The 54,059-nt window shown below is 55.8% G+C and carries 59 protein-coding genes, 1 tRNA gene and 3 pseudogenes; 25 read left to right on the top strand and 38 right to left on the bottom strand.

The window, feature by feature from the left end:
• The 3 genes and pseudogenes from ACIQ20_RS06120 to ACIQ20_RS06130 all read right to left on the bottom strand — a co-directional run.
• A pseudogene (locus ACIQ20_RS06120) lies at positions 1-367 on the bottom strand (transposase); the annotation flags it as partial.
• A gap of 288 nt (positions 368-655) precedes the next feature.
• Positions 656-731: transfer RNA gene (locus tag ACIQ20_RS06125), tRNA-Lys, on the bottom strand.
• A gap of 170 nt (positions 732-901) precedes the next feature.
• Positions 902-1,489, bottom strand: a complete 588-nt coding sequence (locus ACIQ20_RS06130; protein ID WP_395778413.1) for a hypothetical protein — start codon at positions 1,487-1,489, stop codon at positions 902-904.
• A gap of 148 nt (positions 1,490-1,637) precedes the next feature.
• Between ACIQ20_RS06130 and ACIQ20_RS06135 the strand changes: the two genes are divergently transcribed.
• A complete protein-coding gene (locus tag ACIQ20_RS06135; RefSeq protein ID WP_395778415.1) occupies positions 1,638-2,024 on the top strand; it encodes an Hpt domain-containing protein in 387 nt (128 codons plus the stop codon).
• 7 nt (positions 2,025-2,031) lie between these two features.
• On the opposite strand, the gene ACIQ20_RS06140 is transcribed toward ACIQ20_RS06135, so the two are convergent.
• Together ACIQ20_RS06140 and gcvA are read right to left on the bottom strand one after the other, a co-directional pair.
• Positions 2,032-2,379, bottom strand: a complete 348-nt coding sequence (locus ACIQ20_RS06140; RefSeq protein ID WP_395778417.1) for a chorismate mutase — start codon at positions 2,377-2,379, stop codon at positions 2,032-2,034.
• A gap of 47 nt (positions 2,380-2,426) precedes the next feature.
• Complete coding sequence (gene gcvA / locus ACIQ20_RS06145; protein WP_395778419.1) at positions 2,427-3,347, bottom strand: transcriptional regulator GcvA; 921 nt, start codon at positions 3,345-3,347, stop codon at positions 2,427-2,429.
• Between the two features lie 139 nt (positions 3,348-3,486).
• On the opposite strand from gcvA, the gene ACIQ20_RS06150 reads away from it, so the two are divergent.
• Entirely contained in the window at positions 3,487-4,626 is a 1,140-nt protein-coding gene (locus ACIQ20_RS06150) for a pyridoxal phosphate-dependent aminotransferase (RefSeq protein ID WP_395778421.1), read from the top strand.
• On the opposite strand, the gene ACIQ20_RS06155 is transcribed toward ACIQ20_RS06150, so the two are convergent.
• The 4 genes from ACIQ20_RS06155 to ACIQ20_RS06170 form a co-directional block, all read right to left on the bottom strand.
• On the bottom strand, positions 4,601-4,954 hold the full coding sequence (locus ACIQ20_RS06155; protein ID WP_395778423.1) for a SnoaL-like domain-containing protein: 354 nt from the start codon (positions 4,952-4,954) through the stop codon (positions 4,601-4,603). The genes ACIQ20_RS06150 and ACIQ20_RS06155 overlap by 26 nt on opposite strands.
• Positions 4,955-5,083: 129 nt before the next feature.
• Positions 5,084-6,382, bottom strand: coding sequence for a dicarboxylate/amino acid:cation symporter (locus ACIQ20_RS06160; protein WP_395778425.1), 1,299 nt, complete (start codon positions 6,380-6,382; stop codon positions 5,084-5,086).
• An 88-nt stretch (positions 6,383-6,470) separates the two neighbouring features.
• Positions 6,471-6,899: a hypothetical protein gene (locus ACIQ20_RS06165; RefSeq protein WP_395778427.1), complete on the bottom strand. Its 429-nt coding sequence runs from the start codon at positions 6,897-6,899 to the stop codon at positions 6,471-6,473.
• Positions 6,900-6,961: 62 nt separating this feature from the next.
• Complete coding sequence (locus ACIQ20_RS06170) at positions 6,962-8,203, bottom strand: vWA domain-containing protein (RefSeq protein WP_395778429.1); 1,242 nt, start codon at positions 8,201-8,203, stop codon at positions 6,962-6,964.
• A gap of 381 nt (positions 8,204-8,584) precedes the next feature.
• Here ACIQ20_RS06170 and ACIQ20_RS06175 point away from each other — a divergent pair, with 381 nt between their 5' ends.
• Positions 8,585-9,073: an HPP family protein gene (locus tag ACIQ20_RS06175; protein ID WP_395778432.1), complete on the top strand. Its 489-nt coding sequence runs from the start codon at positions 8,585-8,587 to the stop codon at positions 9,071-9,073.
• A 43-nt stretch (positions 9,074-9,116) separates the two neighbouring features.
• Positions 9,117-10,148, top strand: coding sequence for a serine hydrolase domain-containing protein (locus ACIQ20_RS06180; RefSeq protein WP_395778434.1), 1,032 nt, complete (start codon positions 9,117-9,119; stop codon positions 10,146-10,148).
• Here ACIQ20_RS06180 and ACIQ20_RS06185 read toward each other — a convergent pair.
• The 3 genes from ACIQ20_RS06185 to trmFO form a co-directional block, all read right to left on the bottom strand.
• Entirely contained in the window at positions 10,145-10,918 is a 774-nt protein-coding gene (locus ACIQ20_RS06185; RefSeq protein ID WP_395778436.1) for an enoyl-CoA hydratase, read from the bottom strand. The genes ACIQ20_RS06180 and ACIQ20_RS06185 overlap by 4 nt on opposite strands.
• 81 nt (positions 10,919-10,999) lie before the next feature.
• Positions 11,000-11,971, bottom strand: coding sequence for an endonuclease/exonuclease/phosphatase family protein (locus ACIQ20_RS06190; RefSeq protein ID WP_395778438.1), 972 nt, complete (start codon positions 11,969-11,971; stop codon positions 11,000-11,002).
• Positions 11,968-13,350, bottom strand: coding sequence for a methylenetetrahydrofolate--tRNA-(uracil(54)-C(5))-methyltransferase (FADH(2)-oxidizing) TrmFO (gene trmFO / locus ACIQ20_RS06195; RefSeq protein ID WP_395778441.1), 1,383 nt, complete (start codon positions 13,348-13,350; stop codon positions 11,968-11,970). The genes ACIQ20_RS06190 and trmFO overlap by 4 nt, the downstream gene beginning before the upstream one ends.
• A gap of 195 nt (positions 13,351-13,545) precedes the next feature.
• On the opposite strand from trmFO, the gene ACIQ20_RS06200 reads away from it, so the two are divergent.
• Positions 13,546-14,424 (top strand): hypothetical protein, encoded by an 879-nt coding sequence (locus tag ACIQ20_RS06200; protein WP_395778443.1) that lies wholly within the window; start codon positions 13,546-13,548, stop codon positions 14,422-14,424.
• A 12-nt stretch (positions 14,425-14,436) separates the two neighbouring features.
• Here the strand turns inward: ACIQ20_RS06200 and xth are convergent, their stop codons facing one another.
• On the bottom strand, positions 14,437-15,219 hold the full coding sequence (gene xth, locus ACIQ20_RS06205; RefSeq protein WP_395778445.1) for an exodeoxyribonuclease III: 783 nt from the start codon (positions 15,217-15,219) through the stop codon (positions 14,437-14,439).
• Between the two features lie 82 nt (positions 15,220-15,301).
• On the opposite strand from xth, the gene ACIQ20_RS06210 reads away from it, so the two are divergent.
• A complete protein-coding gene (locus tag ACIQ20_RS06210) occupies positions 15,302-15,673 on the top strand; it encodes a hypothetical protein (RefSeq protein WP_395778447.1) in 372 nt (123 codons plus the stop codon).
• 9 nt (positions 15,674-15,682) lie between these two features.
• Here ACIQ20_RS06210 and ACIQ20_RS06215 read toward each other — a convergent pair whose 3' ends face one another.
• A complete protein-coding gene (locus ACIQ20_RS06215) occupies positions 15,683-16,354 on the bottom strand; it encodes a nitroreductase (protein WP_395778449.1) in 672 nt (223 codons plus the stop codon).
• 81 nt (positions 16,355-16,435) lie between these two features.
• The gene (gene erpA / locus ACIQ20_RS06220; protein ID WP_395778451.1) at positions 16,436-16,837 is read right to left on the bottom strand and encodes an iron-sulfur cluster insertion protein ErpA; all 402 of its coding nucleotides are present in this window, start codon (positions 16,835-16,837) and stop codon (positions 16,436-16,438) included.
• A gap of 45 nt (positions 16,838-16,882) precedes the next feature.
• Here erpA and ACIQ20_RS06225 point away from each other — a divergent pair, with 45 nt between their 5' ends.
• The 8 genes from ACIQ20_RS06225 to tatC all read left to right on the top strand — a co-directional run bounded on the left by ACIQ20_RS06225 (position 16,883) and on the right by tatC (position 23,475).
• Positions 16,883-18,064: a deoxyguanosinetriphosphate triphosphohydrolase gene (locus ACIQ20_RS06225; RefSeq protein ID WP_395778453.1), complete on the top strand. Its 1,182-nt coding sequence runs from the start codon at positions 16,883-16,885 to the stop codon at positions 18,062-18,064.
• A 67-nt stretch (positions 18,065-18,131) separates the two neighbouring features.
• The gene (locus tag ACIQ20_RS06230) at positions 18,132-18,998 is read left to right on the top strand and encodes an SPOR domain-containing protein (protein ID WP_395778455.1); all 867 of its coding nucleotides are present in this window, start codon (positions 18,132-18,134) and stop codon (positions 18,996-18,998) included.
• Between the two features lie 23 nt (positions 18,999-19,021).
• The gene (locus ACIQ20_RS06235) at positions 19,022-20,080 is read left to right on the top strand and encodes a glycoside hydrolase family 3 N-terminal domain-containing protein (RefSeq protein ID WP_395778457.1); all 1,059 of its coding nucleotides are present in this window, start codon (positions 19,022-19,024) and stop codon (positions 20,078-20,080) included.
• Between the two features lies 1 nt (position 20,081).
• The gene (locus ACIQ20_RS06240) at positions 20,082-20,882 is read left to right on the top strand and encodes a segregation and condensation protein A (protein WP_395778459.1); all 801 of its coding nucleotides are present in this window, start codon (positions 20,082-20,084) and stop codon (positions 20,880-20,882) included.
• Between the two features lie 146 nt (positions 20,883-21,028).
• Positions 21,029-21,649 carry an SMC-Scp complex subunit ScpB gene (gene scpB, locus ACIQ20_RS06245; protein WP_395778528.1) on the top strand — a complete coding sequence of 207 codons (621 nt, stop codon included), beginning with the start codon at positions 21,029-21,031 and terminating at the stop codon, positions 21,647-21,649.
• Between the two features lie 204 nt (positions 21,650-21,853).
• Positions 21,854-22,084 carry a twin-arginine translocase TatA/TatE family subunit gene (tatA, locus tag ACIQ20_RS06250; protein ID WP_395778461.1) on the top strand — a complete coding sequence of 77 codons (231 nt, stop codon included), beginning with the start codon at positions 21,854-21,856 and terminating at the stop codon, positions 22,082-22,084.
• A gap of 45 nt (positions 22,085-22,129) precedes the next feature.
• Positions 22,130-22,639, top strand: coding sequence for a Sec-independent protein translocase protein TatB (gene tatB / locus ACIQ20_RS06255; protein ID WP_395778463.1), 510 nt, complete (start codon positions 22,130-22,132; stop codon positions 22,637-22,639).
• Positions 22,636-23,475 carry a twin-arginine translocase subunit TatC gene (tatC, locus tag ACIQ20_RS06260; RefSeq protein WP_395778465.1) on the top strand — a complete coding sequence of 280 codons (840 nt, stop codon included), beginning with the start codon at positions 22,636-22,638 and terminating at the stop codon, positions 23,473-23,475. The genes tatB and tatC overlap by 4 nt, the downstream gene beginning before the upstream one ends.
• A 3-nt stretch (positions 23,476-23,478) precedes the next feature.
• Here the strand turns inward: tatC and rnr are convergent, their stop codons facing one another.
• The 15 genes and pseudogenes from rnr to ACIQ20_RS06335 form a co-directional block, all read right to left on the bottom strand.
• Positions 23,479-25,812 (bottom strand): ribonuclease R, encoded by a 2,334-nt coding sequence (rnr, locus tag ACIQ20_RS06265; RefSeq protein WP_395778467.1) that lies wholly within the window; start codon positions 25,810-25,812, stop codon positions 23,479-23,481.
• Positions 25,809-28,457, bottom strand: a complete 2,649-nt coding sequence (gene topA, locus ACIQ20_RS06270; protein WP_395778469.1) for a type I DNA topoisomerase — start codon at positions 28,455-28,457, stop codon at positions 25,809-25,811. The genes rnr and topA overlap by 4 nt, the downstream gene beginning before the upstream one ends.
• A gap of 197 nt (positions 28,458-28,654) precedes the next feature.
• Positions 28,655-28,834: a hypothetical protein gene (locus ACIQ20_RS06275; protein ID WP_395778471.1), complete on the bottom strand. Its 180-nt coding sequence runs from the start codon at positions 28,832-28,834 to the stop codon at positions 28,655-28,657.
• Complete coding sequence (locus ACIQ20_RS06280) at positions 28,831-29,100, bottom strand: hypothetical protein (protein WP_395778530.1); 270 nt, start codon at positions 29,098-29,100, stop codon at positions 28,831-28,833. The genes ACIQ20_RS06275 and ACIQ20_RS06280 overlap by 4 nt, the downstream gene beginning before the upstream one ends.
• Positions 29,101-29,118: 18 nt before the next feature.
• Positions 29,119-29,532 (bottom strand): annotated as a pseudogene (locus ACIQ20_RS06285) (DNA-processing protein DprA); the annotation flags it as partial.
• Positions 29,533-29,547: 15 nt separating this feature from the next.
• A pseudogene (locus tag ACIQ20_RS06290) lies at positions 29,548-29,934 on the bottom strand (hypothetical protein).
• 2 nt (positions 29,935-29,936) lie between these two features.
• The gene (gene plsY / locus ACIQ20_RS06295) at positions 29,937-30,521 is read right to left on the bottom strand and encodes a glycerol-3-phosphate 1-O-acyltransferase PlsY (protein ID WP_395778473.1); all 585 of its coding nucleotides are present in this window, start codon (positions 30,519-30,521) and stop codon (positions 29,937-29,939) included.
• Positions 30,522-30,554: 33 nt separating this feature from the next.
• The gene (pyrC, locus tag ACIQ20_RS06300) at positions 30,555-31,844 is read right to left on the bottom strand and encodes a dihydroorotase (protein ID WP_395778475.1); all 1,290 of its coding nucleotides are present in this window, start codon (positions 31,842-31,844) and stop codon (positions 30,555-30,557) included.
• Positions 31,837-32,811, bottom strand: a complete 975-nt coding sequence (locus ACIQ20_RS06305; RefSeq protein ID WP_395778477.1) for an aspartate carbamoyltransferase catalytic subunit — start codon at positions 32,809-32,811, stop codon at positions 31,837-31,839. Before ACIQ20_RS06305 ends, pyrC begins: the two co-directional genes overlap by 8 nt.
• Complete coding sequence (locus ACIQ20_RS06310) at positions 32,808-33,428, bottom strand: class I SAM-dependent methyltransferase (protein ID WP_395778479.1); 621 nt, start codon at positions 33,426-33,428, stop codon at positions 32,808-32,810. The genes ACIQ20_RS06305 and ACIQ20_RS06310 overlap by 4 nt, the downstream gene beginning before the upstream one ends.
• Position 33,429: 1 nt before the next feature.
• Positions 33,430-33,903, bottom strand: a complete 474-nt coding sequence (locus tag ACIQ20_RS06315; protein WP_395778481.1) for an NUDIX domain-containing protein — start codon at positions 33,901-33,903, stop codon at positions 33,430-33,432.
• A gap of 121 nt (positions 33,904-34,024) precedes the next feature.
• Complete coding sequence (gene mutL / locus ACIQ20_RS06320; RefSeq protein WP_395778483.1) at positions 34,025-35,887, bottom strand: DNA mismatch repair endonuclease MutL; 1,863 nt, start codon at positions 35,885-35,887, stop codon at positions 34,025-34,027.
• A 78-nt stretch (positions 35,888-35,965) separates the two neighbouring features.
• Entirely contained in the window at positions 35,966-36,520 is a 555-nt protein-coding gene (locus ACIQ20_RS06325) for a DUF3035 domain-containing protein (RefSeq protein WP_395778485.1), read from the bottom strand.
• A gap of 167 nt (positions 36,521-36,687) precedes the next feature.
• The gene (lspA, locus tag ACIQ20_RS06330) at positions 36,688-37,251 is read right to left on the bottom strand and encodes a signal peptidase II (protein ID WP_395778488.1); all 564 of its coding nucleotides are present in this window, start codon (positions 37,249-37,251) and stop codon (positions 36,688-36,690) included.
• 67 nt (positions 37,252-37,318) lie between these two features.
• Positions 37,319-38,305 carry a helix-turn-helix transcriptional regulator gene (locus ACIQ20_RS06335; protein ID WP_395778490.1) on the bottom strand — a complete coding sequence of 329 codons (987 nt, stop codon included), beginning with the start codon at positions 38,303-38,305 and terminating at the stop codon, positions 37,319-37,321.
• Between the two features lie 84 nt (positions 38,306-38,389).
• Between ACIQ20_RS06335 and argJ the strand changes: the two genes are divergently transcribed.
• From argJ to ACIQ20_RS06350, 3 genes are all read left to right on the top strand, one after another.
• Entirely contained in the window at positions 38,390-39,622 is a 1,233-nt protein-coding gene (argJ, locus tag ACIQ20_RS06340; protein ID WP_395778492.1) for a bifunctional glutamate N-acetyltransferase/amino-acid acetyltransferase ArgJ, read from the top strand.
• A gap of 74 nt (positions 39,623-39,696) precedes the next feature.
• On the top strand, positions 39,697-40,113 hold the full coding sequence (gene mutT, locus ACIQ20_RS06345) for an 8-oxo-dGTP diphosphatase MutT (protein WP_395778494.1): 417 nt from the start codon (positions 39,697-39,699) through the stop codon (positions 40,111-40,113).
• The gene (locus tag ACIQ20_RS06350) at positions 40,110-40,280 is read left to right on the top strand and encodes a Flp family type IVb pilin (RefSeq protein WP_395778496.1); all 171 of its coding nucleotides are present in this window, start codon (positions 40,110-40,112) and stop codon (positions 40,278-40,280) included. Before mutT ends, ACIQ20_RS06350 begins: the two co-directional genes overlap by 4 nt.
• Here ACIQ20_RS06350 and ACIQ20_RS06355 read toward each other — a convergent pair.
• Complete coding sequence (locus ACIQ20_RS06355) at positions 40,277-41,200, bottom strand: methyltransferase domain-containing protein (protein WP_395778498.1); 924 nt, start codon at positions 41,198-41,200, stop codon at positions 40,277-40,279. The genes ACIQ20_RS06350 and ACIQ20_RS06355 overlap by 4 nt on opposite strands.
• Positions 41,201-41,248: 48 nt before the next feature.
• On the opposite strand from ACIQ20_RS06355, the gene ACIQ20_RS06360 reads away from it, so the two are divergent.
• Together ACIQ20_RS06360 and ACIQ20_RS06365 are read left to right on the top strand one after the other, a co-directional pair.
• Positions 41,249-42,034 (top strand): ComF family protein, encoded by a 786-nt coding sequence (locus ACIQ20_RS06360; RefSeq protein WP_395778500.1) that lies wholly within the window; start codon positions 41,249-41,251, stop codon positions 42,032-42,034.
• Complete coding sequence (locus ACIQ20_RS06365) at positions 42,027-42,926, top strand: CPBP family intramembrane glutamic endopeptidase (protein ID WP_395778502.1); 900 nt, start codon at positions 42,027-42,029, stop codon at positions 42,924-42,926. Before ACIQ20_RS06360 ends, ACIQ20_RS06365 begins: the two co-directional genes overlap by 8 nt.
• On the opposite strand, the gene ACIQ20_RS06370 is transcribed toward ACIQ20_RS06365, so the two are convergent.
• Complete coding sequence (locus tag ACIQ20_RS06370; RefSeq protein WP_395778504.1) at positions 42,848-44,059, bottom strand: pseudouridine synthase; 1,212 nt, start codon at positions 44,057-44,059, stop codon at positions 42,848-42,850. The genes ACIQ20_RS06365 and ACIQ20_RS06370 overlap by 79 nt on opposite strands.
• Positions 44,060-44,253: 194 nt before the next feature.
• Between ACIQ20_RS06370 and ACIQ20_RS06375 the strand changes: the two genes are divergently transcribed.
• Complete coding sequence (locus ACIQ20_RS06375; protein WP_395778506.1) at positions 44,254-45,345, top strand: acyltransferase family protein; 1,092 nt, start codon at positions 44,254-44,256, stop codon at positions 45,343-45,345.
• Here the strand turns inward: ACIQ20_RS06375 and ACIQ20_RS06380 are convergent.
• Complete coding sequence (locus tag ACIQ20_RS06380; protein WP_395778509.1) at positions 45,342-46,505, bottom strand: RNA methyltransferase; 1,164 nt, start codon at positions 46,503-46,505, stop codon at positions 45,342-45,344. The genes ACIQ20_RS06375 and ACIQ20_RS06380 overlap by 4 nt on opposite strands.
• A 125-nt stretch (positions 46,506-46,630) precedes the next feature.
• Between ACIQ20_RS06380 and ACIQ20_RS06385 the strand changes: the two genes are divergently transcribed.
• A complete protein-coding gene (locus ACIQ20_RS06385; protein ID WP_395778511.1) occupies positions 46,631-47,845 on the top strand; it encodes an NADP-dependent isocitrate dehydrogenase in 1,215 nt (404 codons plus the stop codon).
• A 56-nt stretch (positions 47,846-47,901) separates the two neighbouring features.
• On the opposite strand, the gene ACIQ20_RS06390 is transcribed toward ACIQ20_RS06385, so the two are convergent.
• Complete coding sequence (locus tag ACIQ20_RS06390; protein WP_395778513.1) at positions 47,902-48,255, bottom strand: DUF4345 family protein; 354 nt, start codon at positions 48,253-48,255, stop codon at positions 47,902-47,904.
• A 102-nt stretch (positions 48,256-48,357) separates the two neighbouring features.
• On the opposite strand from ACIQ20_RS06390, the gene ACIQ20_RS06395 reads away from it, so the two are divergent.
• On the top strand, positions 48,358-48,705 hold the full coding sequence (locus ACIQ20_RS06395) for a winged helix-turn-helix transcriptional regulator (RefSeq protein ID WP_395778515.1): 348 nt from the start codon (positions 48,358-48,360) through the stop codon (positions 48,703-48,705).
• 49 nt (positions 48,706-48,754) lie between these two features.
• Here the strand turns inward: ACIQ20_RS06395 and ACIQ20_RS06400 are convergent, their stop codons facing one another.
• The 4 genes from ACIQ20_RS06400 to lgt all read right to left on the bottom strand — a co-directional run bounded on the left by ACIQ20_RS06400 (position 48,755) and on the right by lgt (position 52,588).
• Positions 48,755-49,687, bottom strand: coding sequence for a ribose-phosphate pyrophosphokinase (locus ACIQ20_RS06400; RefSeq protein ID WP_395778517.1), 933 nt, complete (start codon positions 49,685-49,687; stop codon positions 48,755-48,757).
• Between the two features lie 103 nt (positions 49,688-49,790).
• Positions 49,791-50,618, bottom strand: coding sequence for a peptidoglycan editing factor PgeF (pgeF, locus tag ACIQ20_RS06405; protein WP_395778519.1), 828 nt, complete (start codon positions 50,616-50,618; stop codon positions 49,791-49,793).
• 6 nt (positions 50,619-50,624) lie between these two features.
• Positions 50,625-51,716, bottom strand: coding sequence for a class I SAM-dependent methyltransferase (locus ACIQ20_RS06410; protein ID WP_395778532.1), 1,092 nt, complete (start codon positions 51,714-51,716; stop codon positions 50,625-50,627).
• Between the two features lie 11 nt (positions 51,717-51,727).
• Complete coding sequence (gene lgt, locus ACIQ20_RS06415) at positions 51,728-52,588, bottom strand: prolipoprotein diacylglyceryl transferase (protein ID WP_395778521.1); 861 nt, start codon at positions 52,586-52,588, stop codon at positions 51,728-51,730.
• A gap of 221 nt (positions 52,589-52,809) precedes the next feature.
• Between lgt and ACIQ20_RS06420 the strand changes: the two genes are divergently transcribed.
• The 3 genes from ACIQ20_RS06420 to ACIQ20_RS06430 form a co-directional block, all read left to right on the top strand.
• Positions 52,810-53,112, top strand: a complete 303-nt coding sequence (locus tag ACIQ20_RS06420; protein WP_395778523.1) for an accessory factor UbiK family protein — start codon at positions 52,810-52,812, stop codon at positions 53,110-53,112.
• Positions 53,113-53,218: 106 nt separating this feature from the next.
• Positions 53,219-53,728 (top strand): YbjN domain-containing protein, encoded by a 510-nt coding sequence (locus ACIQ20_RS06425; RefSeq protein ID WP_290806421.1) that lies wholly within the window; start codon positions 53,219-53,221, stop codon positions 53,726-53,728.
• A gap of 5 nt (positions 53,729-53,733) precedes the next feature.
• Positions 53,734-54,059, top strand: a 326-nt coding sequence (locus ACIQ20_RS06430) for a pyrroline-5-carboxylate reductase family protein (RefSeq protein ID WP_395778526.1), incomplete at its 3' end; no start/stop codon positions are given.

Consider the following 54,059-nt stretch of genomic DNA (forward strand, 5'->3'; position numbering starts at 1 on the left):
AACGTGGAGCGATCCAGTCCAGCCAGGCTGCACGCCCGACGTTCGCTGACGTCATGGTCCCTTATCGCCTGAACCACAGCGCGGCGCTTCACATCGGGCGTTAGTAGTTTTTTGTTGCCATGTCCTTCAGGATCGCAACATCTAACATCGTCTCGGCCAGAAGCCGCTTCAGCCGCGCATTCTCCAACTCGAGCGCTTTGAGCTTCTGCGCGTCCGATACGCTCATCCCGCCGAACTTGGCTTTGTACTTGTAGAAGGTCGCATCTGAGATCCCGTGCTTGCGGCATACCTCCGACGTCGAAATCCCACTCTCGTGCTCCTTGATCATCCCAATGATCTGCTGCTCGGTAAATCTGCTCTTGCGCATCTGTCATCCTCTCGTTCGAGGACTCTACAAATTCTTGGCCGGATTTTAAGGGGCTGGGTCAGTGCAGACATAGCCTAGTTCCAAACACTTTTGAGATCTTGGATGACCTAATTGTAGACATGCCTTTAGGTGGCTCAAGAATTATCTTGGCTCAGAATCTTTCGAATCGAAAGTACCCGTAATGTGTCCTTCCAAACATCTGTGCCCCAATTGTGCCCCAAATTGTAATTATCGGACCTTTCCCTTCCTGTCGGGATTGGTCAATTATATGTATTAATTGAGAGAAATTGGTGGGTGATGCAGGGTTCGAACCTGCGACCCGCTGATTAAGAGTCAGCTGCTCTACCAACTGAGCTAATCACCCGACCGGCTTGTTTATCTGGGCTGGAGCCGCTGGCGTTTGGTTAGCGCGAGCCGCCCCAAGGGGCGCGAGAAACAAGGGAAAGGGCGTATGGCGCAAATGGGCGCAGGGTTCAAGCCCTGCGCCGCTTTTGATTGCAATCGAGGTGCGTTTAGCCGTGCTTTTCCGCGGGTCTACCAGCGCCAAGCCTCAATCCGGCGAGACCCGTGCTGTTCATAGGTGCGCCCGCGCGGATCGGTGCACAGCACATAGCTGACGAGGGCTTTGCGGCCGCGGATCCAGTCATGGCTTTGCTGGCGATAGCAGCGCACGACCGGTGCCCGGTAGCCGTAGCGATCGTCAAAACGGTCGCGGTGGCGATCATGGCGATCGTGACGGTCCCGGCGGTCACGCCAGTCGTCGCGGTCGCGATCCCAGCCCCGGCCTCGGCCATAATCATCGCCGCCGCGTACTTGGAAGGACCAGTTCCAGCCACCCCAGTCTGACCAAGCCGACGGGTGGGCATACCATTGCTTGTCGCGCCGCCAGCCGCGGTGGGGGTGATACTCGTCAAAGCCCCAGCGATTGGCATAAACGGCGGGATTGCCCCAACGGGTGTCCCAGTGTTGCCATTGGCCGTGTGGGCCCCAATAATCGGCACCGCGACGGTCAACATAGACCGGGCCCGACGAGCCAATTTGGACCGAAATGCTTTGCGCCTGTGCGGGGGCTGTGACGGCTAGACCGGCTAACACGAGGGCGCTGGTGAGAAGCAGACGCATTGTGAACTCTCCTTGATTCAGATGTCCCTGAAAGCCACTTTGCCAGCCTCTCCCTGAAACCAGCATGAATAAAGTCTTCAGAAATCGCACACCTGCGTGATCACAGTCTGTAAATGCCGTTTTAACCTTGAATGGCTATAGAGGTCGCATGGATGTTAGCGTACCTCTTCATCAGCAAGGCCCAGCTGTCGATAAAGCCCATTTGGAGCGTATGACCGGCGGCGATCACGAGCTCGCACTCGAAGTGCTGGGCTTGTTTCGCGAGCAGGTTGAACTGTGGAGCAAGCTGTTACAACCCTCTACCGAAACCCAAGATTGGGGAAATGCCGCCCATACCGTCAAAGGCGCGGCGCGTGGGATTGGTGCTTGGCAAATGGGTGAAGTGTGTGGCCAAGCCGAAGAGGCCAGCAAGGCTCGCCCTTTAAGCCGCGACGAAAAGCGGGCCTTCTATGAAGCAATCACCACAGAGATGCAGTCCGTGATCGGCGAGATCGCCGTGATTGAGCATCAATATGCGCTAGCTTCCCTGCGCTAGTTTTGCCTTAGTCTTCGTTTGTCGCCTGTGCTTTGAACGCTAGGGCATCAAAGGACTTGAATTCATAAGCAATGCAACGGTCCATCATGGTGCGCCACACCGGATCTGCAATGGACATGGAAAGGCCGTGTTGCTCGGCGCTGACGGCGACTTTGGCGATCACATCGGCAATGCGCGCTTCGTCGCGCACGAGGCCCCGATGGCCTTTGATACGGGCGGCTGCATCCATAAAGCCTTGGCGTTCTGCGATCAACGCCACCAGAATGCGATCAAGGCGGTCAATCTCATGGCGCACATCGGCCATGGTCTGGCAGGTGGCAGCCGTGTTGCGGCTTTCAAGGTTACGATCAGTCATGGGCGCGCAGATAGACTAGACTGCGTGCCGACGCAAAGCCTCAATCACTAAATCACCCAATCATCGCCAGTTGCCTCTGACTTGATCCAGTCCAAGAAGGATTTGAGGGCAGGGGTCATTGTCCGGCCCTTTGGGCGCACCAGCCAATAGGCAAAGCCGACTTTATCTCCCTCGCCCGAAAAAGGCGCAACCAAACGGCCAGATTGCAGGTCTGCCGCCGCAATGGCGCGTTTGGCTAGGGCAACACCGCGGCCAGAAGCAGCGGCATCAATTACCATCGCGGATTGATTGAAGCGCAGGCCCTGATTGCCATCAGCGCGTTGCACCCCGCGCGCGGTCAGCCACATCGACCAATCGGGGCAGGACGGATCATTATCTGGGCTGACATCGTGCAAAAGCGTATGGCCTGCCAAGTCTTGCGGGGTGTGCAAAGGCTTGGCCCCTTCCAATAAGGCAGGGCTACACACCGGCAGCACTTCTTCGCCCATCAGCATTTCTGATGTCACGCCTTCATAAAAGCCAGGCCCGTAACGTACCGCCAGATCAACATCTGCATAGGCAAAGTCGACCAAATTCATGTCGGCAGCGACCCAGACTTGAACGTCGGGGTTCGCGGCTTGAAACCGATCGATGCGGGGCACGAGCCATTTGGAAGCAAACGACGGGGCAGCAGAGACCGAAACCCGTTCCCGCCGTAAGGGCAGGCGCATTTGGCGCACGGCGTCATCAATCCGCTCAAAAGCTTCCCGTAACAAAGGCATAGAGGCGCGCGCGGAATCGGTAAGCTCTACCGCCCGACCTAAGCGGCGGAACAGCGGCTGGCCGACAAAGTCTTCTAGGATTTTGACTTGTTGGCTGATGGCCCCCGGTGTGACGTCGAGGTCCTCCGCCGCTTTGGTAAAGGACAGCCGCCGCGCGGCGGCTTCAAAGGCGCGAAGCGCGTTCAAGGGAGGATAGGAGGTGCTCATAGAGAAAGTCTAATGACAGAAAGCAGGCAATACAACGATCAGAAAATCTATTTTTACTCGTGAGCGCTGTGGCGCGATGCTAAATGAGGGTCTGCCAAGGGCTCGACACTCTGGCCATAACCTGTTTATGCCAACCACTATGACTGCCTTGATCGAACCTTTCCGCGCTATTTCTATCAGCCGCCTCGCCCATGCCATGAAGGCAAGGGGTGAACAGGTGATCCATATGGAATTTGGGCAACCCTCAACCGGGGCACCTTCTAAAGCAATTGCTGCCGCCCATCAGGTGCTGGACACAGATGGCATGGGCTATTGGGAAAGCAGCCAGCTTAAAGAAGCCTTAGCGGGTCGGTATCAGGACTTATACGGCGTCTCTGTCGACCCAGAGCGGATCGTACTGACCTGTGGCGCCTCGCCGGCGCTGGTGATGGCGTTGAGCTCTGCTTTTGGGCCGGGGGATCAGATCGCCTTTGCCAGCCCCGGTTATGTGGCTTATCGCAATACAGTCAAAGCCCTGCATTTAGAGCCGTTGGAGATTGTGTGTGGTGCGGCAACCCGGTTTCAAATCTCCGCCGCTCAGATTGAAGCCTTAGAGCGCGCACCCAAGGGGCTGATCTTGGCAAGCCCGGCCAATCCCACAGGCACCATTATTCCCGCAGAAGAGCTTAAGGCGATTGCTGACGTGTGCGCCCGGCGAAACATCCGCATCATTTCAGACGAAATCTACCACGGTCTGAGCTATGTTGGTCGAACCCATTCCATGCTGGAATTTGCCCCGAATGCCTTGGTGGTCAATTCTTTCTCAAAATATTTTTCGATGGCGGGTTGGCGTCTTGGCTGGCTGGTGGCTTCTGATGATCTGGTCGATGCCGCTCGTGCGCGTATGGGCAATTTGTTTCTGACAGCCCCGTCACTGGCCCAACATGCAGGCCTTGCGGCCATGGACTGCATCGATGAATTGGAAGCCAATGTCGCGACCTATCGCGCAAACCGCGAGATCGTCTTGCAGGCTTTGCCCGCTATGGGCGTCACCCGGATCGCCCCGCCAGATGGTGCCTTTTACATCTATGCCGATGTCAGCCATCTGACTGACGACAGCATGGCATTTGCGCATCAAATGTTGACAGATACGGGCGTCGCCATCGCGCCGGGTGTCGACTTCGACCCTGTAGCGGGCCATACGCACCTTCGGTTTAGTTTTGCGGTTTCGACGCCGCAAATCGAAGATGCGATGGCGCGCTTAACCCCTTGGTTTAATAATAGAAGCGCTCTTCGCTGATTTTGCCGTTTTCCACGGTGTAGAGGGCAATCTCATCCATCGCGACCCGCTCACCGCTTTCTTTATTGGTGATATCCATAACAAAGCGCACCGCGAACTGATTGCCATTCACATAGGGGCCATGGGTCTCGACACTGTGGACCTCGTGTGCCCCATACCACCACTCACCCTTAGCAATGAGTGCAGGCACGCCTTCAGCTACGCTATTGGGGCCTTCCATATTCTCAATGCTGCGCACGTTCTCAGCCCAATATTTAAGCCCAGCCTCATCCATTTGGCCTGCCTTGCAAAGTGCGGTGAAGGCTTCTGCAACTTCTTGTGTCGTCATGTTACTTACTCCCGATTGCTTACTCACGATTAGAACATAACAAGAACATACTTGTCTGCGTTTGACAAGTGGATGCCGCTGTAGTTTTGGGTTTGCATCATAACTGCAAACACCAACACCTGGGTCCGCCTACCCGCAAAAAGCGCGCCTTTGCGCGGCAGCCACTAGGGCTGTGATGGTCAGGTTTGATAGGACGTTAATGGCCGTGGCGGCTCGATCTGTGATCGGATTGACGGCAAACAAGATCGCAATCCCCTCAATCGGCAGGCCGAGCGCAAGGACGAGAGGGGCAACAGCGATCATACCGCCGCCTGGAATGCCAGGTACGGTTGCATTGAATAAAGCAGCATAGCCAGCCGCGAACGCAATCTCTTTTGGGCCTAAGGGCATGCCAAATAAAAGCGAGAGAAAATAAGTGGAGAACACCCAAGCGTATGCTGTTGATGGTTTAAAGGTTGAAACTGCAAATGGCAGCACAACGCCATAAATGCGCTCAGGCAATCGCCACACATCCCGGGCTGTCTCGATCATGGCGGGTAAGGCTGACAGCGAGGAGCTGGTACCTAAGGCAACTGAAATTGGGTTTGCGATGCCCCTAATTAAGTTGGACAAAGGCAGTCGGCCCCAAATTGCCGTGATAGCGATCAAACCCAGACTGAAGACCATCGCGGCAGTGAGATGCACACCGATAAAATAGCCCAAGGCCGTAAACGCCGCCCCGCCTAGCTTGGTGCCGACAACGAGTGTCAATGCAAAAATCCCAATCGGTGCGACCAGCAAGACGCCCTGAACCAAAACCAGCATCACGGTGCTAATGGTTCGACACATGCTGACAATTTGGCCACGAACGTCGGCAGGAGCAGCCAGACTTGCAAACCCAAAGGCAAGGGCAAATATGATAAGCGACAACATGGTGCCATCGGCTGCCGCTTTGACCGGATTTGTCGGGATCAGATTTTTGAACCATGTGGCGACACTGGCATCGCCGGTGGGGATATCGGTGGGTGAGACAGAGGCACGCAATTTTTCGGTGACAGCTAGATCAAGCGTCAAGCCGGAATAGACCCCGTGTGCGCTCAAGGCTGCAAGACCAGCAAAGCAGGCACTTAACAGGACAAAGCCGATGAGTGTCTGAATGCCAATGGTCCCTGCCGAGCGGCCGCTTTCCGAGCCCGCAATGGCACCGATCAACAGCGGCACGATCAAAGGAATGACCGTCATCCGAATGGCGTTGATCCACATGGTTCCAAGAACATCGAAGAAGTCGATCGTTGGACCTGTCCAAGTGGCAAAGCCCAAACTAGCCAGAAAACCGCCAGTACCAAAGCCGAGGACCAGACTCACGATGCACGCGGTTGGCAGTATGCCTTGTATGCGCGTTGCCAGTTGTGGCGCTTCTGGCGCGTTGAAATGTGTAGCCCCTGCCATAGTGCCAACCCAGAAGTGTGTTTAATTCTGAATTAGACTAATAAGTAATCGCCAAGCCGCCAAGTCTCAGCCGCGAAACATTTTTGATCTACTGTCCGCTAATGGCGTCCGAAATGGCGCTCTTGGCGGCACAAGAAACAAGGCCATTGCGGGTCTTCGGATCCAGAGAGGTCGCTGTTTCTACGGCGGACTGGATTGACCCGTCGATGGAGGTTTTCACAATCGCCGTCACGGCATCAATGTGCTCGGCCTTTAACTTCGCGCCAAGCTCACCTTGCAAGCAACCACAAAAGCTTTCAGACTGCCCCGCCAATTGGCAGACGAGTTTGGTATCGAGTACTTCGCCCACAGCTTTGGCAGCATCTCCAGCGACACTAACAGCGGAGCTTTTGAGCTCCTTCATCGTCTCGGCGGTTTCATTGGGGGCTTGGCCGCACCCACTTAAGGCGAGAGAGGCTGCGAGGAGCATAGAGGCGAAGGCATATTTCATAATCGCGCTTTTGACATGATCCGCCATCACGCGAAACCCACATTGCTGTGACTAAGCCCGTTGCGTTGGCCGAAGCGGCCTGCGCTGACCTACTCAGTCAAGCGCAGGGATTCTTCCAAGGTCTTCGCCAATTGCCGGAAGGCAGCTCGCACCTCATCCGGATTGTCGGCATGGAAGTAGTAACCAGTCGAAGCACAGGCTTGGAGAGCCGGGGTGATCTGATTATAGTATGGCTTCACCCAAAAATCGAAGGCGCCATCGCCATCTAGGCGGACATATTTCAATTGAACCACGCCAACCCGGTAGCCTTTTGCCTTCAGGTCTTGGCAAACGGTGCTGCCAATTGGGCCGGGTGCGATCGCGTTCCAGTCAAACTGCATGCCGTCGGTCACGATAATGACGAACTTTTCGGGCTTGGCTTGAGAGCCATCGCCAGCCCCTGAGGTCAGGGTGTCTCCGCCCGTCTGCATAGCGGGTGTCAAGCGAGACGAACTCCAGCCCGGCTTCAGTTGAAACGTGCCAACGAAGTTACGTGCGGTATCCATGTCCGAAGTGAAAGACAGTTGCCGTTCCCAAGTTGCCGCCATCCGTGCAACGCCATAGCGAGCACGTAGGCCGCGAGGATAGGCGTCGTGCAACTCATCAATCAAGATCTGCACGCTTTCCTTCATGATGTCGTGGCGCAACTTCACGCCGTTTGCGTGGGCGCGCTGCTCTGATGTTGAATAAAGGTGGCTTTCCTTCAAATGTGTCGGGATATGGCAAGCAAAGGCGCAATTCTTGTGATCTGGGTCGTCATTCGACAAAAGGCGTAATTTATCGCGGCCTGCTTCATCGGCGGCGACGCCCATGGAGGCAGAGCCATCAAGCCACAGGTCAACATCGATATAGCGATAATCGGCTTTGCGGGCACGTGCTGTTCCGCTGATTGGCGTGTAAGTGTCGCCGACGAGCCCGGGTGCTACCGATTCCTGTTTGGCTAAGTAAGAGATCAGCGCACTACGCACGCGCCCAGTTTCTGTTGTGACGTTAAAGCTGGTGACTAAGTCACGCTCGCTCGCGCTCAGATTGGCCATGAAGGTTTTTTCGGCCACTTCTGCCATTTTATCGTCAGCAGTCGTTGGCGCAATTGCAGCCAAAGCTGCGGTATCAGCAGCGGCCTGATATTTTGATTTGCCGCTTGAAATCAAAGCCAATTGCATGGAGCCAACGCCCATAATCAAGAGAGCTGCAGCCGATAGCGCGAAGGTGAGTGCAATGGTCCCGCGCTCGCTTTTCAGCCGCGCTGACAGCTTGACCAGTTTTCTCCAATTTCGCTCAAAAGCACGCATAATTTTAACCTGACACGGAAGCACAGGTCCGAGTTATGGGCGCTTTGTTAATTTTTTGTAAGTATAAATATTTAAATATGTATTACTACGATCGCTAAATTTAAATTACCATGAAGTATTATTGTAATCAATATTCTTCATTTTCAAGTTCTAATCTCATGATTTGAGTGCATTTAGGTTTAATTCTGCTAATATTTCAGTGCTTTCGGTTTGAAATGGGGCTTGCTCCAAAGATGGTTAACAAAGCTAAGATGCAACATAATCATAAGCTATTGTTTATATTAACCTTAATTAAAAAAGAACCGCATTAACTGTATTCTGTTTAACCTATTTCAGGTTAGACCTGTGTGAAAGTCCTTCGTTTTCTGAAAGACAGCCCACATGCAGGACTTTCATTCCATAATTCAAAGCCGCCTAGCCTCCCAACCTTGGAAACCAGCCTTGGGTGCAGGCCTTGCCATCGCTTTGCTGGCAAGTTTGAAACAGATCGGCCTATTTCCCTATCTCATTGCGCCATTAGGGGCGTCGGCGACTTTGGTTTGGATGGTTCCCAATAGCCCTCTGGCGCGCGCCCGCGCAGTCATTGGCGGTAGTCTTATCTCTGCCGTGATTGGGTTGGGGGTCTTAACCATGCTTAGCCCGACACCTTGGGCCATTGGCCTTGCGGTCGCGCTAGCGATTTTTGCAATGGTGGTATTTGATATACTCCATGCGCCAGCAGGGGCGATGCCTTTGGTGATTGGGGTCAGCCACCCCGAGCCTTTTCCCTTTTTGGCAACTTTAGCCGCGTCAACTTGTATCTTGGTGGGTCTGGGCCGCTTTTATCTGTGGCTGACAGAACCAAAGTCTGGCTTGAAACGAGACCTTTGAGACCAGCGCGACGGAAAACAAGGTCATCTTCGTTCAAGCAAGTATGACAAAGATGCTTCTCTCACGCCGCTCCACCCTTATAGGCCTATCCGCGTTGGCCGCGGCCCCTGCTTTTGCGCAAACGCGCTTTGAGGCGGCCAAGGCTTATTCGACCGCCCGGCGCGGGATATCGTTCCTTGTGATGCAACGCGGGCAGGTCCTCGTTGAAGATTATCAAGGCTTAGGCCTGCGCTTTAAGGGCTGGGAACTAGCCAGCGGCACCAAGAGCTTTTCCGGTGTCATGGCCGCTGCCTTGGTGCAGGACGGTCTTTTGAAGCTGGATGAATATTGCGCCGACACGCTGCCCGAATTTTTGTCGGATCGCTATCGGTCTGCTATCCGCGTGAACGACTTGCTGCATCTGGTCAGCGGTATTGATGGGAAAGGTGGACGCCGTTTTGGTGATGTTCCAACCTATGCCGAAGCTTTGGCCGCGCCTTCCAATAGTGTGATGGGCAGCCAGTTCTCTTATGGCCCAGTGCCCTTCCAAGTCTTCGGGGAATTGGCCCGCCGTAAACTGGTGGCCGCCAAAACAGGGGATGCAGACCCGCTCGCCTATTTGACCCGACGTCTCTTCACCCCGCTCGGCATCCGGCCCATCCGTTGGCAGCGCGGCAGTGATGGCATGCCGCATTTGCCTTCTGGCGCGGCGATCACCGCCCGTGATTGGGCAAAGTTTGGCCAGTTTGTTTTGGCTGGCGGGGTGCACGAAGGAAAGGCCTTGGTGGATCCGGTAGCCTTGAAGGCAAATTTTGAAGCCAGCAAAGCCAATCCCGGCTATGGTTTGACGTGGTGGATGCCGCGTCCTGGTATGATTGGCCCGGGGCCTAGATCTGGTGTGGCTGGGGAAGCCGTTTCGCTATCAGGGCTCGGCAAGCTATATATGGCAGCGGGCGCTGGCAATCAGCGACTTTATCTGTTGCCCGAACAAGACATGGTTATCGTGCGCCAAGCCGACGGTATTGCCCAGTCCCTGCGCGGTGGCGCTGGCGACTGGTCCGATCAGAAGTTTTTAAGCCTTATACTAGGCGCTTAAGCCTGACCACGCCCACGGGCTTGAACGGCTTCGCGATTGGCTGCGACTTTATCGGGCGTGACTTGGTTGTTGCGCTCAGTCGAGAAGGCCGTTTCATGCTGCAAGCCAGCCCCAAAAGTCATGGCAAAGCCGTCATTGATCAGCTTTTTGTACTCTTGCTGCGCTTGGGCTGGCATGGTGGCCATATCTGCCGCCAGTTTCATCGCAGTCGGCATCAGGTCTTCAGGGCTGACAACTCGATTAACCAGTCCCCAACGTTCAGCCGTTTCTGCATCCAAGAAATTGCCCGTTAAAGATAATTCTTTCGCCCGATAAATGCCGATCAAGCGCGACAATTTTTGCGATAAGCCCCAGCCGGGCATAATGCCGACCCGTCCATGCGTGTCGGCAAAGCGCGCGCCAGTCGACGCAATCAATACATCGCAAGCCAAGGCGACTTCAAAGCCACCTGTAATCGCAACTCCATTGATCGCACCAATAACGGGCTTTGCACTGGTCTCAATCGCGCGAACGGGATTGGCTTCAGGCTTTTCGGCTGTGGCATCGCCCATCGCGAGCGGGTCCGTTGACAATTCTTTCAGATCAAGGCCTGCCGTAAAGGCACGTCCGGCCCCGGTTAAAACAATCACCCGAATGGCCTCGTCCTGATTCAAGTCAGTAATGGCGTCATAAAGCGCCAAACGCATCGCTTTCGACATTGCATTCATGGCCTCGGGCCGGTTCAAGGTCACAATGGCGATGGCGTCTTGACGTTCAACGGTCAGGGTCATGGATTTTCCTTTAGAGCTTAGGCGTATTCGTTCTCGGCTGGCTTTGTTTCAGTCCAGATCAGAAAAGGCAATGGGGTGTGCTTAATTAGGTTGAGTGATGGTGACGATCAGCGGGAAATGATCGGACCCGATATCCGGGCCAACCTCACAGGCCTGCACGTCGAGATCGCGCACCAAAATATGGTCGATTGTCACTCTAAGGCCCGGAATCCTGTCCATAGTGGTCCCGCTCCAGTCAATGGGACGCCAGGTCCCTGGATTAGGGCCACCACACGCAACGCGCTTAAGATTGGCGGTCTGAAGGAGATTGTACAAGGGCAAAGCACTCGGGGTCGTGTTGAAATCGCCCATCACGAGAACCGGGCCGGGCTCTTTGGCCACAGTTTCTGCCAGAATAGCTAGTTCCAGGTTACGTATCCTTAGACCTTCGCCACGGCCGCGTGTTGGATTTTGGAGATGTAAGACGAACAAAGTGAAACCGCCGCAGCGTGCCTTTAGGCCAAAATTACGACCTTGCCACACCGATAGGTCACCGTTGGGCTTCTCCACCCGACAACCCAGAGTCTCAACGCCCCACGTTTCGCTAGACGGAATTGCCGATTCTCGTTGATTAGCAGCCGGGAACAACTCTTGCAAATTGCTGAATTCAGGCACTTCACCCAGTCCGATTGCTTTCGCTTTTTTCACCTCGGGCAACAACGCCAAGCTCTTTAAAGCAGAGCGATTGTCGTGAATATTGGCCCAAGCCATCACGTACTCGCGGGATGGATCGCTCTTTTTCGGGAAGAGTGTGGAGTAATCCGTCGGGACACGCACATTGAAGAAAAGAAGAGCAAGGACCGCTACCCCCTGCAATACAGTCATCACGCGCCACTTTCCGAGCCAGAAAGCACCAAGTCCAACTATTCCAAAGACGATGATCAATCTGTCCCAAGCACCAAAGAGCGCCAAGATCCAGTGAAAGGGTGCCGCCAAGGCTAGCCCGCACAAGCCCAAAGTAGCCAATCCGACAAGCCCGAGGGCTATCCGGATGATCCAGACGAGGATGGTCAAGCGGCCTGCTCTTTCTCAGTATGATCAAGCCAAGTGTCGAGGTCAGCCAAGGCACGAACGGCCAATGCCTTCTTGCGTAAGCGCCCGCGTTCTTTGCCTTTACCGCCTGCATCTTCGCTCAATTCGGGAAACAGACCGAAATTGACATTCATCGGTTGGAAACTGCCCTTGCCCCCATCGACGTGCCCGCCCGTGACATGGTTTAGCAGCGCGCCCAATGCTGTTGTGATAGGGGGAATATTGGGTGTGCCGCCCAAACGCTCAGCCCTCGCGAACCGACCAGCCAGCAGGCCAATCGCTGCACTTTCGACATAGCCCTCGCATCCGGTGATTTGTCCGGCAAAGCGAATATCCTGGCGCGACCTTAATCGTAGACTTGAATCAAGCAATTTTGGCGAATTGAGAAATGTATTGCGATGAATGCCACCCAATCGCGCAAACTGCGCTTGTTCTAGGCCCGGGATCATACGGATGACGTCGGATTGGGCACCATGTTTCAGCTTGGTTTGAAACCCGACCATATTGAACAGGGTGCCCAAGGCATTGTCTTGCCGCAATTGGACGACAGCCCAAGGCCTTTTGCCCGTGCGCGGATCAACGAGGCCAACGGGCTTCATCGGACCGAAACGCAACGTCTCTCGACCGCGCTCTGCCATCACTTCGATCGGCAAGCAGCCTTCGAAATAGGGGGTGTTTTCCCATTCTTTGAAGCTTGTCTTATCACCAGCTAACAAGGCATCAATGAAGGCTTCATATTCTTCTTTGTTCATGGGGCAATTGATGTAATCGGCCCCATCGCCCTCAGGACCTACTTTATCCCACCGGCTTTGGAACCAAGCAGTCTCGAAATTTATGCTCTCGCGGTGGACAATAGGCGCGATGGCATCAAAGAAGGCCAACTCATCTTCGCCCGTCACCGATTGTACGGCTTGAGCCAAAAGGTCGGACGTCAGGGGACCCGTCGCGATGATGGTGCTGTCCCAGGATTCCGGCGGTAGCCCGGTCACCTCTTCGCGTAGGATCGTGATCAAGGGTTCTTGCGATAAGGCTTGGGTCACGGCGGCCGAAAACCCATCGCGATCAACGGCCAAGGCAGAGCCTGCCGGCACTTTGTGGTCGTCGGCACAGGCCATGATGAGCGAGCCTGCCCGTCGCATCTCGGCATGGATCAAGCCAACGGCGTTGAACTCCCAGTCATCGGAGCGAAAGGAATTGGAACAAACCAGCTCTGCCAAGCCATCGGTTTGGTGGGCATCGGTCTTTCGGATCGGGCGCATCTCATGAAGGATGACGGGCACGCCCGCACGGCTGATCTGCCAAGCCGCTTCGCTACCTGCGAGGCCGCCGCCGATGATGTGAATGGGTTTTACCTGAGACATAGGCCTTCAAATAGCGCAGCCATGGCCTTGAGGGGAGGGGGCGGGCTCAGTCGCCACAGCGAGATGCTGCCATTCTTCAAGAAGGGGCAACGGGGATCGACGATCAAGCTTGTTTGATTCCCCCTCTTGCACCCCAACGGGATATAGTCGAATGGGAGGGTGTGCTGGATTGCGCTCCCCACTTGAGGAATTTCGATGACCAAGACTTTTTCCCCTTCCGAAGCGGCCTTTTCTGTTTTTGAATTGATGAAGCGCCAGCCGCAATTTGTGATGCGCTATGCTTTGCTTTCAGCGGCGGTCATGGCGATTTACATGTTTGTCTTGGCGAGCACGGGTGCTGGCGATGCGATTCAGCGTTATGCCGCGCTGGCAGAGATCGAGCAAATGCCGTCTATGGAGCAGGTGCGGGCCATTCTTGGCCCCGCTATGCCCGCGCTCGGTGTTTCGTTTGTGATCAGCGCCATTTTAAGTGCCTTCTTGACTGGGATGGCCTTGCGCAAAACGGTGGATGATCGCGAAGAAGGCTTTTGGGGGCTTCAGGCTGGTCCAACTGAAGCGCGCTATCTGCTTGCAACCATGGCTTTTATCGGAGCCATTTTTGTGGCTACTTTTGCTTTGGGGATTATCGTATCCCTTTTGGTCAGTATCCACAGGGCGCTCGGCAGCCTTGCGATCCTTGCATCGATTGGGGCGATAGCTTGGTTTGGCTTGCGGTTGAGCCAATTTGGCGTGATGGGCATGGTCACGGGAAAATTGGGGCTTAGAGAATCCTATGAACAAACCAATGGTAAATTCTGGCGCTATTTCGGTGCTTATCTGTTGTGGGTAGTCATAACGATCATTTTGGGCACCATCATCCAAGCGCTCGCGACTATGGGGGCGTTGGCCTTGGGAACCAAGATTGGTTCTGGCCTACCTGCAAGCGCTCAGGAATTTGCGACTGCGGGCTGGGCGTTCTACATTCTGTTTTATGGAATGGTATCGGGGGTTCTTAATCTCGGCTTCCTGTGCATAGGTGCTTATGCTTGGCATCAAAGCCAAGGCGCGCTGCCACCGCCTAAATCCGAGCTTTAAAAGCCGGCTGGATCAAAAATCGAAATCAGCCGTCACCGGAACATGGTCTGACGCTCTCTCGCGCGCCCGGGCCATGCGCCAGATCTTGACTTCTTTCAGGTGGTCTGCTGCCTGCGGGCTGATGGCAAAATGATCGATACGTATGCCATGATCTTTGGGCCAAGCCCCTGCCTGATAGTCCCAGAATGTATAGGCATGTTCAGCCCCATTCACCGCCATAAAGGCGTCCGTCAGACCGAGGTTTAAAAGCCGCCGCCAAGCGGCGCGGCTTTCGGGTTGAAATAGAGCATCACCCATCCATGCGGCAGGATCATAACAATCACCTGGCCTTGGGATGATGTTCCAATCACCCGCTAAAACCAAAGGTTCTTCAAGCTGCAATAGACCTGCAACGTGGCTCTGAAGACGGGCCATCCAACGCAGCTTGTAGTCGAATTTCTCGGTGCCCAAGGGATTGCCATTCGGACAGTACAGGTTGGCGACTCGCACCGCGCCGGTCGGCGTTGCGACTTCGACTTCGAGATAGCGGGCTTGTAAATCATCCTCATCGCCCGGCAGTCGGTTAAGAGCCACTTCTGCAGGCAATCGGGTCAAGATCGCGACGCCATTATAGCTTTTTTGGCCTGAAATGAAGCAATTGTAACCTGCATCTTCCAACGCTTCGCGCGGAAACTTCGGCTCTTCACACTTGATTTCCTGAATGCAAACAACGTCAGGAGTGGCCTCGGTCAGCCATTCCAGCAAGTTTGGTAGGCGCGCGTTGACAGAGTTGACATTAAAAGTCGCGATGCGCATTAGTCTGGTCCTAAGTCTCGAAGTCTGCAGTATGATTTACGTGATTTCGACCAGTTTGATAGTCCTGATTAGAGGTTCCTGCATGACACGCTCCAATTCTGCGCTTCGCGCCTCTTCTTATCTGGCTGCTGGCCTGATCGCTATCTTCGGTGGATTGATGTGCGCAGGCGCTGCTTTGGCACAAACGCCAGCGCAGACTGCGCCTTCAGAGGCTTCTCAGCAGTCGAGCACAGCTTCAACCACTGTCGAAGCAACGGAAGCGCAAACGCCCATTGCCAAGCCAAAGCGGCGTGGGGCCCGTATGGTCTGTAAGCAAGAAGCCATTCTTGGCACGCGGCTGAAGTCGCTGCGCACGTGCCGGACGGCAGATGAATGGCGCCGGATTTCGCGTGGTTTCCAAGAGCAAGTGAAAAACACGACGGATAAGGGTGGCGCGATTTTTGCCACCAATTGAGTTTTGGACTTAAAAGCCTTTGAACACGGCAATCTCGTCTAAAGGCGCGCGCTCTGTGTGTAATTGGTTGATCGGCGCGTCCTTGTCTTCATAGCCAAGCGCCAACCCGCAATAGATCACTTCATTGTCAGGCAAGCCAAAATGGGCAGCCAAACTTTGGCGCACCATCCCCCAAGCTTCTTGCATGCAGGTGGCGAGGCCCCGTTCTTCGGCGACTAGGCAGATGGTTTGCATCAACATGCCAACATGGGCCCATTGCCCGTGACCCATCGACCGGTCGATGACAAAGAAAATTGCTACCGGCGCGCCAAAAAACTGATAATTGCGCGACATTTGGCCCAGACGCCCAAGCTTATCCTCGCGCGGGATGCCAAGGATCTGGTACATCTCTTCCCCGACTTTATAGCGTCTCGTGCGATGGGGTTCTTTGACTTCAGCGGGATATATTGGGAATTCGCCCGCTTCGCCACGCGGGTTTTCGTTGAGCGATCTTTGCGCCAAGGCAACAACTGCGTCGCGCTCTTCTCCTGCAATCACGATCATCTTCCAAGGTTGCAGATTGCCGCCAGAAGGTGCCGCGCGTGCAATATCCAATAGGGCGCGAACCTCGGCTAAGGGAACGGGGTCAGGCTTAAAGGCGCGCACAGATTTGCGTTGCTTAACAGCGGTTTCGACATTCATGGCTTTTTCCCTGAGCTGGTAATTTTTTCTGACACTAAGGCCAAACATCGGGCGAGGGCAAGCCGCAGTTAGTCTGTTTCCTTAAACAGAAAAACTAACGCCACAGCCACAAGATGATTTTGCATTCGGATTGCGGATCTTGAAGGAGGATCCAATCAAATCATCAACCCAGTCAATTTCTGCCCCTTCTAAAAAGGGCAGGGAGACTTGGTCGACCGCTACTTTCGCAGAACCTTTTTCGATGATGACATCATCTTCGCCTGCGCGTTCAGAAAAACCAAACTCATACTGAAAGCCAGAGCAACCGCCACCATTGACCGCCACCCGAAACAAAGCCGCCCCTGGTTCGGTGGCAATAAGGTGTCCAATTTTCGCCGCTGCGGCATCTGAAACAGAAAACCCTGACTGCATGAGCGTAAGCCTATCTTTGTTAAAAGGCGCAAAAAGGCAGCTTGAACACCAAGCTGTTTTCTTTTCCGTCAACTTTGTCCCTATATGGGGGAGAAACTTGTTTTAAGGAAGACCCTGATGCCTGTTCTATCTCGTCTGGCACCATTTGCCGCTGATCCTGCCCAAAGTCGTGGTAGACGTTGGCCAGAAGCAGAAAGTCAGACGCGCTCGGCCTTCGAACGCGACCGTGACCGGATCATTCATTCAACCGCCTTCCGTCGCCTGAAAGGCAAGACACAAGTGTTTGTTGCCCATGAAGGTGATCACTTCCGCACCCGCCTTACGCATTCTTTGGAAGTCGCCCAGATCGCGCGCTCTGTCTCGCGCAGGCTTGGCTTAAACGAGGATTTGGCAGAGGCCTGCGCTTTGGCCCATGATTTAGGTCATCCGCCGTTTGGTCACACAGGCGAGCACGCGCTGGATGATTGCATGAAGCCTTGGGGCGGATTTGATCATAATGCTCAGACATTGCGCGCACTGACCCGGCTTGAGAGACGCTATCCAAATTTTGACGGTCTAAACCTGACATGGGAGACCTTGGAAGGAACCGTGAAGCACAATGGGCCGATGTTGGCGAATGGGGCAGCGCTCGAAATTCTGGCTCCGGTTTGGCAGGACCTGAATGCCGAGTTCGACATGGGGCTAACAACATTTGCTTCCGCAGAGGCCCAGGTAGCGGCCGTCGCCGACGACATTGCCTATAACAATCACGATATAGATGATGCTCTCACCGGTGGGATTTTTAGCGATGTGGAATTGTGTGACAGCGTGCCTTTGGTCCGCGAAGTCTATGATGCTGCTGCCAAAGATTATCCCAATCTTGATCTGGGCCGGATGCGCGGGGAAGTCATTCGACGTTTAATCGGCATCTGGGTGAATGATCTTGTCGTCGAGAGCCAGCGGCGTATTGCGCTTTATCAGCCACAATCGGTGGATGAAGTGCGTGCTTTACCGCAAGCCTTGGTCGGGTTCTCCGACGAGATGATCGCAAAAGCAGCGACCTTGCGCGAATTTCTCTACGCAAAAATGTATCGGCATTGGCGAATGAATCGCTCGCGCAGCCAAGCGCGGCGAATCGTTCGCGAATTATTCGACGTTTTTCTGGCCGAACCTGATACTTTGCCGCCGGTTTGGTTGCATCTCCACAGCAAAGATTCCACGAAGGCAGCACGGCTTGTATGTGACTATATCGCTGGAATGACTGATGATTTTGCGATTGATGAACATCGCAGACTCTTCAATCTCGATCGCACCTTGTAACAAGGGGCTGGCGCCGACCTAATTGAGAGTTACAAGAAACTTTCTTTTAAGTCTGGAGTAGATTCGCATGGCCAACCGGGATCGTGATTCCTTTGACGATTACGACACTGATGATCAAGACGATGGGTTCTTGACCTTTGACGCGCGCGAAGAAGAAGAAGATCGTAGTCGCGGCCCACTGATCATTATTGGCATTGTTGCCGTGCTCGCTTTGATTGGAGTCGTGTTCTGGCAGGTCTATTCTTCAAGCCGCGAACCTGGCGATACGCCACAAGTCGTGGAGAATAATGGATCGTTCAAAGCTCCTGGCGACCCGGCGGCGACGGCTCCCGTCGTTGGCTCTGATCTTGATAAGGGGGTGTTTGATGCCGCCAGCGGTGCTTCAGCACCTGCGCTGGAAGTTCAGCCTGCGAATCCCGCAGAAGCGCCGATGTTAACGGATGGCAGCGCTGCCCCGGCAGCTGTTGCGCCGGTTCCCGCTCCTGCGCCTGCTACAAAGCCACCGCCACGGGAAGTGGCAGCGGCGACGCCGACCAAGCCTGCCGCGACGACCGCAGCTGTGAAGCCTGCAGCACCCGCGCCAGCTCCTAAGCCAGTTCCGGTTGTCACCAAAGTTGTGACCCCAGTCTCAACGCCAGCCAAAGCGCCAACGCCTGCGGTACCAAAAGCAGTGCCCGTGCCAGCGACCGCTTCTGCGTCGGCTTTCGCCGCGCAATTGGGGTCGTTTAAGGATAAAGCCTCTGCTGACACGGCTTTGGCACGCTTCCGGGCCTCTGGCTTATCGGGGCCTGTGTCGATCGTTGCTGCCGACCTAGGCGCTAAAGGTACATGGTATCGGATCCGCGCGACGGGCTTTGAAAGCCGGTCGGAAGTGGATGTGTTTTGTGGCAAGGCCCGCAGCGCGGGTGCACAGTGCATTCCAGCTTCCCGCTAGGGTGAGGATCGGGCGACCCTAGCATGCCTGTCGCCTGTATCATCGACGTAGCAGGGCCGGTGTTGACCGTGCAAGAACGACGTTTGTTCGCGGCGCGCGATCCTTGGGCTTTTATCCTTTTTGGTCGGTCCTGTGAGACTCCAGCCCAGCTTCGCGCCTTGTGCGAGGACCTGCGCGACAGCGTTGGGCGGGCATGTTTGATCTTTATCGATCAAGAAGGTGGGCGAGTTCAGCGTTTGGGTCCACCCGTCTGGCCGCGCCTACCCGCCTTGTCCTATTATGGCAGGCTTTGGCAAGATAATCCTGCTCACGCCTTGGAAGCCTGCAACTTGCACCACCAGATTATCGGGCGCATGCTTTCCGAGGTTGGGATAAATGCCAATTGCGCACCTTGCTTGGACTTGCGGCTGGAAGGGGCGAGCCGTGCGATTGGCGACCGCGCCTTGTCTGCGGATCCCGCTTGCGTTGCAGATTTAGGACAGGCCGGCCTTGCTGGGCTAAAAGTCGCCGGTGTGGTTGGCGTGTTAAAGCATCTACCCGGCCAAGGCCGCGCTGCGCTCGACAGCCATGAAGCTTTGCCGCGGATCGCAGCTTCGAAAGAGGTTTTGGAGCAAGATTTACTGCCGTTCCGCGCAAACCAGTCCGCGCCCATGGGGATGATTGGTCATGTTGTGTATGAAGCCATCGATCCCGTCGCCCCAGCCAGTCAATCTGCCCCCTTGGTTCAAACTTGGATTCGTGAGGCCATGGGATTTGATGGGCTTTTGATGACGGATGATTTGACCATGAAGGCCCTCGATCAACCCGATGCAGTCAAAACTGCGCGCGTGTTTGACGCCGGCATTGATATCGCGATGCGCTGTCATGGCACATTGGAAGAGCGTGACGCCTTTCTGCAACTGTGTCCTCAACTGGCGGGCGCAAGTTTAGCACGGGCTCAGCGCGCCGAAAGCTATGCCCGGGTACCCGATGTCGCCATGGACTCTGGCCAATTGTGGGCAAGATTCACTGAATTGACCGGCTGGGAGAAAGCGATGACCCTATCGATTTCTCCCGATCCGACCCGAAAGGCATGGGCCTAATATGGCAAGCGACGATGTCCTCGAAGCCGCCCTGCGCGGCGTGGGCGAAAGCGATGTCGCCTTCAGTGTCGATCTTGATGGCTATGAAGGCCCGCTGCACGTCTTGTTGCGCTTGGCCCGCGACCAAAAAGTCGATTTACGGCGGCTATCTATCCTAAAGCTGGCGGAACAATATCTAGAATTTGTCACTGCGGCCCGCTCCGCCCGGATAGATCTGGCGGCCGACTATTTGGTCATGGCCTCTTGGCTGGCCTATTTGAAGTCTCGTCTTTTACTACCACGCAAGGAAAGGCCTGCTGGCGAAGAGCCGGTTGAAGACATCGCCGCGCATCTGGCTTGGCGGCTTGCACGCCTGGATGCCATGCGTGCTTCTGCCGAGGCGCTCTACCAGCGTCCTCAGCAAGACTTGGACTTCTATACCCGGGGCGCGCCGGAAGAGACCGCTGTCACCGAAATCCCCTTGTGGGAGGCGACTATCCTCGATCTCTTGCGCGCTTATGCCGATCAGCGTGTGCGCGGCGTTGAGCCAAAACATGAAGTCAAAGCTTGGCCGGTTTACTCCCTCGATGATGCGCGAAAACGGCTTGAGCGTCTAATGCCGCGCGCAAAGGACTGGCAGGCGTTGGGGGAATTTGCCCCGCCTGTGACGACGTTCACGAAAGAACCCCCTAGCGCAGCGTCTCGCTATGCCAGCCTCTTGGCAGCCAGCCTTGAACTTGCCAAACAGGGCAAGCTCGTCGTGCGGCAATTGGAACATTATGCGCCCCTTTATGTGAAGGCCGGGCCGGAGACTTTGGTGTGACGCAATCGGAAGACGACAGCACCGACGACCGCACCTCGCCGGAGGCGATTGTCGCTGCCGTGCGCAGTCTGGCGCGCGCCAAGCCAGAGCTCGATTTGGTGGATCGTGCAGACCTTTCTGTTGATCCTGCGCCTGATGTCGACCGCATGGTTGAAGCACTCCTATTTGCGAGCGCTGAGCCTGTGCGCGCTACGGCCATCGCTGCGCGTTTGCCCGAAGGGGCTGATGTGGGCGGCGCACTCGCGCGCTTGAAACGGCGTTATGTTGGTCGTGGCGTCGTTCTTGCTGAAGTAGCGGGCGGTTGGCGGTTTCAGACCGCACCCGATCTGGCCTTTCTGATGGAAGAAAGGCGCGAAGAGCCGCGCAAACTGTCCAAAGCGGCTCTCGAAACCTTGGCCATCATCGCCTACCACCAGCCTTGCACCCGCTCTGACATTGAAGAAGTGCGCGGTGTTGGCGTCGGGCGGGGCACATTGGACTTGCTGATGGAGATCGGTTGGGTAAGGGCAGGGGCGCGGCGACAGTCGCCCGGCAAGCCCTTGACCTATCGCACCACGCGGGAATTTCTCGCTCATTTCAATCTAGCAAGTCTCGAAGACCTACCGGGCAAGGCGGATTTGCAAGCGCAAGGACTGCTTGATGCGCGCTTGCCACCTGATTTTGAGGTTCCTCGCCCCATTTCTGCCCAAGATGGCGACGATGGTAATGCTTATGAAGCACTGGACGGTGATGACATTGCCTTCACACAGGATTTCTTTGAACCTTAGATCAAAACGCGCTTTAATTCTGGAACGACGCGCAACTCTGAACCAACCGGTTCAAAACGGGCTTTGATAGGCGTCTGGTAATCCTTTCCTGCTATCACGTTTGCCTGAGAGCTTGCAGCAAGTGACTGGCAAGCGGGGCCTTGGTAGATTATGTGCATTTGAGCAGCCTTGTGGTCAGGGCCGATCAGCGAAACGGAGAATAACATGGGCGGTATGAGTCTGATGCACTGGTTGGTCGTTGCAGCCGTGGCATTGCTGGTGTTTGGTGGACGCGGTAAGCTGTCTTCCATCATGAAAGACGCTGCAGAAGGCATCAAAGGCTTCCGTAAGGGCTTGGCCGATGAACCCACCGCTGCGGCTTCTGAGGCTGCCAAGGTCAATGATGGCAACACAATTGACGTGAGCCCTTCGGCTAAGTCTAAGACCGAAGCGTAATTCGGTCTTTGACCTCTAAAAGTTTGAGGTCAGGAGTCCTCACGCATGTTTGATTCCATCGGTGGTCAAGAGCTGGTCATCATCGGCATCATCGCCTTGATTGTGGTGGGGCCGAAAGAGTTGCCGCTTTTGATGCGCAAAGCGGGGCAGTGGACGTCACGGCTGCGCGGCATGGCGGCAGATTTCCGGGCCAATTTTGACGAAATGGCCCGGCAAGCGGAATTAGATGAGTTGCGTAAAGAAGTCGAAGCGCTGCGTAACAATAACCCGCTACAAGACATCAAGGATGAGCTGACCAAGCCGTTTGAAACCGGGATCGACCCCTACGCCCCTGTCACACCCTACGGATCTGACCACCATCATCAGGTGACCGACCAAGCGCCTGTGATGGAAGCGTTACCTACGCCAGTCGAAGCCAAGCCGAAGCGCGCGCGTAAGCCCAAGGTCGAGGCAGATATCGCCCCCGATGTGGTGGCTGACTCAGAAGTTGCGGCTAAGCCTAAGCGGGCCCGCGCCCCTCGCGCCTCAAAAGCACCTGGAACCGAAGTGGCGTGACCGACCTTATCCCGCACCAAAACCCAGTTGATCCGCCGTTGACGCCCGATGAGGAAGCGATTGAGGCGACCCGCGCGCCCTTGATGGAGCATCTGGTCGAATTGCGCGACCGTTTGCTGTGGAGCATTGGCTCAATCGCCATCGGCTTCTTCATTTGCTTTGCGATTTGGCATCTGCTGCTCGCTTGGTTGCTCTTGCCCTATGAGAATGCCGTCATCGCGGTGAAAGGAGCCGCGGCGCTTAAGTCCGGCATGGGTCTTATCTATACTGCCCCGCTGGAAGCCTTTATCACCCAAATCAAAGTTGCCATGTTTGGTGGGATTTGTCTCTCCTTTCCGATGATTTCTTTCCAGCTCTATCGATTTGTTGCGCCGGGCCTTTATAGCCATGAGAAGCGCGCATTTACGCCGTTTTTGATTATGGCACCTGTGCTGTTCACCTTGGGCGCCGCCATGGCTTATTTCGTCGTGATGCCCATGGTGATGCAATTCTCGCTGCGCCAAGAGCTCGCACCAGCAACCGGCGGGGTCGGCGTGGTTTATCAGGGCAAGATTTCTGAATATGTTGGCATGATCACTACTTTGATCCTTGGTTTCGGCGCATGCTTTCAACTGCCAGTCGTGCAATTGCTGCTGGGCAGGGCAGGAATTGTGGATGGGAAGACGTGGCTTGAAAATGGGCGCTATGCCATTTTCGGGATCTTCGTCGTCGCCGCCATTGTTACACCACCGGATGTGATCAGCCAGTTTTCTTTGGCCATCCCTTTGATCATCCTGTATTATATGGGCGCATTTCTGGTGAAATTGGGCGATCCCAAGGATGCGACACCAAGTTAAAATTTAGCGCTTTCGCCGCGTCACACCGCGCGGCGGACCTCCGGTCTTGCGAACAGGCGTTGTGCCCCGCATAGGGCCACGCATCGCGCGACGTGCGGGGACAGGACCAACTTTCGGCTGGCTTACAATTTCAAACAAAAGCCCGCCAGAGACAGGTGTCGCTTCCAACAGCCGCACGCGCACCTTAGCGCCCAATTCCCAGCGGTCGCCGGTTTCTGCGCCGATAAGCGCATGTCCAGCCTCATCATGATGGAAGTACTCGCTGCCTAACCGCATGACAGGCACCAGCCCATCGCCGCCGGTCTCTTCAAGGCGGACAAAGACACCAAATCGGTTGACGCTGGTGATGCGGGCCTCAAATGTGGCACCAACCCGTTCAGACAAGAAGGCGGCAACATAGCGGTCTGTGGCTTCGCGTTCCGCCGCCATGCCGCGCCGTTCCGTCGCAGTGATGGCTTCTGCGACTTTTTTGAGCTGCTCGGCGCTTGTCTTTTTCAAACCATCTTCGCCAAAGCCTAAGGAACTGATCAGCGCACGATGGACGATCAAGTCTGAATAACGACGAATGGGCGAGGTGAAGTGCGCATATCTGCGCAAGTTGAGGCCAAAGTGGCCCAGATTATCGGTATCGTAAATCGCTTGAGCCTGCGTTCGCAGCACAATCTCATTGATCATTTCGGCATGCTCAGTCGGTGCAGCTAATCCCAGCACCCGATTAAAGCGGGCAGGGCTGGGCGGTTGGCCCTTGGCCCATTTCATATTCACCGTTGCTAGAAAATCGCCCAAGGCAGCGAGCTTGGTTTCACTCGGCTGATCATGGACGCGGTAGATTAAGGGCGAACGATTGTCCTCCAATGTCTCTGCGGCACAGACATTGGAAAGGATCATCATCTCTTCGATCAGGCGGTGGGCATCAAAGCGCTCGCGCAAACCAATCGACAGAACTTTGCCTTCGGGCGACAAGATGATTTTACGCTCGGGACTATTGATCTCCAACGGCTCACGCTGATCTCGCGCCTTTTCCAGTGCGCGATAGGCTGCCCACAGGGGTTGCAGCACTGTGTCGAGCAAGGGGGCGGTCATCGCATCTGGCATACCATCAATGGCCATTTGCGCTTGGGTATAGGTGAGGCTCGCAGCACTCTTCATCAAGCCACGCAAGAACCGATGACTTTGCTTTTGGCCGCCAGCATCAATCTTGATCTCCAGCGCCAGACAGGGCCGCTCGACCCCGTCCATCAGCGAGCATAAGTCAGCCGACAAACGCTCTGGCAACATCGGCACAACCCGGTCTGGGAAGTATACCGAATTGCCGCGCATCAGCGCGCCTTCATCAAGGGCAGAGCCTGGCGTGACGTAATGCGCGACGTCGGCAATGGCGACCAAAATCTTGTGGCCACCGCCCGGCAAGGCTTCGGCATAGACCGCGTCATCATGGTCACGCGCATCATCTGGGTCGATGGTGACTAAGGGGATGTGACGGAGATCTTCGCGGGCACCCAAGGGCGCTGGGCCAGCGCTGGCTGCTTCCTCTTCCTCTTCTGAGGTAAAGCCCATCGGAATAGCGTGCGCTGCAATCGCCAGAATAGAGGCCGCTTTTGGATTCTCGTTATTGCCGAAAATCTCAATAATTTCAGCTTTTTTCGGGCCATAGCCGCGATGGGGTAATAAGCGCGCCGCAACCAAGTCGCCATTGCGCGCGCTCTTGGCATGCTCTGGCAAGATCATCAATTCCTGGCGTTGCTTCTTATCGGCAGGTACCAGTCTGCCACCCCCAGAGCCTGCTTGGCCAGGGCGCACAACTGCCGCCATAAAGACCCCAAACACACGTTCAATGACCCGACCGAGCCGCTTGATGATTTGAACCTCATACTTTCCCTCATGGGTCAAGCGTGTCTTACCAATAAAACGATCCCCAACGCCGGGGGGCGGACCTACTTGGCGCACTGGCGACCGCGTGCTCGCGAGGCGCACCAGCGGGCCATAAAGCTCATCCTCTCGGCCAAGTGCGCGGGCCATCAAATCGCCTTGGCTGTCGATCTCAATCAATTGGAACATGCCACCTTCAGGGGGCACGGTACGACTGGCAACTTCTTTACGACCGGTTTTGGCAATCGCGCCTTCATCGGCGAGTTCACGCAGGATCGCCTTTAGCGCACGACGCTCATCACCTTTGATGCCGAAGGCGATAGCGATTTCACGCGGACCAATTGCGGTCTTGGCTTCGTTCAGAAAGGCCAGCAAGGTGGCTTTGTCTGGCACACCCAACGCCGGGCGCGTCACTGTCTTTTTCGGCGGTTTGCCTTTTTGGCCGTTGCCACGACCCTTCGTCTTCATGCACTTGCCGCCTTCTTAGCCGCTGGCTTTTTAGCGGGGCCCTTTTTCTTGGCAGCGGGTTTTTTGGCCGTGGCGGCTTTCTTTGTGGCCGGTTTAGCCGTTGCAGACTTCGCAGGACCGGTCTTTTTGGCGGGCTTCTTCTTGCCAACCCCGACCAGGGCGACCCGGGCTTCGATCAAGGCAACAGCAACTTCACGCGTAATTGAGGCAGGGTCTTGGCCCTTAGGCAGGGTCGCATTGGTGGTGCCATCTGTCACATAGGGGCCATAGCGACCCGCCATCACTTTAATCACTGGCCCGCCATCTGCAGGGGCGGCAAATTCTTGCAAAGCCGCAGCAGCTGTGCGCTGGGGCCGTCCACCCCCTGCAAGCTTTTCCGCCAAGACAGTGACGGCGCGGTTTAGGCCAATCTCAAACACATCTTCGATGGTCCCAACATTCGCATAGGTCTTGCCATGCTGCACATAAGGGCCAAAGCGGCCGAGATTAGCGACAATTGGTTCGCCATCTTCTGGGTGGGTGCCGACGGTGCGCGGCAAGGAAAGCAAGCGCAGGGCCCGCTCCAGCTCAAGCTCAGCCGCTGACCAACCCTTGGGCAAAGAGGAGCGCTTGGGCTTTTCGCCCGCGCCCAACTGAACATAGGGGCCAAAGCGGCCGGCCTTAAGCCAGACATCGAGACCTGTTTCAGGGTCGGACCCCAAATTGCGGTCGCCACCAGCTTCTGGCGAATCCCCAGTAGGTGCGGTCAATTGGCGGGTATAGCGGCATTCAGGATAGTTTGAGCAGCCGATGAAAGCTCCAAACTTACTGGTCTTGAGCGACACCCGACCATCCGCGCAGGATGGGCAGGCGCGAGGGTCAGAGCCGTCGCCCTTATCTGGGAAAATATGGGGGCCAAGTGAGTCATTGATGGCATCGAGCACTTGGGAAGTCCGCAAGTCGCCGGTGTCCGCAATCGCTTTGGAAAAATCCTCCCAGAATTCGCGCAGCAAGATGCGCCAACCCAGGTCGCCCGAGGAGACTAGATCTAGGCGCTGCTCCAAGTCTGCAGTAAAGTCATATTCGACATATTTGGCGAAGAAATTTTCCAAGAATGCCGTGACCAGACGGCCCTTGTCGTCCGGAATGAAGCGGTTCTTGTCCATGTGCACATATTCGCGGTCGCGTAGCACAGTCAGGACCGATGCATAGGTCGATGGGCGGCCAATACCCAACTCTTCCATCTTCTTGACCAAGGTCGCTTCAGAATAGCGCGGTGGCGGTTCTGTGAAATGTTGGGTCGCGGCGATGTCGGTGGCCGCCACGATGTCGCCTGCCTTTAAATTGGGTAGACGGCGGCTATCTTCATCTTCCTCATCATCGCGGCCTTCTTGATAGAGTGCGAAGAAGCCATCGAACAGAACGACTTGGCCGGTCGCCCGCAAGCCGGCGCGGCCATTGGCATCAACCAAATCAATTGTCGTGCGCTCCACAATCGCTTGTTCCATTTGGCTGGCGATGGCGCGCTTCCAGATCAGATCATAGAGCTTTGCCATATCGGCTTCGAGCCGCATTTTTGACGGATGGCGGTTAGGGTCCGTTGGTCGAATTGCTTCATGCGCTTCTTGAGCATTCTTGGCTTTCGAACTGTAATAACGAGGTTTTTCGGGAACATACTCGCTGCCAAATCGGTCGCCAATCACAGCACGACACTGCATGATCGCAGCTTGATCCATCGCGACGCCATCGGTTCGCATATAGGTGATCAGGCCGACGGTTTCGCCGCCAATATCGACCCCTTCGTAAAGTCTTTGTGCCACCTGCATCGTCCGCTGCGCGTTAAAACCCAACTTGCGGCTGGCTTCTTGTTGCAAGGTCGAGGTGGTGAAGGGGGGGGCGGGCGAGCGTTTCAGTGGCTTGGCTTCCAGGCTGGCCACCGTATAGCTGCCTGCCATGACGGCTGCCTTTGCCGCTTCAGCCGAAGGGGCGTCTGGCAGATCAAACTTATCGAGCTTCTTCCCGTCTAGGCTGACGAGGCGCGCCTCAAAAGCGGCCCCAATTTGGGCTTTAGTTTGAGCGGACACGGTCCAATACTCGCGCGCCCGAAAGCGCTCAATCTCCATTTCGCGCTCAACAACAAGGCGCAGCGCCACAGACTGAACCCGCCCAGCAGAGCGTGATCCCGGCAACTTCCGCCACAGGACTGGCGAGAGATTAAAGCCTACCAGATAGTCTAGCGCGCGGCGCGCCAAATAGGCGTCCACCAATTCCTGATCAATCTGGCGCGGATTGGCCATTGCGGCCAACACCGAATCCTTGGTGATCGCATTGAAGGTCACCCGAGAAACCGCTTTGTCTTTTAGAACTTTTCGCGATTTCAGCGCTTCGAGCAAATGCCAAGAAATTGCTTCACCCTCGCGATCAGGGTCGGTGGCAAGGATTAAACTGTCAGCATTCTTGACCCGTTCAGCAATGTCGCGAATGCGGGCCGCGCCTTTACTGTCGGCTTCCCAGACCATGGCGAAATCATCATCGGGGCGGACGGAGCCATCTTTGGAGGGGAGATCGCGCACATGACCAAAGCTGGCGACCACATCATAATTGGCCCCCAAATACTTATTGATGGTTTTTGCCTTAGCGGGTGATTCAACGACAACAAGATGCATATTTGACTTATCAGACTAAGAAAGGGCCTCTGCAAATGCAGAACCTCACGGGCGGAGGTGTGTTCGCAACGGGGCTAATGTCAATGGCTTTCCGCAAAACTAAGTGTAATGCATCTTGACGTGTGACCCTTGCGTGATGCAACTAAAAATATATTCATGCAACGAAGGCTATTATAGAGTGAGCCATACCCGTCGCATCAACGCCAGTCACGCCCGAAATTTCCGCTGATTGCCCGGAGGTGGCTGATTTCATCCGCAATCTCGTCCTCGAACTGGAACAATTGAGCGAGGATCACGACTTGGAATGGAGTAGAGGTTTGCTTACGGGCGGCAGCGTCCGAGGCGCGTCGCGCGAAAGAGCGTGCCCGATCGGTCAAACCGGGCCTGAAACCAGGCCGCCGGGCTGGATGATTGCCCGCCCGCCGAGTTCAAGTTCAGCGACGACTGCTGCCAACGTGCGCCATGGCAGGCCAGAATCGGTCGACAGATCAGCCAGACTAACCGGCACCGGCGACAAAAGTGCTGCCACGCGCTCGATTTCATTCTGTGTGAGGGTTACGCCTTGCTCAGCATGACTGTAGCCAATGGGCTTGTTCACTTTTAGGCCTGTCGCACCCTGCAAACAGGCCGTAACGTCTTGCACACTGGGAACCAGATGCGCGCCATCCTTGATCAGGCTGTTTGGTCCTGCCGCGCGGAGATCGAGGAGAGACCCCGGCACCGCCATGACATCGCGGCCCTGTTCCGCTGCTAAACGGGCGGTGATCAAGGACCCGGAGCGCGCTTCGGCTTCCATCATCACAATACCTTGCCTCAGGCCTAAAATAATCCGGTTGCGCCTTGGAAAGTCACGCGCATGAACCGCCGCATAAAGCGGACTCTCAAGGACCATGAGCCCGCGCTCAGCAATCTCGTGATTGAGGCTTTGATGTTCGGGGGGATAAATATGGTCAAGGCCACCAGCCAAAACCGCTATCGTGCCTGTTGTTAGGCTTGCGCTATTAGCGGCACCGTCAATCCCGCGCGCTAAACCTGCGACGACGACATAACCGGCTTGCCCTAACCCTGTGACAAACTCGCGCGCAAGCGTTTAGCCCGCAGCGGAGGCGTTTCGGGCGCCAACAATTCCAACCATCGGCTTTTGTAATAAGCCAGCCTGTCCGCACACACGCATGATCGGCGGCGGAGGGGTAAGAGTTGCGAGGCCGATGGGGAAGTTAGCCTCACAGGCGGCAAGGATCTGACCGCCCATTGCCTGAGTGGCGGCGATCTCGTCTTCAGCTTGATCGGCAGAGATCATGTGGATCGGCCTACCGCGCGCCTGCTTGATCAAGACTGGTAGGGCTGACAATACGGCGCTGACTTGACCACAACGTCAGAGGAGGCCGAAAAAACTAACCGGGCCTATTCCCTCACTGCGCGCTAATCTTACCCAATCCCGTCTTTCTTTATCGCTCAGCACATGCTGGGTTTGCATCACTATTTTTTGCCAATTTTGGGCTCTTCACCTTTGATCAGGCGGGCGAGATTGTCGCGGTGCCGGATCCAAACCAACACAGACATGAAAAGCGTTGCCCCAACCCCAATAGGGCTGGCATGAAATGCCACTGCAATGAGTGGCGCGGCAGCAGACGCTACCAGCGCACCTAATGACGAATAACGAAACACATAAGCTGTAGCCAACCACAGGGCTGCAGCCAAAGTACCCACTGGCCAAAGGCCAATCAACAAGGTGCCAAAGAAGGTCGCAACCCCTTTGCCACCATTAAACTTCAACCAAACCGGAAAACAATGTCCTAAAAGGGCTGCGGCCCCAGCGACATAACCGGCATCTTGAGACAAAAACTCACGCGCAAGCACCAATGCGAGGGCGGCCTTAGCTGCATCAAGGAACAAAGTCGCCAGCGCCACGTCTTTTCGACCGGTCCGCAACACATTGGTCGCGCCAATATTACCAGATCCCACTTGGCGAATATCGCCAAGGCCCGCCAATCGGGTCAACAGCAGACCAAACGGTATGGAGCCCAATAGATAGCCACCTACTATCGCAATCAGATAATCCATGGACCCCCCGAGACGTGTTGAACCTGTGTGTGCTTAGTCAAGGGCACTAAAGACCTTTTTGCCGCCCACCCAAGTTGTCAGGACTTTACCCTGCAATGTCCGACCATCATAGGGGGAATTGCGCGATTTCGAGATCATGCGGCCGGCATCAAAGCGGATTGGGAAACCCAAATCCACCAAGATCAGATCCGCAGGGGCACCTTCAGCAATCCGGCCCTGCGGCAGGCCGAGGATTTGCGCTGGGGCTAAAGTCATGGCCCGGACTAAGTCCAACAACTCAATCAAGCCCTCATGATAGAGGATGAGCGCGGCTGGCAGCAGCGTTTCAAGCGCACTTGCCCCGAAGGCTGCTTCGTCAAACGGCAGACGTTTTTCTTCGGCGGGGCGTGGATCATGGCCCGAGACAATGACGTCCACAACGCCGGACTTGACGCCATCGATCAGCGCGAGGCGGTCTTGCTCGCTGCGCAGAGGCGGCGAGAGCTTGGCAAAGGTGCGATAATCGCCCAGATCATTTTCGTTTAAGGTCAGATGATGCACGCTGACCGAGGCGGTGACATCCAAGCCTTGCGCCTTAGCCGCAGCGATGCGGGGCAAGGTTGCCTCTGACGAGATCATGTCGAGCAAGAGTTTTGCCCCCGTCAATTCCGCCAATTGAATGTCGCGATTGGCGGCGATGGTCTCAGCCGCACTTGAAATGCCGGCAAGGCCCAGACGCGAGGCCAGCTCGCCCATATTCATCATGCCGCCCTCGCTTAAAAAGGCGTCTTGCGGGCGGGACGCCACCAAGGCGTCAAAGGCAGAAGCATAGGACATACAGCGCTGCATGATGCGCGTGCTCACAATCGGGCGGTCACTATTGGTGAACAAGACAGCCCCAGCGTCGGCCATCAGACCAAGTTCAGCGATCCGTTCGCCCTTCAGGCCAACCGTGAGGGCACCGGCTGCCAAGACGCGCGCGAGTGAGCGGTCGCGTCCGCGCCGGGTGATGAAGTCGACTAAAGCCGCGTCATCGATCACCGTCTGGGTATCGGGCTGCAGTACCATGGTGGTTACCCCACCCGCCACAGCGGCTTTGCCAGCCGTGCTTAAGCTTTCGCGTTGCTCTTCGCCGGGCTCCCCCGTTGAGACGTGGAGATCAATTAGGCCGGGCATCAAAGCGTGGCCATCACAATTGATGATGATCGCCTCTGAACTAGCGGCCACCTGCGGGCCCGAAGCAAGGATCACCTCACCTTGGACGAGAACTTCGCCTGGACCATCAAACTGGGTCGCAGGATCTACCAGACGCGCGTTGATGTAGTGATAGAGGGGCTCAGACATCGTCTGTCTCCTCATTGGAACCGTGGCTGGCGAGGGCTTCGAGGACCGCCATACGCACGGCTACACCTGATTCAACCTGGTCTACGATCAGAGACACGCGCGGATCATCGGCAATATCAGAGTCGATCTCGACCCCCCGGTTCATCGGCCCCGGATGCATGACCTTTACATGGGGTGCAGCAACCGCCAGCTTACGGGCATCAAGGCCGTAAAAGCGGAAATATTCCCGCGCTGACGGCACATAGGCACCATCCATCCGCTCAAGCTGTAAGCGCAGCATCATAACGACATCAACGCCAGCAAGGCCTTCCAACATATTGTGATTAATCTCACAGCCCCAGCGATCGACGTCTGCGGGCATCAAGGTTGGCGGCGCAATCAAGCGGACGCGCGCGCCCAGCATGGATAAAAGAATGACGTTGGAGCGGGCAACGCGGGAGTGGAGTACATCGCCGCAAATGGCCACCACCAAGCCTTCGATATGACCAAAGGAGCGCTTCAGCGTTAGCGCGTCGAGTAAGGCTTGGGTTGGGTGTTCGTGGGTGCCATCGCCTGCATTAATCACCGAACAGCTTACTTTGCGCGCCAATAATTGCGCCGCACCCGAGGCTGCATGGCGCAAAACCAGAATATCTGGACCCATAGCATTCAAGGTCGCTGCCGTATCCAACAGCGTCTCGCCCTTGGAAACTGACGAGCTTTTTACCGCCATATTGACGGTGTCCGCGCTCATGCGCTTACCCGCCAGCTCAAATGAGGCTTGGGTCCGGGTCGAGTTCTCAAAGAAGAGATTGACGAGGGTGCGGCCCTTTAAGGTAGACAGCTTCTTTTCGCGCGCCTGGGTGAAGGGCAAGAAAACCTCGGCACGCTCTATAAGTTCCAAAGCCTCCAGCCGGTTCAGGTCACCGATCTGCAAGAGGTGGCGCTTGGTAAAGGGGGCGCGGGGTGGAGGACTATCGGGACTCATGACGTTGCACGCCCCCAGACATTATAGCCCGCAAACCGCGGAGTATTCGGCAAATACATGTCATTGACTTCGGTGCACACAAACCCGCCGTGTTCCAACATGGATTGCGTATTGCGGGTAAGGTGACAGCCGCCGGCAATGGCCTTCCACACAGGCTCAATCCGCTTTTGCCAGCGCACGACATCGGCATCTGGGGCAAGGCCATGTTCGCAGAACAGGATTTGGCCATCAGGCTTCAACAGGCGCTTAGCCTCAGCCAAGGCACCCGCATAGTCGGGAATGGTGCAGAGCGCATAGGTGAACAAGATTGTATCCGCGCAGGCATCGGGCAGGCCTGTGGCTTCGGCCCCAGCCACAACTTCTTCGACCACAATATCGGTGCGCCAGTCTTCGCGCTTCCAAGCGAGCATGCTCGCCGACGGTTCAACCGCGATGACTTTTTCAACCTTGCTGGCGTCCAAGAAGGGTAAATTGGTGCCAGAGCCAAAGCCCATATCAACCACGACACCATATGCGCGCGGCACAAGCTTTGACCGCTGTTTGGCGATTGGCTTTGCCCCACAGGCACAGCCGATGAAGCGTGGCAGAACAAACCGGTCATAGAGCCCAAAAACCATGTTAGCGACGCCCCCGCGCACCCATCAAGCGTTCCCGTAACCACAAGAGAATGGCCCAGCTATGGGCGTCATGGCGGACTTTTTTCATGGCATCTTCAATCGTGACCCAAACCAATTCATGATCAGGCTCACTCGGACTGCCTTCTGTGGAAGTCAATTCCACTTCAAAAAATGAGCAGAGCGAATTGGTTGGCACGCCACCATTGATCCAGAATTGCCCGGATCGACACAATTGGCGGACGGGCCACACGGTTAGCCCAGTTTCCTCATCGAATTCGCGCACGACGGCTTCTGCATCACTCTCGCCCGACTCAACACCGCCGCCTGGTAAATCATAATGGAAGTTATGAGCATCCCCTACTTTGACGAGGGCAATCTTCTCATCATTGCGGGTGCAAAGGCCATAAACGCTCGGCCGTTCTTTATAGGTTTTGCCGTGTTCGGTCCGTCCGAACTGCATTGAAAAATGCGCCATAAAGGCCTCATAAGCTAGGATTGCAAAAGCGGAAAGCGGCCTCGGCAGATGGATAGTCTCTAGTCCTGCTTGACTTATAGGTCGAGGGGGGGACGCATCGAAACCTAAGCCTTGTTGCGGACTATTTCCGCCCAAATAAACGCTCGATATCGGTTAGCGACAATTTCACAAACGTCGGCCTGCCGTGGTTGCATTGGCCAGAGCGCGGCGTGCGTTCCATGTCGCGCAACAGGAAGTTCATTTCATCGGCACTTAAATGACGGCCTGCTCGAACCGAGCCGTGGCACGCCATAGTCGCAAGCACTTCGTCGATCCGTTCTTTAAGGGACAGGCCTTCATCATAGGCCGCCAAATCATCAGCCAAGTCCTGCAGCAATTTATGGGTATTCACCTTGCCTAGGATGGCGGGTGTTTCCGTGACCGCAATGGCTCCGCGACCAAAGTTTTCTAATCCCAGGCCAAAGCGTGCAAACTCGTCGACGCGTGCCAACAGGCGCTCACAATCGGCCTCTTCCATTTCGATAATGTCAGGGATTAGGCTTGGTTGGCGCGCAATGCCTTGGCCTTCCATCGCAGCTTTCATGCGCTCCAAGGTCAAGCGTTCGTGTGCCGCATGTTGATCGACAATCACGAGACCATCGGATGTCTCTGCGATAACATAGGTGGCATGAAGTTGGGCTTTAGCTGCCCCCAAGGGGTAGGTAGTCTCATCTTCGGCGTGCGCATCGACATCTGTCGGTGCATCAAAGCTCGTCCGCGCCATAGGCTCGGCAAAGCCAGCAAGCAGGGAGCCCGCTTCGCGTCCGGCTTCAATTGCGCCAGCGGGCGGTGGATAGGCAGTATAGTTTGGCTGATAGGGGCTGAATTGCCCACCGCCACCGCGCGACCACGGCATGCCAAAGCCCGTTTGCGCGCCAAGCGCCCCTAATGTGGCTTGACCTAAAGCTTGCGGGCTTCGAATGCCACTGGAACCCAAGGCATGGCGCAAGGCCCCAATGACGAGCCCTCGAACCAAGGCCGGGTCACGGAACCGCACTTCGGTTTTAGCTGGATGGACGTTCACATCCACTAGTTTTGGATCCATTTCGAGGAAGAGCGCCAGAACCGGATGGCGGTCGCGCGCCAGCACATCTTGATAAGCTGCCCGCGCTGCGCCCTTTAAAAGCGGGTCCTTTACCGGCCTACCGTTGACAAACAAATGTTGATGACGCGCATCACCGCGTGCTGCAGTGGGAAGACCTGCAAGGCCAGTTAAACGAACCTCAGCCCGCTCTGTATCAATCACCAAAGCATCAGCCGCCGCATCGCGACCAAGGATCGCGGCGACCCGTGCCGACCTTTGGCTGGCTGCGTCTGATCCTTCAGACACGACTTTCAAGGCGGTCCGGCCATCTAGATCGAGGGTGAAGGCAACGTCAGGCCGCGATAGCGCCAAGCGCTTGACCATGTCGGAAATAGCCAAGCTTTCCGACCGTGCTGATTTCATAAAGTTGAGGCGGGCTGGCGTTGCGAAAAACAAGTCGCGCACCTCAACCCGCGTACCAGAGCGACTGTTTGGCCAAGGGGCGGGCATTGGCCCTTCGAGCACACCACCTTCAACCCGCAAGGTCCAAGCTTGCTCCGCGTCTTTGCTGCGTGACGTAATGGCCAGTCTCGCGATGGCACCAATGGACGGCAAGGCTTCGCCGCGAAATCCCATCGTGACGATGTTAAGCAAGTCCAAATGACCGTCGGCATCCGGGGCCAGTTTGGAGGTCGCGTGCCGCTCAACAGCAAGGCTTAACTGATCGCGCGGAATGCCGCCGCCGTCGTCTTCAACCAACAAGCGACTGATCCCGCCGTCTTCTGCCAAGATACGAATGGAAGTTGCCCCAGCATCGAGCGCATTTTCCACTAGTTCTTTAACAGCCGCAGCCGGGCGCTCAATCACTTCGCCAGCAGCGATCTGATTTATGGCATCTGGGGGAAGACGGGCTATGGTCATGGCGCAACCATGCGCTTTCTGGCCTGAGTCGACCAGACGATCCTGCAATCAGAAGCGGTTTCTGCCAGTTGGCTGGACCTACATGCCAGGCAGTTTGAAGCCGCGTGGCTTGTTCTGCTGGATGCTCACAGGCTGGCCGCCTGTCGCATTGCGGATGGCTGCTTTTTCAAGGCGCAAACGCTCGGCTTCCGCCTCGGCCATCAGCGGGTCAGCTGGCTGGGTTGGGGTGGGTGTGACGAGACCCATGATCCGATCCGACAGATTGGTCGGCTTGCGGGCAACGCCGCCAGTTTCTTCATCAATCACCGCTCGGATACGGGGGTCAGCATTGGTGCCGCCGGCCTTCTCAACCAACAGACGTTCGCCATCAGATGCGGTCGCGCCCAACTGAACACCAAAGACCGCGCTGCGAGCTTGAAGATCGGCCCGCAATTCCATCGGGCGGGCTTCACCTGGGCGAGGTGGACGGAGATTGAACTCAGGTGGCACAACCAAAGGAGCCTTTGAGACAACGCGGAACTCATCAGGCGCTGTTTTCTCGCTGCCCAAAGCTTGGCGTACGCTGGTGCATCCGCCCAAAGCGATGACGGCCAAACCAGTGACTGCCAACAGGCCAGAATAGGATTTTTTCACAGCACTCGCTCCATTGTCTCTCAAAACTTGTCTCATCCGTGCGGCTCTTTGGCCCGCAAATTGAGGCTGCTTGTTATCGCACGACCCTCAGCTTGCCGTCTCCGTCGCCCATAAAACTGCTTATACTCGACCTTCTTAGACGCAAGGCCGCCCGAAGGTCCAGATGTTCACGCCGCTGGCGGCTTAGACTCACTTTCTGAGCCAGAATTTTGTTTCGATTGTGGCGTGTCTTCGGGGTTTATCAGCATATCGATGGCTAGCAAAATCGCGCCGACCGTAATGGCAGCATCGGCAACATTAAACACCCAAGGGAAAAAGAAGCCCGAGAAGTCCAAAAAGTCTGCGACAGCGCCGAATCGCACGCGGTCAATCAGATTGCCAATCGCCCCACCGATCACCAATGCCAAAGCGATGAAAGTCTGGCGGCGTTGGGCCCTGAACAGCCAAACGGCAAAGACAGTTGCGATCACGCCAGACATGGCGACCAAGCCCCAACGTTGCCAGTCTGCATGGGCCTTAAGGGCACCAAAGCTTACGCCATAATTCCACACCATCGTCAAATCGAAGATGGAAGAAATCTCTATCTTGCCAACGGTCAAAAGGTTGAGATGGTTTAAGACCCAATATTTACTGGCTTGATCCAAACCAAGCACAACCACAATGAGCAACACACCCCAGAGAGGCGCAGGCGGGGCGGCAGATAGCTTGGGGGCGGGAGATGGCGTTGTCATGCGCGCTCTTTAGTGTGTTTTGATCGGCCAAGGAAATGCAACAAACAGTGAAGGGGCAAGCGGCCGATCAGGATTTAATCATGGTGCTCGCAAGCTCTAACGCATTGGCCATAGCCCGCTTCAAGGCTGGTGGCTCCAAGATTTCCACCTTACCGCCCCACCGGAACAAGCTCCACGCTAATTCGTTCAGGCCCCCGCCGTGCAGGCGGACCAGCAAGGCCCCATCGGCTTGGCGTTCCAAGCTTTGTTGTGGGTGAAAGACCCAACGGCTCGCTTCCTCAGCAAAGTCAGGGAAAACGCGAAGGCACACATCCACTGTATCCTCCTGATAAACGCCAAAGGACCGCTCTGAATAGGCTTGTAAGTCAAAGCCGTCCGGTGCGCCGCCCGGTAAATCCAGCATGAGCGGTTGGCTGATGCGGTCAATCCGCCACATGCGCGGGGCGGTTGCCTCGTCCATATGGGCCTCACGCGCAATCAGATAGGCCTCGCCGCCAAACAAAATGCCATAGGGGATCAAGTCACGTTGGCGCGGACCGCCTGACCCGCCGCTATAATGCACCCGCACTTGCTTGAGGGCTAATAGCGCATCGCGCAGGACTTGCAGCACATCCTTATCGACACTGGCCCGTGGTCCGGGTTGTACTGCGATGGCTTCAGCCTGCATCAAGGCTTCAATATCTGTGGCCAACCGGCGTTTAACATTCGACTTCAGCGCCGACAGCATCTTGGTTTCTAGGCTCGCCAAGGCACCTGCTGCTTGGGGATTGCTGCGCTCAAGTTGCTTTTGGCCGGTGCTCAGCGCGGCCATTTCCTCGCTGGTGGGGGCCAGAGTAAAGCTGTCCAACCCTTTTGGAAGGCGCCATCTTTTGGTCGGCGGGTCAGAGATTTCTTCCAAATCGGGATACATCATCACCAATTGATCGCGCATACGCTCAATCGTGCGACGCTTTACCTCCAGCTTTTCAGCCATCTCATCCAGAGTCAGGCCATAGGTGGTTGCGGCCAGATGGCGCGCCAATTCAACAAGTCGAGCAGATTTTTCGTGTCGCATGTCGCCTTCTCGCCCTGAATCTCCCATCAGGTCAAACGCGAAAACGTGTCGACTTGAGAGGACGCTGAGGTTAGAGCCATCTACATGAAAAATCTGCCTGTTTCCCCACTTGCCCCCGCTGCTTTTCCGACCCTGCCGCCTGTCGCGGGCATGCGAGCATCGGCGAGCCGGATCGGACTCTATGGCGGCACACGCAACGACCTCATGACGGTGGTATTTCCGAGCGGTGCCAGCGTGGCGGGTGCCTTTACGCTCAGCGCGACACGGTCAGCCGATGTTGAATGGTGCGCAACCCAAGTCAAACGGGGCCAAGCGCGCGCTTTAGTGGTGAACGCTGGAAATTCCAACGCGTTTACAGGGCCAGCAGGGCTTGCCAAAAATGCCGCAACAATTGCTGAAGCCTGCCGCCTTTCTGGCGCGGTCGACCATGAGGTTTTTCTTGCAGCGACAGGTGTGATCGGGGCACCTTTGCCACCCAAAACAGTCGCCGATGCTTTGCCAAACGCATTTAAAGCCTTAGCCGCGCCCGATTGGGAAAGCCTCGCTCGGGCATTTTCGACGACCGATACCTTTCCAAAAGGGGCGGGGACAATACTGGAATTAGGCGGAACGGCGGTAAATATCGTTGGGCTGGCCAAAGGCTCGGGCATGATCGCGCCCAATATGGCGACCATGCTGGTCTTCGTTTTCACCGATGCTGCTGTCGCACCAGACGTCTTGCAAGCCATGGTCTCTGCCCATGTTGAGACGACCTTCAATGCGATCACGGTCGATAGCGATACCTCCACGTCGGATACGCTACTGGTCTTTGCGACAGGCGCGAGCGGCTCAGCACCGATAGAAGATCAAAGCGACCCGCGCGCCGCTTTGTTGTCTGAAGCCTTTCGGGGAATTTTCCATGACTTGGCCATGCAAGTGGTTCGCGATGGGGAAGGAGCTCAGAAGCTGATCCAGATCGAAGTGCAAGGTGCCGTTGACGATCGCTCGGCCCGCCAAATCGGATTTGCGATCGCGAATTCACCCTTGGTGAAAACCGCAATTGCTGGCGAAGATGCCAATTGGGGACGGGTCGTTATGGCTGTTGGCAAAGCTGGTGAACCTATTGCCGTTGATCGCCTTGCGGTTCGCTTTGGCGGGCAATGGACAGCCAGAGCAGGCGGTGCAGTTGCTTATGATGCGACCCAAGTTGATGCACATATGCGCGGTCGAGTAATTGATATTCTTGTGGACGTAGGTCTAGGGAGCGGCCAAGCAAAAGTTTGGACGTGTGATCTAACCCACGGGTATATCAGTATAAATGGTGATTATAGATCTTAATTGGATTGAATTTATCGCCAAAGAATTGGGATTATTTAATACTTATGGCTTATATGAGAACTGGGTAGGGCCCGATGCGACTATTATTAGTAGCGGCAGCGGCTTTGATTAATGGGGACGGTGCGGTGTTGTTAGCACAACGACCACAGGGGAAAAGTCTTGCTGGGCTCTGGGAGTTTCCAGGCGGCAAGATTGAATCTGGCGAAAATCCAGAAGCCGCTTTGTGTCGCGAATTGGCGGAAGAACTGGGCCTAGACGTCGATCCTAAAGACCTTATGCCGCTGACTTTTGCATCTCATGCTTATCCCGATTTCCATCTGCTAATGCCATTATGGACTGCGCAGCGCTGGCGGGGCGAGCCCAAAGGGCAAGAAGGGCAGAATTTAGCGTGGGTCCAACCCCAGGGTTTAGACAATTATCCCATGCCAGAAGCCGATATCCCTCTTGTTTCGATTCTGCGTGAGCATCTAGAACAGAGGCGCTTGTCATGACTTTCAAGAAGCTAAAAGATGAGCGCGGTGCCACCGCCATTGAGTATGGCCTGATTGCAGCGCTCATAGTGATCGTGATGATTCCAGCTATGCAAGTGGTGGGCGGCAACACCAACGGCATGTATGATCGGGTTACCAATCAAATCGTTGCAGCGATGGGTCGCTAAACACTCGGCTTTTCGCCAGTTGGGATTTCACGCGTTCCCAAAGCGTCGGCAAGGCGCATTTTTGCACTCCCGCGTGGCAGAGGCTTTTGCTGACTTTCGTGTGGGGCCCAACCGGTCAACGTAATCAACTCAAACGTGGCGCGTACTTTCCCATCCGCCTCGCCATGATTGGCTTGATAAAGGTCAGCCGCACGCGCGATGATACCCCGTGTCAGCTTACGGGGTGCCTTTTGCTGAAAGACTGCCGTTTCTCCCATGGCTTTCAAATCCCGGAAGAGGCCAAAGAGGTTGGAATAGCGCACTGTCACCACATCGCTGTCGGCGACAGGCAGGGCAAAGCCCGCCCGCTGTAACAATTGTGCACCATCTTGGGCATCGGCGAAAGGTGAAACCCGTGCCGACGCTTCGCCAAAGGCCTCAGTTTCTGCCTGCGCCAAACAGGCGCGCAATTCTTGCAGGGTGCGCCCACCCAAAAAGGTCAATAACAACAAGCCATCCGGGCGAAGAGCAAGGCGGGCTTGCGCCAAGAAGCCCGGCACATCATTCACCCAATGCAGGCCGAGCGTTGAGACAATTAGGTCCAAGCTGAGCGGCGCTAAAGGCATGTGATCTTCGTCGGCCACAAAGGCAGCTCCGCCACGATAGGCCAGCATGGCGGGGCTTAAGTCGCATTCGGCTAATGACCCAATCTTGTCGTGCAAGTTCCCGTGTCGGCCGATCGCCGCTGCCAAAAACCCGCCTTGGGAGCCGATGTCGAGGGCCTGTTCAAATCGGCGATTGATAAAGTCCAGCCGCTCGCAAACGTCGTCGACCGCGCGATCCTTTAAGAATGAAACCGTACGAAACCCTTTAGCGGCTCGGTTTCGCCGGACTGCCAAAAGCTTCCGATCAAACAGCTTGGTTGGGTTAGGGCTTTCCATGGTGAGGGATTATGCGCTATTTCTGAGAAAAGAACCACAGGTAGAGATATGACGCCACGATCTCACAGGCCTTACCGCTTCGAAACTACACTTGCTGATTTGATTTGGCCACCTCGCTCGCTGCTATCCGATGCGCGCGTGGACCGCTTGGGCACCATGGAGGCAGACCTCTGGCGCGCGCTGGATTTTCTTTATGGGCCCGGATGCATGCGCTGCGGATTTCCGATTGCTGAAGCAACCAGCCCGGATATTCTATGCCCAGTTTGTTTGGCGCAGCCGCCACTCTATGACCGGGCGCGCGCCGCCTTGGCTTATGACGATCTATCTAAACCATTGGTTTTGAATCTTAAACATGGGGGTCGTAAGGATGGCTTGCGGGCGTTTTCCGGTTGGATGCTGGAGTCTGCCCCCTTCGTGGTTGAGGCTGATCAAATTCTGCCGGTACCTTTGCATTGGTCGCGGTTGTGGCAGCGAGGCTATAATCAAGCTGGCTGGTTGGCCGCTGCTTTGGCCAAGAGGGTTGGTCGCCCTTACAATCCGCTACTCTTACAGCGCAAACGCGCGACTCCCAGTCAAAACGGCCTCTCTGCCAGCGGGCGGAAACGCAATGTCACTGGGGCATTTTACGTCTCCCAGCCCGTCAAAGGGCAGTCTTTGGTGCTAGTAGATGATGTCATGACGACTGGGGCAACGCTGCAAGCCTGCACGGCAGCCTTGCGGCGCGCGGGGGCTGTGCGGGTGGATTGTGTGGCCTTGGCACGGGTGATGCGCCCCACTAAGATTGAGGTTCCGTTGGAGTCCATAGGCTCGCCGCAGGAGTTATTTGATGCTTGAAAGTTCCTCGGCCATTCCCCCGCAGGCTGATCATTTTTTACAAGTGATGCGTGGGAACCGGTCTAAGACCTGGCGAACCATCGCAGGCGGCGTTGGGATCTTTCTGGTTTGGCAAATTAGTATCGTTATCTTGGCTTTGTTTTTTGAGCCGCTGCGGAATATGCTTTTGATCAAGGGGGCAGAGTTTAGTGCCTCTGAAGAAGCGATGGGCTCTTTCGCCTTGATGGTCGGTGGGTTTGGCCCAGCTTTTCTTGCCCTGATGGCTTGGCGCAAATATGTCGAGCGGGCACCGATTAAGAGCCTTTTCACCGCTGCATCTAAGTTTCGTTGGCTTTTGGCCATTGGCGCCGCTTTTGCGGTCGTGGTCTTGAGTTATGCGACCTCGGCGGCCTTTGATCAGGAAAGCATGGGGCCATTTGAGGCGCGATTGGCGCGGTTTTCCACAAATGACTGGTTGCTTTTGGCCGGTGTTTATATTGCAGGCACGTGCGTACAATCGACCTTTGAAGAGGTCTATATTCGCGGCTGGCTTCTGCAGCACGTGCAGCGCTTCATAGCCCATGGTTTAGTCGCCGTTTTGGTCACAGCGGTTATCTTTTCAATCCTCCACATCGGCCATCCCGGTTGGGCAACTTATGTGGTGACGTTCTTCATGGGCTCCGCTTTTGGCTATTCCGCTTGGCGACTAAACGGTTTGGAGGCCGCCATTGGTGGCCATGTCGCCAACAATTTCATGAGTGCTTTGCTACTTGGGACGATTGTTGGCGGCAATCCGGCCGAGATGGACCTGATGCAAGGCCTCGCCTACGCGCTCTATCTGCTAGGTTTCCTAGGCTTTGTGGAAGCTTGGGCGCGTTTTGGCCCGTCGCCCGACCGCCAAGGCGCTGTTTGAGGCTTACCCTTTGAAGCGGGCCCGGTGTCAGAGGGCTTTTTGAAGCCAACTTTGGGCTTGCCCGCCCATTCTGATTTCCCCTTAGCCGTAGGTGTGCCCGCGCCCGCATGCGCGGCACGACTTTTTGCTTTGCCTGCCTCGCGACGCATGGTCTCTTCTTCGAGCAGACTAACGCGGGTCTTCGCGGACTTGGGCGGTGGTTTCGGACCCCGACGACCTGTTTTGACAAGGGCAGGGGCCTCAAGCTCTGGGCGCGGCACCCGCGCTGGCCGGCTGGAAAAGCGTTGCGGGAGGTCTGGCATAAGGGCACCTAACATTTCCTTCAAAGCTGAAGGTGCCACTTCTTCCACACTGCCCGGCGGCATTTTGCCCAGTTGGAACGGGCCGTAGGAGACGCGGATCAGCCTGTTCACCTTTAAGCCAATCGCTTCCAAGACGCGCCTCACTTCGCGGTTCTTGCCTTCCCGGATCGAGACGGTGATCCACGCATTGGCCGTCTCTGCCCGGTCAAGGATCGCCTCCATCGGCCCATAGGTGATGCCGTCAACTGTGATGCCATCGGCCAGTTGCGCCAGCTCTTCTTGGCTGACCCGGCCAAATGCACGCACGCGATAACGCCTGAGCCAACCGGTTGAAGGTAATTCCAATGACCGAGCAAGTCCGCCATCATTGGTCAGCAAGAGCAGCCCTTCAGAGCTTAAATCCAACCGTCCAACTGAAATGACGCGCGGCAAGTCTTCTGGCAAATGGTCAAACACCGTTTCCCGCCCTTGCGGGTCCCGATGGGTGGTCACCAAGCCATCTGGCTTATGATAGCGCCATAGGCGCGTCGGTTCTGGGCTGTCGACGGGGCGGCCATCTACGGCGATACGATCTTGAGCTGTGACGTTAAAGGCCGGGCTTTCCAGCACCACGCCATTGACGCTGATCCGACCTTCCTCAATCCAGCGCTCGGCTTCCCGGCGCGAGCATAGGCCCGCGCGCGCCAAAGCCTTCGCTATCCGTTCACCGGGGCGCTCGACAGCAGGATCTGCTGGCACTGTAGAGGATTCAGGGTCGGCTTTGCGCAGCCAAGGCTTGGCATCTTGCGCGTTTTTTTTGCGCGGGGAATCGTCGCTTGGATCAAATGTCATCGTTCATGCGCCTCGCAGCCCTCACGGGCGGCCTTGTGTTCGACGCTGTGATTGCAGGAATTGCACGTAAAGTCGAGCGAAACGCGCAACAGCCTATCAATCGGCTCTCAAACTCTGCGCGCCACGAAGATCTTATCAAAGTAACAAGGTTAGTCGTATAATGTTCGAATATAAATCCAGAGATTAGGTTCAACATGCTCTATCCAGCCGATATACGACCACTTACAGGTTTGCGCTTTGTCGCTGCATTCTGGCTTTTGATCTATTTTTTCTGGGAACGCTTTGATCTAGGACCGCGCGACTCTATTGGTATTGTCCAGGCTGGCAATTATGGCGTCGATCTTTTCTTCATCCTATCCGGATTTGTTTTGGCCCATGTCTATGGCCCGCAGGTCGAAGCGAAAACGTTTTCTTGGCGCAGCTTTGTATGGGCGCGCTTGGCACGAATTTACCCGCTACATCTAATCTGTTTAGCCGCGATGGTTGCCATTTGGGCGGCAGGTTCCTTGATGGGGGCCAGTTTCAAAGCCTCCGCCTTCGTGGTGGAACAAATCCCCTATCATCTCGCCTTGCTGCATGCGTGGGGCTTGGTGGCTTCTGATGGCTGGAACTTCCCGTCTTGGTCGATTTCAGCAGAGTGGTTTGCTTATCTGACTTTCCCGATCAGCTTTGGCCTTGCAGCTTTATTTGCAAAGCGGCCTTTGATCGGCGTCGTTTTGATGGCGGTGGTGTTCGCTGCCTTCGTCGTATGGATGAGCCACTACAAGATCGAGCTGATGAAAATGACGTGGCAGGGCGGCATTGTTCGCATCATACCATCCTTTGGTATGGGGATCGCCTTATGGCTCCTGGGACGAAACTTGAGCTTGCCGAAGGGAGTTGCGGGTCTTGGTGTGGCCATCAGCGCGATCTGGGTGGCCGTAGCTGCTGCCTGGGGGTGGCCTTCCTATTGGATTTGGCCGGGCCTCGCTGGTCTTGTATTCTTTCTGGCAGAGACCTCCAAAACAAACCAATCTCCGCTATTGGCGTCCAAGACTTGGGTCTATTTGGGTGAGATTTCGTTTGCCGCCTATATGGTCCATCTCCCCGTCGATATTGCTCTTTATCAGATTGTTGAGCGCGTGATGGGTGAGCCTAAGGGCACACTTGCTTTGGTCATTGGCGTTGGAGGCGTCTTGGCCAGCATTGTCGCCGCTGCGATTGCCCACGCACTGGTTGAAAAGCCCGCCCGTAACTGGCTACGGGCGAATGTTCCAAGCTTTATGGCTAGCAAACCAAAAGCTTAACGCGCGTTGGCTTTTTCAGTAGCGGCAAAGGCCTGATACGTCGCGGCTTTGATGCGCCCTTGGGATAGCTTCACCATCCAAGCGCCGAGCTGGCCAAGACTGTCACGCACGATGACGACGCCATCATCGGCGTCAAAAACACTGCGGACATAATCAGCTTCGATAGGGCCGGAGCCGATTTTGGCTGTTTCTGTTTGAAGATCGAAGCACACTGGCTGATCACCCTCGCGGCGCGCCTTGACCCAGCTTTCCAGCTTGGCACGCTGCACGGCGGCATCGGTCTCTAGCGCCCGACGACGTGGCCCGCCGGCCAAGGATCGCAGCGCACCTCGGATCAGGCTAATCTCATTCATCGTGAAGCGGCCCCGCACAAAGGCGTTGCGCATTGTTTCCACCATCGTGCCTTTGCGGTCTTCTGGCCAGAAAAAGCGGGTCTCGTCTAAGTCGGCAACCCAATGCTCAAAAAAGCTTTCAAAGGCTGCACGCGGAGCGGTGGGCTTTTCTTCAATGGTCCAACCGGGGGGAGCGCCGTCTGCCTCCGACCCACTCGCCCACTCATAACAAAAACAGGCTACAGACTGGGCGAGGTTCAAGCTGGGGAAGCGGCCATCGACGGGAAACGTCACCAAAAGGTCCGCCCCAATGATCAAATCATTGTCGAGGCCAGAACGCTCAGACCCGAACAAGATCACTGGCTTTTCGCCTGCGCGCATGGCTTCCCGCATGCGGGCGACGGCTTCGCGCGGTCCGATGAGCGGCTTGTCGAGTTGGCGGGGCGTGCCGGTTGTTGCGATCACAAAGGTTTTTTCAGCCAGTGCTTCTTCGGCCGTTTCAACCACCTGCGCGCTTTCCAAGGGCCATTCTGCGCCACTCGCCAGTGCCCAAGCCTTTGGATTGGGCCACACATCGCGTGGTTTAACCAGAATCAGCTCTGAAAAGCCAAAATTGGCCATGGCCCGCGCCGTCGCACCAATATTCTCGCCCATCTGCGGATGGACGAGGCAAATGGCTGGTGCCTCGCCCCAGCCGGGCAGGGCCGCTTGTTCGGCTTTCGACAGCGGCCCATTGGGGCCGACACCCATCGGACGGGAGCCGTCAAAAGCAGGCTTTGGCGGAGCCCAAGCGGTTGGTGCGGGGGCCGGTTCTGCATCTTTGCGCATCTTGTCGCTGTCACTCTTGTTGAAGACGTCTTTTCCACATCGCTGGAGGTGCTATAGCCCACCCAACCGATTTGCGGACATATCACTTACAGGCCGCGGCGTTCGTGGACCAATAGGGGAAAAACATGGCGAAGATTAAAGTTGCTAATCCAGTTGTCGATCTTGATGGCGACGAAATGACCCGCATCATCTGGCAGATGATCAAAGACTTCCTGATCACGCCTTATCTCGACCTCGAGATTGAGTATTATGACCTCTCGATCGAGAACCGCGACGCGACCGACGACCAAGTCACCATCGATGCAGCCAAGGCCATCCAAAGGCACGGCGTCGGCATCAAGTGCGCCACCATCACCCCGGATGAAGCGCGCGTTGAAGAGTTCAAGCTCAAGAAGATGTGGAAGTCGCCCAACGGCACGATCCGCAACATTCTAGGCGGTGTGGTGTTCCGTGAGCCGATCATCTGCACCAACGTGCCGCGTCTGGTTCCAGGCTGGACTAAGCCAATCATCATCGGCCGTCATGCTTTTGCTGACCAGTACAAAGCCACCGACTTCAAAGTTCCCGGCCCCGGCAAGCTCACGATTAAATTCGTCGGCGAAGACGGCCAGGTGATTGAGCACGAAGTGTTTGATTACCCAGGTTCAGGCGTGGCTATGGCCATGTATAACCTCGACGACTCGATCCGAGACTTTGCTCATGCCAGCTTCGCTTTTGGTTTGGCCCGCAAATACCCTGTCTATCTGTCGACCAAGAACACCATCCTCAAAGCCTATGATGGCCGCTTCAAGGATATCTTCCAAGAAGTGTTCGACGCCGATTATGCGGCCCAGTTCAAGGAATTGGGTCTGGTGTATGAGCACCGCTTGATCGACGACATGGTCGCTTCGGCCATGAAATGGTCGGGCGGCTTTGTTTGGGCCTGTAAGAATTACGACGGCGACGTCCAATCTGACACCGTTGCGCAAGGCTTTGGCTCGTTGGGTCTGATGACCTCAGTTCTGATGACCCCAGATGGCAAAGTTCTGGAATCTGAAGCTGCCCACGGCACCGTCACCCGTCACTATCGCCAGCATCAGCGCGGCGAACAAACCTCCACCAACTCCATCGCCTCGATCTTTGCTTGGACCCGTGGCCTCGCCCACCGTGCGAAGCTCGATGACAATGCAGAGCTGATGAAGTTCGCTACCAAGATGGAAGAAGTCGTCATCGCCACGGTCGAAGACGGCTTCATGACCAAGGACTTGGCTTTGTTGGTCGGTGATGAGCAATCTTGGTTGTCCACCGAAGGCTTCTTGAAGAAAGTCGCTGCGAACCTTGAAGCTGCCATGGCTGAATAAGGCAACAAGAGCCCTATCGGCAGGCCTTTGGGCCTGCCGGTAAGGTGGCTATCGGCCTAAACGCCGACCGAAAGCCCCACCAAAAGCAGCGCTGCAATTGCGCATTCAAACCCAACTGCAATCCAATTCTTTGCTTGATTGCCGTGGTCCAAAAAGATCGAAATGACCCGGCCGATTGCTGCGCCAAGCCAGCAAAGACCTACGGTCAGGAACGTGATGTCGTTCTGCGTGACTAAAGGCACCAAACCCAGAAATACAAACGTGACGCCGAGAGTTCCTCGAAACTCCGCCCGTCCAGCTGGCGTAACTGGCGAAAGTCCTGTCAACGCAGATGCTTTCTTCGGAAAGAATAATCCCAAGCAGCCCATCAACATTGTGATGATTGCGCCAATGTTATTGATTAAGTCCATCTTTTGTCCCCAGTTGAAACTACGCTCCTGAAGCTAGTTTCCCCGCGACCAAAATGATAGTACACACTTTTTGGTGCCTATGAAATTTGCGCAGGAAAGAAAATGGGACAGCCGCCAAATGTGCTTGCTCGAAAATGTGCGTCACGACGCTATCTGGCGCTTGTTGCCAGCAAGTGGTCGCTTCTGGTCATCAATGCGTTAGACGATGGCCCCGCGCGTAATGGCTTTTTGATGCGCAAGGTCGAGGGCATTTCGCAAAAAATGCTCACCCAAACGCTCCGAGATCTTGAGACAACAGGGGTAGTCTGGCGTAACGATCACGGCACTGTGCCGCCTCATGTCAGCTATGAATTGACGCCGCTTGGCAAGTCTCTGAGGCAAGAAGTTCGGTCGCTTGTCTCTTGGGTGGAAAGCAATGTTCCAGAGTTAAACGCAACAACCCGCAGCTAATGTCGGCTGCTAAGACTCGACGCGTGTAGCGCGGAAACTAGCGCCAACTTTAATCAAACAGCTTCGAGACGCTTTCTTCATTCGCGATGCGGCGAATGGCTTCCCCGATCAAGGGCGCCACGGAGACGCAGCGTACTTTGCTCGATTTCGAGAATTTGTCACCATGATCGATGGAGTTCGACACGACCAATTCTTTCAACGCCGACGCATCGACGCGGTCAAATGCGCCACCTGACATGACGCCGTGTGCCACATAAGCGGAAACCGAAGCCGCCCCTTTGTTCATCATGGCTTCAGCCGCATTGCACAAGGTGCCGGCTGAATCGACAATGTCATCAAACAAGATGCAGGCGCGGCCTGACACGTCGCCAATGATGTTCATCACTTCACTTTCGCCGGCCCGCTCGCGACGCTTGTCGACGATGGCCAGGTCAGCACCTAGGCGATTCGCCAAGGCGCGCGCCCGTACCACGCCGCCGACGTCTGGGGAGACGATCATCAGATCATCAGTCTTATAGTTGCGACGAATATCTTGCTCCATCGTATTGGTGATGAAGAGATTGTCGGTCGGAATATCAAAGAAGCCTTGGATTTGCCCTGCATGCAATTCCATGGTCAGCACGCGGTCTGCACCCGCCGTAGTCACTAGATTTGCAACCAGCTTCGCGGAGATAGGCGTACGGCCACCGGTTTTCCGGTCCTGCCGGGCATAGCCGAAATAAGGCAGGACGGCGGTGATGCGGCGAGCCGAAGCGCGGCGCAGCGCGTCCATACAGATCAACAATTCCATTAAATGGTCGTTGGCTGGCGCGCTGGTCGACTGGATGATGAAGACGTCCTCACCACGCACATTCTCATCAATGGTCGCGAAAATCTCATTGTCAGCGAAACGGCGCACTTGGGCCCGCGTAAGTGGAACATCGAGATAATCAGCGATGGAGGATGCCAAGGGTTGATTGGCGTTGCCTGCAAGCAATTTCATGATGATCGATCCCCGTCCAAACGCCAATCCGAGTCACAGCGCAACGCGATTGCTTGAGCGGTCGATTAAGCAGTGAGTGCCCCGCGCGCAAGCCTTTGTGGTGCTATCGGACGATACGAATGGCAGACAAATTTCGTCCGTAGTCGGCTTCGCCTGCCAGATTGCGTCGGCGGTTCGAAAAGAAGTGGGATTCTTCGGTGCATGTGTCTTGTGGCAGCACATCAACCGCACCCAAGCCTGCGGCCCGCAAGCGTGCGGCGCAATAGCGTTTGAGGTCGAAAAGCGAGCGGTCGTCGTTGCCGGGAATGAAGAAGCGCTCGTTCGCTGGATCAGCTTGGGTGAAATTTGCGACAAACTCAGGGCCAACTTCATAGCTGGCTTGTGCGATGCATGGCCCAACAGCTGCGACTATGCGGGCAGGGGAGCCGCCCAGTTTCACCATCTTGGCAATGGTCGCTTCCAAGATGCCGCCAATCGCGCCTTTCCAGCCTGCATGGGCTGCGGCGACAATGCGTGCGGCAGGGTCTGCAAATAGTATTGGCGCGCAATCAGCTGTTAGCACCGATGGTGCAATCGATGGACAGCGCGTCACCAGTGCGTCGACTTGCGGGCGTTCACCGTGGAAGGGCCCATCCACCATCAAGGCGTCCGCACCATGGACTTGATGGGCTGACAGAAGGCGATCTGGCGAGACGCCAATGTGGCTGGCGATGCGGCGACGGTTTTCTGCCACATTGGCCGGATCATCGTTTGAGCCGGGGCCAGAGTTCAAGCTTTCATAGATGCCGGAAGATACCCCACCAACGCGACCATAAAAACCATGTTCAAACCCAGCCAATTGCGACAGCATGGCTGATCGCACAGGGGCGAGTTCAAAGATCACGTCTTCGGCTGGCGATGCAGGGGTAAGCTTTGTGGCGACGTCTGACATGGTCGGTTAAAGTCCAATGGGTGGACCAGCGGCGGCGTTGAGGGGAGACTCAAGGGCCACAACATGGAACAGTCGGCCCATATGCGCTTCTCCGATCAGTCTTTCCACACTCTCAGTCAGGTCAGATTCGCAGTGCGGGTTTGCATGAATGAGGGCATCACGGCGCGCCTCTATGCCAAGGCTTTGCAGGAATTGGCGCTGCGATACTGGGCCAGAGGTGCCAAGGCCGCATGCGTTGGCCACTGAAATCAAGGCAGCAAAATCGACATGGGCTGTTAGATCGGCTTCGCCAACATGGTCTAAGGCGTAGATTTTTTGATGACGATAGAGCGCTTGGAAGCTATCGCCAGCTTGGCCACTCACGTCGCCGTAATCAATGATCAGCGCACGACCAGAGGCGGTGCGCAGTCGCTTGGCGATGGTTTCAACGAGGCTTGGAAGCCCCGGTGCTACTTCACGCACGGCACCGACGCCGTCATCAGGCTGCGCACAAGCGGGTGGTTCTGACAGAACTGGGCCGAGGCCAAAGGTAAGTCTTTCCTCTGCGTCGAGGCCAACCAGCTTCTCATGCCAGCCCTGCTCGCCCCGCACATATTGGCGGACAGGCAAGCAGTCGAAAAACTCATTGGCGATGATAAAAGTATCGCCATCGGGCACGTCATTCAGTGTGTTGTGCCAGTGGGCAGGGATCACCCCCAGCGCGGCGCGCTGAGCTTCTTTGAGTGGCGGGTTCGTCTCGATCAGATGTAGGTGTAAGGCCGCCATGAAGCCCGGGACCCTTTGGCAGACACGCAACATGTCTGCCATCAAAGTGCCCCGGCCCGGACCTAGTTCAATCAGATGGAAGGGGGAGGGGCTCCCAATGTCGAGCCAGCTTTGTGCGACCCACAGCCCGATCAGCTCGCCAAAAATCTGACTGATCTCAGGGCTGGTGGTGAAATCCCCGCGTGAGCCCAAGGGCTGCTGCGTAGCGTAATAGCCAGCTTGTGGATCGTAAAGTGCTTGGCCCATGAAAGCGTCAATGCTGATCGGGCCACACTCTGTAATCATGCGAGCCAAGCGGGCTTCAAGCCCAGTTGGCGGCGCGCGCTCTGGCATTGTCACAGCGATTAGCCTGCTTGTTCTGGCTTGGCTTTGCCGGCGCGCAGGCTTCCCAGAACAAAAAGAGCGATGCCAGCAATAACCATGGGCAGGGAATAGAGTTCACCGCGTGTGAGGCCCATTATCAATCCTGCATCGGGTTCGCGGAACTGCTCACCAATCAAGCGCGCTATGCCATAGCCAGCCACAAATAGGCCTGCAGCTTGGCCGGGGCGCTTCAAAATGCCAAATCCTCTGACCGCCACTTGTAGCACAATAAAGAGCAATAGGCCTTCCAGCGCCGCTTGATAAAGCTGGCTGGGGTGACGTGGCAGCCCCTCTGGATCGGTGCGGAAGATGAAGGCCCATGGCACATCGGCTGCGCGGCCATAAAGCTCCTGATTGATAAAATTCGCCATCCGTCCAAAGAACAGGCCAATGGGGGACACAACGGCTACCGCATCGCCTATGGAAAGAAGAGACTTCTTTCGGCCCAGTGCTGTCCCGATCACAGCCAAACAGACGCCGAGGAAGCCACCATGGAAGCTCATGCCGCCTTCCCATACCCGCAAGACCGACATCGGGTCAGCCAGCATTTCTGGGCGATAAAACAAGACATAGCCAATGCGGCCGCCAAGCAGCACGCCTAAGGTCGCATAAAACAGGAAGTCGTCGATATCTTCTTCATCAAGTGGCGAAGTTGGACCCCAAAGGCCGGGCTTCTTCACCATCCCCACCATCAGCCGCCAACCAAGGATCAAGCCAGCGACATAGGCTAGCGCATACCAACGCAAGCCAAATGGCCCCAGTGCAAACCCGAACAGGTCAAACATCGGAATTTGGAATACAAAAGGGGAAAGTTCGGGAAACGGAATGGCCATGTCGATCATACAAGGTCTTTAGCAAAGGAGTGGGGGCATATGCAAAGCCTCTCGCAACTGCAGCCGCGCACAAAAACAGCACGACGCTAAAAGGCCTTGGAAAACGCTAAGACAAACTTCACCGTGACGGCAAAGGCGATCTTAAGCACCTTGTGATAGAGCAACAGGTCTCGCGCAGGTGATGCAAGATTATCATAGCGCAACGGGAATAGACCCGCTAGAAGGTCCTCATGCAAACACGTAATCCTTTCCTCGACGAATTTTCAAAAATAGCGACCAGTGCTGCGGGCGTAGCCCAAGGCGTGGGTGAAGAGGCCCGTGCCTTCTGGCGCTCGCAAATGGAGCGCATGGTTGTGGACATGGATCTGGTGCGTCGCGATGAATTTGACGCCGTAAAAGATCTGGCTGCTGCCGCCCGCGCAGAGGCCGATAGTCTGAAAGCGCGTCTCGATGCGCTCGAGGCTTCGATGGAAAAGCCCGCAAAAGCGACATCAAAAGCAGCCGCACCAAAAAAATCGGCCAAAAGCAGCTAAAAGCACTGGCGCACCGCTTGCAGCGCGCGCCATTCCCCGCCAACCATGCCCACTAGCGGTGCGCGATTCGTGTGCCGTTTGTAAGCGAACCACCGTGGAGGTTACCATGGACCGTCAATTTACGCTTCGAGACGAAGATTTTTTCGAAGATGCGGACACCCTAGATACGGTTGAAGCCGTTCTGGCCGCTGACTCCAAAGCTTATGAGCGTTTAGACGAAGAAATCCACTTCGCCGCTTCCATGACCTATTGTGATCTACATGGGATTTTTATTGCCCGCGAAGACGCACCTTCCCTAGCTTTGAGCCTGATCTTTGACCTCAAGGCCCCTCGCATGCGCCGGGGCGACATTGCATCTTTGCTTGCCTTGTTGAATGAAGCACTTTGGTTGGGCCATTTTGAGCTTTCCTCCGACGATAATGCGCTGTCGTGGCGGGCCGTGGTGCCCTTGATCGGTCGCGATACCCCAGAGCCTGCCGAAGTGGCGGCCATTCTGGCAGCCGGTGTGGAAGCCTGTGAGCGGTTTTATCCTGCATTTAATTTCTTGCTGTGGGCGGGCAAAACACCTGAAGAGGCCGCCCAAGCAGCTTTGTTTGAGACCGCCGGAGAGGCTTGAGTTTTATGAAAAAGAGCATTGCGCTCGTCGGCGGTGGCCGGATGGGCGGAGCCATGTTGCGCGGATGGGCCCCGATGGCCGATGCGTTCGATTTGGTGGTGTTTGAGCCTTACCCATCGTCTGAAGTGTCAGAAATTATCGCGGCGCAAAACTGGCTCCTAAACCCAGACCCTGCCGCATGCGCCCCTTTTGATTGTGTTGTCTTAAGTATTAAACCCCAATTGTTTCCAAGTGTTGGCGAACAGACGATCAAGAATCTGGTTGCTGACCATACATTGGTGCTGTCGATCATGGCAGGACTTGGCACGGCCAAGATTACGGAGGTTCTTTC

Source organism: Aquidulcibacter sp. (assembly GCF_044346625.1).
Taxonomy (GTDB): domain Bacteria; phylum Pseudomonadota; class Alphaproteobacteria; order Caulobacterales; family Aquidulcibacteraceae; genus Aquidulcibacter.

What these genes read in the sequence shown, in the direction of transcription:
- ACIQ20_RS06365 (WP_395778502.1), top strand. Translation starts at nt 42,027, where the DNA reads ATGCTTGAAAGTTCCTCGGCCATTCCCCCGCAGGCTGATCATTTTTTA.
- ACIQ20_RS06310 (WP_395778479.1), bottom strand. Translation starts at nt 33,428, where the DNA reads ATGGTTTTTGGGCTCTATGACCGGTTTGTTCTGCCACGCTTCATCGGC.
- mutL (WP_395778483.1), bottom strand. Translation starts at nt 35,887, where the DNA reads ATGACCATAGCCCGTCTTCCCCCAGATGCCATAAATCAGATCGCTGCT.
- ACIQ20_RS06175 (WP_395778432.1), top strand. Translation starts at nt 8,585, where the DNA reads ATGCAGGACTTTCATTCCATAATTCAAAGCCGCCTAGCCTCCCAACCT.
- rnr (WP_395778467.1), bottom strand. Translation starts at nt 25,812, where the DNA reads ATGAAGACGAAGGGTCGTGGCAACGGCCAAAAAGGCAAACCGCCGAAA.
- ACIQ20_RS06165 (WP_395778427.1), bottom strand. Translation starts at nt 6,899, where the DNA reads ATGGCGGATCATGTCAAAAGCGCGATTATGAAATATGCCTTCGCCTCT.
- mutT (WP_395778494.1), top strand. Translation starts at nt 39,697, where the DNA reads ATGCGACTATTATTAGTAGCGGCAGCGGCTTTGATTAATGGGGACGGT.
- ACIQ20_RS06235 (WP_395778457.1), top strand. Translation starts at nt 19,022, where the DNA reads ATGCCTGTCGCCTGTATCATCGACGTAGCAGGGCCGGTGTTGACCGTG.
- ACIQ20_RS06140 (WP_395778417.1), bottom strand. Translation starts at nt 2,379, where the DNA reads ATGACTGATCGTAACCTTGAAAGCCGCAACACGGCTGCCACCTGCCAG.
- lgt (WP_395778521.1), bottom strand. Translation starts at nt 52,588, where the DNA reads ATGATCGACATGGCCATTCCGTTTCCCGAACTTTCCCCTTTTGTATTC.
- gcvA (WP_395778419.1), bottom strand. Translation starts at nt 3,347, where the DNA reads ATGAGCACCTCCTATCCTCCCTTGAACGCGCTTCGCGCCTTTGAAGCC.
- ACIQ20_RS06315 (WP_395778481.1), bottom strand. Translation starts at nt 33,903, where the DNA reads ATGGCGCATTTTTCAATGCAGTTCGGACGGACCGAACACGGCAAAACC.
- ACIQ20_RS06135 (WP_395778415.1), top strand. Translation starts at nt 1,638, where the DNA reads ATGGATGTTAGCGTACCTCTTCATCAGCAAGGCCCAGCTGTCGATAAA.
- tatB (WP_395778463.1), top strand. Translation starts at nt 22,130, where the DNA reads ATGTTTGATTCCATCGGTGGTCAAGAGCTGGTCATCATCGGCATCATC.
- ACIQ20_RS06215 (WP_395778449.1), bottom strand. Translation starts at nt 16,354, where the DNA reads ATGAATGTCGAAACCGCTGTTAAGCAACGCAAATCTGTGCGCGCCTTT.
- ACIQ20_RS06370 (WP_395778504.1), bottom strand. Translation starts at nt 44,059, where the DNA reads ATGACATTTGATCCAAGCGACGATTCCCCGCGCAAAAAAAACGCGCAA.
- ACIQ20_RS06200 (WP_395778443.1), top strand. Translation starts at nt 13,546, where the DNA reads ATGACCAAGACTTTTTCCCCTTCCGAAGCGGCCTTTTCTGTTTTTGAA.
- ACIQ20_RS06335 (WP_395778490.1), bottom strand. Translation starts at nt 38,305, where the DNA reads ATGCGACACGAAAAATCTGCTCGACTTGTTGAATTGGCGCGCCATCTG.
- ACIQ20_RS06210 (WP_395778447.1), top strand. Translation starts at nt 15,302, where the DNA reads ATGACACGCTCCAATTCTGCGCTTCGCGCCTCTTCTTATCTGGCTGCT.
- pyrC (WP_395778475.1), bottom strand. Translation starts at nt 31,844, where the DNA reads ATGTCTGAGCCCCTCTATCACTACATCAACGCGCGTCTGGTAGATCCT.
- argJ (WP_395778492.1), top strand. Translation starts at nt 38,390, where the DNA reads ATGAAAAATCTGCCTGTTTCCCCACTTGCCCCCGCTGCTTTTCCGACC.
- ACIQ20_RS06170 (WP_395778429.1), bottom strand. Translation starts at nt 8,203, where the DNA reads ATGCGTGCTTTTGAGCGAAATTGGAGAAAACTGGTCAAGCTGTCAGCG.
- ACIQ20_RS06230 (WP_395778455.1), top strand. Translation starts at nt 18,132, where the DNA reads ATGGCCAACCGGGATCGTGATTCCTTTGACGATTACGACACTGATGAT.
- ACIQ20_RS06400 (WP_395778517.1), bottom strand. Translation starts at nt 49,687, where the DNA reads ATGAAATTGCTTGCAGGCAACGCCAATCAACCCTTGGCATCCTCCATC.
- ACIQ20_RS06150 (WP_395778421.1), top strand. Translation starts at nt 3,487, where the DNA reads ATGACTGCCTTGATCGAACCTTTCCGCGCTATTTCTATCAGCCGCCTC.
- ACIQ20_RS06355 (WP_395778498.1), bottom strand. Translation starts at nt 41,200, where the DNA reads ATGGAAAGCCCTAACCCAACCAAGCTGTTTGATCGGAAGCTTTTGGCA.
- xth (WP_395778445.1), bottom strand. Translation starts at nt 15,219, where the DNA reads ATGCGCATCGCGACTTTTAATGTCAACTCTGTCAACGCGCGCCTACCA.
- ACIQ20_RS06410 (WP_395778532.1), bottom strand. Translation starts at nt 51,716, where the DNA reads ATGCCAGAGCGCGCGCCGCCAACTGGGCTTGAAGCCCGCTTGGCTCGC.
- scpB (WP_395778528.1), top strand. Translation starts at nt 21,029, where the DNA reads ATGGTTGAAGCACTCCTATTTGCGAGCGCTGAGCCTGTGCGCGCTACG.
- ACIQ20_RS06380 (WP_395778509.1), bottom strand. Translation starts at nt 46,505, where the DNA reads ATGCGCAAAGATGCAGAACCGGCCCCCGCACCAACCGCTTGGGCTCCG.
- ACIQ20_RS06185 (WP_395778436.1), bottom strand. Translation starts at nt 10,918, where the DNA reads ATGACCCTGACCGTTGAACGTCAAGACGCCATCGCCATTGTGACCTTG.
- ACIQ20_RS06130 (WP_395778413.1), bottom strand. Translation starts at nt 1,489, where the DNA reads ATGCGTCTGCTTCTCACCAGCGCCCTCGTGTTAGCCGGTCTAGCCGTC.
- ACIQ20_RS06395 (WP_395778515.1), top strand. Translation starts at nt 48,358, where the DNA reads ATGGGACAGCCGCCAAATGTGCTTGCTCGAAAATGTGCGTCACGACGC.
- ACIQ20_RS06420 (WP_395778523.1), top strand. Translation starts at nt 52,810, where the DNA reads ATGCAAACACGTAATCCTTTCCTCGACGAATTTTCAAAAATAGCGACC.
- ACIQ20_RS06155 (WP_395778423.1), bottom strand. Translation starts at nt 4,954, where the DNA reads ATGACGACACAAGAAGTTGCAGAAGCCTTCACCGCACTTTGCAAGGCA.
- ACIQ20_RS06390 (WP_395778513.1), bottom strand. Translation starts at nt 48,255, where the DNA reads ATGGACTTAATCAATAACATTGGCGCAATCATCACAATGTTGATGGGC.
- tatA (WP_395778461.1), top strand. Translation starts at nt 21,854, where the DNA reads ATGGGCGGTATGAGTCTGATGCACTGGTTGGTCGTTGCAGCCGTGGCA.
- plsY (WP_395778473.1), bottom strand. Translation starts at nt 30,521, where the DNA reads ATGGATTATCTGATTGCGATAGTAGGTGGCTATCTATTGGGCTCCATA.
- ACIQ20_RS06305 (WP_395778477.1), bottom strand. Translation starts at nt 32,811, where the DNA reads ATGAGTCCCGATAGTCCTCCACCCCGCGCCCCCTTTACCAAGCGCCAC.
- ACIQ20_RS06240 (WP_395778459.1), top strand. Translation starts at nt 20,082, where the DNA reads ATGGCAAGCGACGATGTCCTCGAAGCCGCCCTGCGCGGCGTGGGCGAA.
- ACIQ20_RS06385 (WP_395778511.1), top strand. Translation starts at nt 46,631, where the DNA reads ATGGCGAAGATTAAAGTTGCTAATCCAGTTGTCGATCTTGATGGCGAC.
- trmFO (WP_395778441.1), bottom strand. Translation starts at nt 13,350, where the DNA reads ATGTCTCAGGTAAAACCCATTCACATCATCGGCGGCGGCCTCGCAGGT.
- ACIQ20_RS06225 (WP_395778453.1), top strand. Translation starts at nt 16,883, where the DNA reads ATGCCTGTTCTATCTCGTCTGGCACCATTTGCCGCTGATCCTGCCCAA.
- ACIQ20_RS06350 (WP_395778496.1), top strand. Translation starts at nt 40,110, where the DNA reads ATGACTTTCAAGAAGCTAAAAGATGAGCGCGGTGCCACCGCCATTGAG.
- ACIQ20_RS06425 (WP_290806421.1), top strand. Translation starts at nt 53,219, where the DNA reads ATGGACCGTCAATTTACGCTTCGAGACGAAGATTTTTTCGAAGATGCG.
- topA (WP_395778469.1), bottom strand. Translation starts at nt 28,457, where the DNA reads ATGCATCTTGTTGTCGTTGAATCACCCGCTAAGGCAAAAACCATCAAT.
- ACIQ20_RS06160 (WP_395778425.1), bottom strand. Translation starts at nt 6,382, where the DNA reads ATGGCAGGGGCTACACATTTCAACGCGCCAGAAGCGCCACAACTGGCA.
- pgeF (WP_395778519.1), bottom strand. Translation starts at nt 50,618, where the DNA reads ATGTCAGACGTCGCCACAAAGCTTACCCCTGCATCGCCAGCCGAAGAC.
- ACIQ20_RS06375 (WP_395778506.1), top strand. Translation starts at nt 44,254, where the DNA reads ATGCTCTATCCAGCCGATATACGACCACTTACAGGTTTGCGCTTTGTC.
- lspA (WP_395778488.1), bottom strand. Translation starts at nt 37,251, where the DNA reads ATGACAACGCCATCTCCCGCCCCCAAGCTATCTGCCGCCCCGCCTGCG.
- ACIQ20_RS06360 (WP_395778500.1), top strand. Translation starts at nt 41,249, where the DNA reads ATGACGCCACGATCTCACAGGCCTTACCGCTTCGAAACTACACTTGCT.
- ACIQ20_RS06180 (WP_395778434.1), top strand. Translation starts at nt 9,117, where the DNA reads ATGACAAAGATGCTTCTCTCACGCCGCTCCACCCTTATAGGCCTATCC.